The sequence below is a fragment of the Planktothrix paucivesiculata PCC 9631 genome (assembly GCF_900009265.2).
GTDB classification, from domain to species: Bacteria; Cyanobacteriota; Cyanobacteriia; order Cyanobacteriales; family Microcoleaceae; genus Planktothrix; species Planktothrix paucivesiculata.
Map to the genome: position 1 here is coordinate 1 of NZ_LR735016.1, position 52,184 is coordinate 52,184.

The 52,184-nt window shown below is 41.4% G+C and carries 52 protein-coding genes and 2 tRNA genes; 33 read left to right on the forward strand and 21 right to left on the reverse strand.

Going from position 1 to position 52,184, the window contains the following annotated elements; translation table 11 throughout:
• Positions 1-274: 274 nt before the first annotated feature.
• A complete protein-coding gene (locus tag PL9631_RS13030; protein ID WP_231516728.1) occupies positions 275-1,750 on the forward strand; it encodes a M16 family metallopeptidase in 1,476 nt (491 codons plus the stop codon).
• A 47-nt stretch (positions 1,751-1,797) separates the two neighbouring features.
• Positions 1,798-3,279, forward strand: a complete 1,482-nt coding sequence (locus PL9631_RS13035) for a M16 family metallopeptidase (protein ID WP_083620939.1) — start codon at positions 1,798-1,800, stop codon at positions 3,277-3,279.
• Between the two features lie 237 nt (positions 3,280-3,516).
• Here PL9631_RS13035 and PL9631_RS13040 read toward each other — a convergent pair whose 3' ends face one another.
• Both PL9631_RS13040 and PL9631_RS13045 read right to left on the reverse strand, forming a co-directional pair.
• On the reverse strand, positions 3,517-4,965 hold the full coding sequence (locus PL9631_RS13040) for an LCP family protein (RefSeq protein WP_231516722.1): 1,449 nt from the start codon (positions 4,963-4,965) through the stop codon (positions 3,517-3,519).
• Positions 4,966-5,048: 83 nt separating this feature from the next.
• On the reverse strand, positions 5,049-5,423 hold the full coding sequence (locus PL9631_RS13045; protein ID WP_083620941.1) for a hypothetical protein: 375 nt from the start codon (positions 5,421-5,423) through the stop codon (positions 5,049-5,051).
• A gap of 125 nt (positions 5,424-5,548) precedes the next feature.
• On the opposite strand from PL9631_RS13045, the gene rpe reads away from it, so the two are divergent.
• The 6 genes from rpe (at position 5,549) to PL9631_RS13075 (ending at position 11,572) form a co-directional block, all read left to right on the forward strand.
• Positions 5,549-6,250: a ribulose-phosphate 3-epimerase gene (rpe, locus tag PL9631_RS13050; RefSeq protein ID WP_083620943.1), complete on the forward strand. Its 702-nt coding sequence runs from the start codon at positions 5,549-5,551 to the stop codon at positions 6,248-6,250.
• 281 nt (positions 6,251-6,531) lie between these two features.
• On the forward strand, positions 6,532-7,764 hold the full coding sequence (locus PL9631_RS13055; protein WP_083620945.1) for an RNA-guided endonuclease InsQ/TnpB family protein: 1,233 nt from the start codon (positions 6,532-6,534) through the stop codon (positions 7,762-7,764).
• A 103-nt stretch (positions 7,765-7,867) separates the two neighbouring features.
• Positions 7,868-8,659, forward strand: coding sequence for a peptidoglycan-binding domain-containing protein (locus PL9631_RS13060; RefSeq protein ID WP_083621202.1), 792 nt, complete (start codon positions 7,868-7,870; stop codon positions 8,657-8,659).
• Positions 8,660-8,837: 178 nt separating this feature from the next.
• On the forward strand, positions 8,838-9,548 hold the full coding sequence (locus tag PL9631_RS13065) for a rubrerythrin family protein (RefSeq protein WP_083620947.1): 711 nt from the start codon (positions 8,838-8,840) through the stop codon (positions 9,546-9,548).
• 108 nt (positions 9,549-9,656) lie between these two features.
• Complete coding sequence (locus PL9631_RS13070; RefSeq protein ID WP_083620949.1) at positions 9,657-10,079, forward strand: QcrA and Rieske domain-containing protein; 423 nt, start codon at positions 9,657-9,659, stop codon at positions 10,077-10,079.
• 263 nt (positions 10,080-10,342) lie between these two features.
• Entirely contained in the window at positions 10,343-11,572 is a 1,230-nt protein-coding gene (locus PL9631_RS13075; RefSeq protein ID WP_083620951.1) for an adenylate/guanylate cyclase domain-containing protein, read from the forward strand.
• Positions 11,573-11,771: 199 nt separating this feature from the next.
• Here PL9631_RS13075 and PL9631_RS13080 read toward each other — a convergent pair whose 3' ends face one another.
• A complete protein-coding gene (locus PL9631_RS13080) occupies positions 11,772-13,064 on the reverse strand; it encodes a GH25 family lysozyme (RefSeq protein ID WP_083620952.1) in 1,293 nt (430 codons plus the stop codon).
• 110 nt (positions 13,065-13,174) lie between these two features.
• Between PL9631_RS13080 and PL9631_RS13085 the strand changes: the two genes are divergently transcribed.
• Complete coding sequence (locus PL9631_RS13085; protein WP_083620953.1) at positions 13,175-13,840, forward strand: leucine-rich repeat domain-containing protein; 666 nt, start codon at positions 13,175-13,177, stop codon at positions 13,838-13,840.
• 7 nt (positions 13,841-13,847) lie between these two features.
• On the opposite strand, the gene PL9631_RS13090 is transcribed toward PL9631_RS13085, so the two are convergent.
• Entirely contained in the window at positions 13,848-14,507 is a 660-nt protein-coding gene (locus tag PL9631_RS13090) for a DUF1361 domain-containing protein (RefSeq protein ID WP_083620955.1), read from the reverse strand.
• A 170-nt stretch (positions 14,508-14,677) separates the two neighbouring features.
• On the opposite strand from PL9631_RS13090, the gene PL9631_RS13095 reads away from it, so the two are divergent.
• The gene (locus PL9631_RS13095) at positions 14,678-15,529 is read left to right on the forward strand and encodes a M48 family metalloprotease (protein WP_083620957.1); all 852 of its coding nucleotides are present in this window, start codon (positions 14,678-14,680) and stop codon (positions 15,527-15,529) included.
• A gap of 27 nt (positions 15,530-15,556) precedes the next feature.
• On the opposite strand, the gene rppB is transcribed toward PL9631_RS13095, so the two are convergent.
• On the reverse strand, positions 15,557-16,942 hold the full coding sequence (rppB, locus tag PL9631_RS13100; protein WP_083620959.1) for a two-component system sensor histidine kinase RppB: 1,386 nt from the start codon (positions 16,940-16,942) through the stop codon (positions 15,557-15,559).
• Entirely contained in the window at positions 16,935-17,627 is a 693-nt protein-coding gene (gene rppA / locus PL9631_RS13105; protein WP_083620960.1) for a two-component system response regulator RppA, read from the reverse strand. Before rppA ends, rppB begins: the two co-directional genes overlap by 8 nt.
• A gap of 115 nt (positions 17,628-17,742) precedes the next feature.
• Here rppA and PL9631_RS13110 point away from each other — a divergent pair, with 115 nt between their 5' ends.
• Both PL9631_RS13110 and PL9631_RS13115 read left to right on the forward strand, forming a co-directional pair.
• Positions 17,743-18,381 (forward strand): efflux RND transporter periplasmic adaptor subunit, encoded by a 639-nt coding sequence (locus PL9631_RS13110; protein ID WP_083620962.1) that lies wholly within the window; start codon positions 17,743-17,745, stop codon positions 18,379-18,381.
• Positions 18,382-18,387: 6 nt separating this feature from the next.
• Positions 18,388-21,528 (forward strand): efflux RND transporter permease subunit, encoded by a 3,141-nt coding sequence (locus tag PL9631_RS13115; RefSeq protein ID WP_083620963.1) that lies wholly within the window; start codon positions 18,388-18,390, stop codon positions 21,526-21,528.
• Positions 21,529-21,600: 72 nt separating this feature from the next.
• Here the strand turns inward: PL9631_RS13115 and PL9631_RS13120 are convergent, their stop codons facing one another.
• Both PL9631_RS13120 and PL9631_RS27030 read right to left on the reverse strand, forming a co-directional pair.
• The gene (locus tag PL9631_RS13120; RefSeq protein WP_083620965.1) at positions 21,601-22,446 is read right to left on the reverse strand and encodes a M28 family peptidase; all 846 of its coding nucleotides are present in this window, start codon (positions 22,444-22,446) and stop codon (positions 21,601-21,603) included.
• Between the two features lie 170 nt (positions 22,447-22,616).
• Positions 22,617-22,748, reverse strand: a complete 132-nt coding sequence (locus tag PL9631_RS27030; protein WP_269321699.1) for a hypothetical protein — start codon at positions 22,746-22,748, stop codon at positions 22,617-22,619.
• Between the two features lie 412 nt (positions 22,749-23,160).
• Between PL9631_RS27030 and scpB the strand changes: the two genes are divergently transcribed.
• Positions 23,161-23,676 (forward strand): SMC-Scp complex subunit ScpB, encoded by a 516-nt coding sequence (gene scpB, locus PL9631_RS13130; RefSeq protein ID WP_083620967.1) that lies wholly within the window; start codon positions 23,161-23,163, stop codon positions 23,674-23,676.
• 43 nt (positions 23,677-23,719) lie between these two features.
• Positions 23,720-24,061 (forward strand): DUF760 domain-containing protein, encoded by a 342-nt coding sequence (locus tag PL9631_RS13135; protein WP_083620969.1) that lies wholly within the window; start codon positions 23,720-23,722, stop codon positions 24,059-24,061.
• Here the strand turns inward: PL9631_RS13135 and PL9631_RS13140 are convergent.
• A complete protein-coding gene (locus PL9631_RS13140; protein WP_083620971.1) occupies positions 24,058-25,278 on the reverse strand; it encodes an HhoA/HhoB/HtrA family serine endopeptidase in 1,221 nt (406 codons plus the stop codon). The genes PL9631_RS13135 and PL9631_RS13140 overlap by 4 nt on opposite strands.
• A 171-nt stretch (positions 25,279-25,449) precedes the next feature.
• On the opposite strand from PL9631_RS13140, the gene PL9631_RS13145 reads away from it, so the two are divergent.
• The 5 genes from PL9631_RS13145 (at position 25,450) to PL9631_RS13165 (ending at position 27,905) form a co-directional block, all read left to right on the forward strand.
• Positions 25,450-26,343, forward strand: a complete 894-nt coding sequence (locus tag PL9631_RS13145; protein WP_083620973.1) for a LysM peptidoglycan-binding domain-containing M23 family metallopeptidase — start codon at positions 25,450-25,452, stop codon at positions 26,341-26,343.
• A 107-nt stretch (positions 26,344-26,450) separates the two neighbouring features.
• On the forward strand, positions 26,451-26,687 hold the full coding sequence (locus PL9631_RS13150; protein WP_083620975.1) for a DNA-directed RNA polymerase subunit omega: 237 nt from the start codon (positions 26,451-26,453) through the stop codon (positions 26,685-26,687).
• A 104-nt stretch (positions 26,688-26,791) separates the two neighbouring features.
• Complete coding sequence (locus PL9631_RS13155; RefSeq protein ID WP_083620977.1) at positions 26,792-27,406, forward strand: hypothetical protein; 615 nt, start codon at positions 26,792-26,794, stop codon at positions 27,404-27,406.
• A 10-nt stretch (positions 27,407-27,416) separates the two neighbouring features.
• On the forward strand, positions 27,417-27,782 hold the full coding sequence (locus PL9631_RS13160; protein ID WP_083620979.1) for a DUF1818 family protein: 366 nt from the start codon (positions 27,417-27,419) through the stop codon (positions 27,780-27,782).
• A gap of 49 nt (positions 27,783-27,831) precedes the next feature.
• Positions 27,832-27,905: transfer RNA gene (locus PL9631_RS13165), tRNA-Pro, on the forward strand.
• A 147-nt stretch (positions 27,906-28,052) separates the two neighbouring features.
• Here the strand turns inward: PL9631_RS13165 and PL9631_RS13170 are convergent.
• From PL9631_RS13170 to PL9631_RS13190, 5 genes are all read right to left on the reverse strand, one after another.
• Complete coding sequence (locus PL9631_RS13170) at positions 28,053-28,769, reverse strand: retron system putative HNH endonuclease (protein ID WP_083620981.1); 717 nt, start codon at positions 28,767-28,769, stop codon at positions 28,053-28,055.
• On the reverse strand, positions 28,744-29,994 hold the full coding sequence (locus PL9631_RS13175; protein WP_083620983.1) for an AAA family ATPase: 1,251 nt from the start codon (positions 29,992-29,994) through the stop codon (positions 28,744-28,746). Before PL9631_RS13175 ends, PL9631_RS13170 begins: the two co-directional genes overlap by 26 nt.
• A gap of 2 nt (positions 29,995-29,996) precedes the next feature.
• Positions 29,997-30,902 carry a restriction endonuclease subunit S gene (locus PL9631_RS13180; RefSeq protein WP_083620985.1) on the reverse strand — a complete coding sequence of 302 codons (906 nt, stop codon included), beginning with the start codon at positions 30,900-30,902 and terminating at the stop codon, positions 29,997-29,999.
• Positions 30,899-32,941, reverse strand: coding sequence for a type I restriction-modification system subunit M (locus tag PL9631_RS13185; protein ID WP_083621204.1), 2,043 nt, complete (start codon positions 32,939-32,941; stop codon positions 30,899-30,901). The genes PL9631_RS13180 and PL9631_RS13185 overlap by 4 nt, the downstream gene beginning before the upstream one ends.
• Positions 32,942-33,071: 130 nt before the next feature.
• Positions 33,072-33,144: transfer RNA gene (locus PL9631_RS13190), tRNA-Met, on the reverse strand.
• Between the two features lie 148 nt (positions 33,145-33,292).
• Here PL9631_RS13190 and PL9631_RS13195 point away from each other — a divergent pair.
• Both PL9631_RS13195 and PL9631_RS13200 read left to right on the forward strand, forming a co-directional pair.
• On the forward strand, positions 33,293-33,991 hold the full coding sequence (locus PL9631_RS13195; RefSeq protein WP_083620987.1) for a hypothetical protein: 699 nt from the start codon (positions 33,293-33,295) through the stop codon (positions 33,989-33,991).
• A gap of 26 nt (positions 33,992-34,017) precedes the next feature.
• On the forward strand, positions 34,018-35,445 hold the full coding sequence (locus PL9631_RS13200) for a hemolysin family protein (RefSeq protein WP_083620991.1): 1,428 nt from the start codon (positions 34,018-34,020) through the stop codon (positions 35,443-35,445).
• 28 nt (positions 35,446-35,473) lie between these two features.
• Here the strand turns inward: PL9631_RS13200 and PL9631_RS13205 are convergent, their stop codons facing one another.
• Positions 35,474-37,402: a cation:proton antiporter gene (locus PL9631_RS13205; RefSeq protein WP_083620992.1), complete on the reverse strand. Its 1,929-nt coding sequence runs from the start codon at positions 37,400-37,402 to the stop codon at positions 35,474-35,476.
• A 118-nt stretch (positions 37,403-37,520) separates the two neighbouring features.
• On the opposite strand from PL9631_RS13205, the gene PL9631_RS27035 reads away from it, so the two are divergent.
• Positions 37,521-37,646, forward strand: coding sequence for a hypothetical protein (locus tag PL9631_RS27035; protein ID WP_269321700.1), 126 nt, complete (start codon positions 37,521-37,523; stop codon positions 37,644-37,646).
• Here the strand turns inward: PL9631_RS27035 and PL9631_RS13210 are convergent.
• Positions 37,636-37,932: a DUF4926 domain-containing protein gene (locus PL9631_RS13210; RefSeq protein WP_083620993.1), complete on the reverse strand. Its 297-nt coding sequence runs from the start codon at positions 37,930-37,932 to the stop codon at positions 37,636-37,638. The genes PL9631_RS27035 and PL9631_RS13210 overlap by 11 nt on opposite strands.
• Positions 37,933-38,089: 157 nt before the next feature.
• Between PL9631_RS13210 and PL9631_RS13215 the strand changes: the two genes are divergently transcribed.
• Positions 38,090-38,371, forward strand: a complete 282-nt coding sequence (locus PL9631_RS13215) for a hypothetical protein (RefSeq protein WP_083620995.1) — start codon at positions 38,090-38,092, stop codon at positions 38,369-38,371.
• Between the two features lies 1 nt (position 38,372).
• On the opposite strand, the gene PL9631_RS13220 is transcribed toward PL9631_RS13215, so the two are convergent.
• Both PL9631_RS13220 and PL9631_RS13225 read right to left on the reverse strand, forming a co-directional pair.
• Positions 38,373-38,621 carry a Txe/YoeB family addiction module toxin gene (locus PL9631_RS13220; protein ID WP_269321701.1) on the reverse strand — a complete coding sequence of 83 codons (249 nt, stop codon included), beginning with the start codon at positions 38,619-38,621 and terminating at the stop codon, positions 38,373-38,375.
• Positions 38,622-38,626: 5 nt separating this feature from the next.
• On the reverse strand, positions 38,627-38,860 hold the full coding sequence (locus PL9631_RS13225) for a hypothetical protein (protein ID WP_083620999.1): 234 nt from the start codon (positions 38,858-38,860) through the stop codon (positions 38,627-38,629).
• 416 nt (positions 38,861-39,276) lie between these two features.
• Here PL9631_RS13225 and PL9631_RS13230 point away from each other — a divergent pair, with 416 nt between their 5' ends.
• The 3 genes from PL9631_RS13230 to PL9631_RS13240 all read left to right on the forward strand — a co-directional run bounded on the left by PL9631_RS13230 (position 39,277) and on the right by PL9631_RS13240 (position 44,217).
• Entirely contained in the window at positions 39,277-42,198 is a 2,922-nt protein-coding gene (locus PL9631_RS13230) for a CHAT domain-containing protein (RefSeq protein ID WP_083621001.1), read from the forward strand.
• An 89-nt stretch (positions 42,199-42,287) separates the two neighbouring features.
• The gene (locus tag PL9631_RS13235; RefSeq protein WP_083621003.1) at positions 42,288-42,671 is read left to right on the forward strand and encodes a hypothetical protein; all 384 of its coding nucleotides are present in this window, start codon (positions 42,288-42,290) and stop codon (positions 42,669-42,671) included.
• Positions 42,655-44,217 (forward strand): hypothetical protein, encoded by a 1,563-nt coding sequence (locus PL9631_RS13240; RefSeq protein ID WP_083621005.1) that lies wholly within the window; start codon positions 42,655-42,657, stop codon positions 44,215-44,217. The genes PL9631_RS13235 and PL9631_RS13240 overlap by 17 nt, the downstream gene beginning before the upstream one ends.
• Positions 44,218-44,289: 72 nt before the next feature.
• On the opposite strand, the gene PL9631_RS13245 is transcribed toward PL9631_RS13240, so the two are convergent.
• Positions 44,290-44,739 carry a Fur family transcriptional regulator gene (locus tag PL9631_RS13245; protein WP_083621007.1) on the reverse strand — a complete coding sequence of 150 codons (450 nt, stop codon included), beginning with the start codon at positions 44,737-44,739 and terminating at the stop codon, positions 44,290-44,292.
• Between the two features lie 164 nt (positions 44,740-44,903).
• Between PL9631_RS13245 and PL9631_RS13250 the strand changes: the two genes are divergently transcribed.
• The 6 genes from PL9631_RS13250 to cysS all read left to right on the forward strand — a co-directional run bounded on the left by PL9631_RS13250 (position 44,904) and on the right by cysS (position 50,166).
• Entirely contained in the window at positions 44,904-45,386 is a 483-nt protein-coding gene (locus PL9631_RS13250; RefSeq protein WP_083621009.1) for a CRR6 family NdhI maturation factor, read from the forward strand.
• Between the two features lie 181 nt (positions 45,387-45,567).
• Complete coding sequence (gene psaD, locus PL9631_RS13255; RefSeq protein ID WP_083621010.1) at positions 45,568-45,996, forward strand: photosystem I reaction center subunit II PsaD; 429 nt, start codon at positions 45,568-45,570, stop codon at positions 45,994-45,996.
• A 99-nt stretch (positions 45,997-46,095) separates the two neighbouring features.
• Positions 46,096-47,613 (forward strand): anthranilate synthase component I, encoded by a 1,518-nt coding sequence (gene trpE, locus PL9631_RS13260; RefSeq protein WP_083621012.1) that lies wholly within the window; start codon positions 46,096-46,098, stop codon positions 47,611-47,613.
• Between the two features lie 100 nt (positions 47,614-47,713).
• Positions 47,714-48,163: a SufE family protein gene (locus PL9631_RS13265; RefSeq protein ID WP_083621014.1), complete on the forward strand. Its 450-nt coding sequence runs from the start codon at positions 47,714-47,716 to the stop codon at positions 48,161-48,163.
• 31 nt (positions 48,164-48,194) lie between these two features.
• Entirely contained in the window at positions 48,195-48,533 is a 339-nt protein-coding gene (gene hisI / locus PL9631_RS13270; RefSeq protein ID WP_083621015.1) for a phosphoribosyl-AMP cyclohydrolase, read from the forward strand.
• A gap of 190 nt (positions 48,534-48,723) precedes the next feature.
• On the forward strand, positions 48,724-50,166 hold the full coding sequence (gene cysS / locus PL9631_RS13275) for a cysteine--tRNA ligase (RefSeq protein WP_083621017.1): 1,443 nt from the start codon (positions 48,724-48,726) through the stop codon (positions 50,164-50,166).
• A 73-nt stretch (positions 50,167-50,239) separates the two neighbouring features.
• Here the strand turns inward: cysS and lepB are convergent, their stop codons facing one another.
• Both lepB and crtR read right to left on the reverse strand, forming a co-directional pair.
• Positions 50,240-50,824 carry a signal peptidase I gene (lepB, locus tag PL9631_RS13280; protein WP_083621019.1) on the reverse strand — a complete coding sequence of 195 codons (585 nt, stop codon included), beginning with the start codon at positions 50,822-50,824 and terminating at the stop codon, positions 50,240-50,242.
• Positions 50,825-50,938: 114 nt separating this feature from the next.
• Positions 50,939-51,835, reverse strand: a complete 897-nt coding sequence (gene crtR / locus PL9631_RS13285; RefSeq protein ID WP_083621020.1) for a beta-carotene hydroxylase — start codon at positions 51,833-51,835, stop codon at positions 50,939-50,941.
• A gap of 136 nt (positions 51,836-51,971) precedes the next feature.
• Here crtR and PL9631_RS26160 point away from each other — a divergent pair.
• Positions 51,972-52,184 (forward strand): hypothetical protein (locus PL9631_RS26160; protein WP_197046366.1); only part of this gene is annotated, 213 nt, incomplete at its 3' end.

Below are 52,184 nucleotides of genomic sequence, written 5' to 3' on the forward strand. Positions count from 1 at the left end.
CGAAAATACTTCGTTGTGACCCACATATTATCTAAAAAACCCGGTTTCTCGGGCGACCTGCGTAAGTCCTATCTCTTTTACGGTTAAAATTCTGATCTTGTGATATTTTAAGATAGATTAGATCTTGATTGCTTCTCGCATTTTTGTTAAGTTATACCGCTAAAAATCTATGGTTGGGAATTACTTTTTCAGAGGCAAACAAACAACAAATAAACTATCCCGGCTCGGGCAACGTTTGTCTGTTGTACTGTTAAGTCTATGTTTATTCTGGGTGATGGGATTTCAAGCAGTTTGGGCGGATGAAATTCCTCCTGCAAATTCTTCAATTCAGCCCTATTTAAAACGAGTTAAGCGGGAAATTACCGAATTTACCCTCGATAATGGCATGAGATTTATTGTCTTAGAAAGACATCGATCACCGGTAATTTCTTTTTTAATTTATGCCGATGTGGGCGGAGTGGATGAACCCGATGGACAAACTGGAGTCGCCCATTATTTAGAACATTTAGCCTTTAAAGGAACTCGGCGTATTGGCACAACCAATTATCAAGCCGAAGAAGAAATTTTAGAAAAGCAAGATCGGATTTTTGAACAAATTAAACAAGCTAAAGCTGAAGGAAATAACGAAAAAATCAAACAATTAATCACTGAGTTAGAAAAATTAAGTCTGGAAGCGGATCAATATATCCAACAAAATGAGTTTGGCAGAATTGTCGCACAAGCTGGAGGTGTAGGACTAAATGCCACGACTTCTGCTGATGCTACATCCTATTTTTATAGCCTTCCTGCTAATAAATTAGAACTGTGGATGTCCTTAGAATCTGAACGATTTTTAGAACCCGTATTTCGAGAATTTTATAAAGAGAAACAAGTGATTTTAGAAGAACGTCGTCTGCGGACAGATAATTCTCCTATTGGTCAAATGTTTGAGAAATTTTCCGCCACCGCCTTCACAGCCCATCCCTACCGTCGTCCGGTGATTGGCTATGTAGAAGACTTGGAAAATTTAACCCGGGAAAATGTGCAAAATTTCTTTGAAACCTACTATGTTCCTAATAATTTAACCGTGGCAATTGTGGGGGATGTGAACCCCATGGAAGTCAAACGTTTGGCAGAAATTTATTTTGGTCGTTATCCCGCCAAACCCCAACCCCCTAAATTAAATATTGTCGAACCGCCACAAACCGAAACCCGGGAAGTTACCTTAACCTTAAAAACTCAACCTTGGTATTTAGAAGGGTATCCCAGTCCGGCTGCCAATCATCCTGATTCTGTGATCTATGATATGATTTCCAGTCTTCTGAGTTATGGTCGAACTTCTCGCTTGTATAAATCCTTAGTTGAAGAACAACAAATTGCTTTAACTGCTCAAGGATCAAGTGGATATCCGGGGAATAAATACTCGAATTTAATGTTATTTTATGCCATGCCTGCCCCCGGTCATACTGTTGATCAAGTGGCGATCGCCCTCCGCCAAGAAATCGACCGACTGAAAACAGAATTGGTATCTGAAACCGAATTAGATCGAGTTAAAACCCAAGCTAAAGCCAATTTATTACGCTCCTTAGATTCTAATATGGGCATGGCATCGGCCTTAGTCGAATATGAAGTCAAAACCGGATCTTGGCTGAACTTATTTGAGGAATTAGACAAAATTGAAGCGATTACACCCCAAGATATTCAACGGGTGGCTCAAGAAGTATTTCTACCTCAAAAACGTACCATTGGTCGCCTATTATCCGATGAATAAACTTTAAATTTACCCCATTTTATTGCTGATTAACCTTTTGATTGACTATGTTGAATTTGAAAACCTTAAACTGGAAAAAATCCACACTTTTTTGGGTGGGATTGTTGCTGACGACCTGCTTTTTTACGGCTTTTAGCCATATTCCGGCGATCGCTTCCACCCCCAAACATTACACGGATTTAACCTTTCCTCCCCTACCCGCCATTCAACTACCTGATTATGAACGCTATCAATTAGAGAATGGCATCACGGTTTATTTAGTGGAAGATCATGAACTTCCCTTAGTCGGAGGAAGTGCGTTATTTCGCACCGGAGATCGGTTTGAATCTGGGGATCAAGTGGGTTTAGCTAGTCTTACCGGGGAAGTGATGCGGAATGGGGGAACTCGTCAACATTCCGCCGATGAATTGAATCAATTATTAGAACAAAAAGCCGCCTTCGTAGAAGCGGGAATTTATACCACTTCCGGTCGGGTGGGATTTTCAGGATTAACAGAAGATTTAGACTTAGTATTTGGATTGTTTACGGATGTTATTCGTAATCCTTTGTTTCCTCAAGATCAATTAGACTTAGCTAAAACTCAAGCTAAAGGTGGAATTGCCCGTCGGAATGATAACCCCGGGGGAATTGCTGGCCGGGAGTTTGTTAAACTGATTTATGGTGCAGATAGTCCCTATGCCCGCATCGTAGAATTTTCCACTTTGAATAATATCACCCGTGAGAATTTAGTGGATTTTCATGAAAAATATTTTCATCCTGAAACTATGATTTTGGGGATTGTGGGGGATTTTGATCGCGCCAAAATGAAGGCGTTAATTAAGGAAAAATTAGGAACTTGGAACCCGACTCAAAAAGCCGTAATTCCCCCCCTTCCTGAAGTTTCTCAAGCCAATTTGGGGGGGATTTTCTTGGTTGATCAACCTCAACTCAATCAAAGTTATGTAGAAATGGGTCATTTGGGGGGGATATTAAGTGATCCTAATTATCCCGAATTAACGGTGATGAATGGGGTATTAAATGGGTTTGGTGGACGGTTATTTAATAATTTGCGATCGCGCCAAGGATTAGCCTATTCTGTTTATGGATATTGGGGTGCAGACTATGATTTTCCTGGGGTTTTTCATGCCGGAGGACAAACTCGTTCTGAATCAACTGTTGCCTTAATTCAGGGACTAAAAAATGAAATTCAACAGCTACAAAAAGAACCGATTAAGCCGCAGGAATTAGCCTATGCTAAGGAATCCACCCTAAATTCATTTATCTTTAAGTTTGAAGATCCGGCCCAAACTTTATCCCGTTTAATGCAGTATGAATATTATGGTTATCCCCAGGATTTTATCTTTGATTATCAACGTCAAGTTCAAGCAACAACCATTGAAGATGTTCAACGAGTCGCCCAACAATATCTCAACTTTGACAAGTTAGTGATTTTAGTGGTGGGAAATAAGGAGTTGATTAAGCCGGAGTTAAGCAGTTTAGATGATCAGTCAAAAGTCACTGTCATTGATGTGACTATTCCTAATCCTTAATATCGACAGGACTTACGCACAAGACCAAAGAAACCGGGTTTCTGGCCGGTGATTCTGCGGATGAAATCAAGATTTCTCGTTTAGAAACCCGGTTTCTGGCCGGTGATTCTGCGGATGAAATCAAGATTTCTCGTTTAGAAACCTGGTTTGGTGCGTAAGTCCTAATCGATATTGAGGTGGGTTTTTCCCACCTTAATTTCGTACAAATCAAAATCTCAACTTCCTTCCCCCCAACTTTTAAAATCGTTGTTGTCTTGAATTCGGAGTTAATTCAAGGGCTGGGGACTCAGCCGGAGTCGGTTGATTGTATTTTTTTAACCAATCTTTTCCGACTTGAATAGTCAGATCCGATTCTAAAAATCCCGTACTTTCCACCACAACCTTACCAAAACCCAGGGATTTTTGCAGGGCTTCAGCGCTCTTAATATCCCCATCCTGAGCCACAATTTTAGTTTCTTCTAAGGGTTCTGTCCAAGGTTTAGAAATTTTTACATTCCAAAAACCCCCATCATTTAAAGTCCCCACTAATTTATCAATAGCATCAGAACTATCATTACTATCTTGAATCGCAATTCTGAGATCTTTGGGATCAATATTCTCAAATTTCCAAACATCCTGACCAAAATCAAAATGTTGAGCCACTACATTTTCTAAACGGGCTGCATCAGGTAGCCAATAGCTGGCTCGATATTCTTTCGGGTCACTAAATTGACCGGGAACCATGAGCATTTGCACATTTTCCCGCTTAATATTCGTGGCAAAATTAACTAAAGCAACTAATTCTTCCAAACTCAAATTTGTATCAATATGGGACTGAATAATTGATACCACCTGGGGCAGTTTAGAAAGGGTAGTCACATTTAATGACTGTTCCATGAACGCCCGAATTAGCATTTGTTGACGTTGTACCCGTCCGATATCTCCTAAAGCATCATAACGGAAGCGTAAAAACTGTAAGGATTGCGCTCCATTTAGGTGTTGTTCCCCTTGTTTCAAATTAATATAGAGATGCTGACTATCATCTTGATATTTCATATCCTTGGGAACGTAAATACTCACGCCTCCCATAGCATCAATTAATTTTTCCACCCCTTGCACATTCACCCGCACATAACGGTCTATTCCCACACCCCCTAATAATTCACTCGCCGCTTTAGCACTTAAAGCCGGGCCGCCATAATAGTTGGCATCATTAATTTTAGTCATTCCCCGACCTTCCACATACGTCCGAGTGTCCCGGGGAATCGATAATACTTTTAATTGTTTGTTAGCCGGATCAAAGCGAATTAATAGCATTGTATCCGATAACCCTTTAAAGGAATCCACTAAGGCATGGTATCCCAACTCCGGGTGAGAATCATCTTCCAAATCTGAGGTTAAAACCTTCACCCCCATCACCAGAATATTCACCGGACGGGTTAATTCTGGGAGTTTCATATTGGTGGTGGCCATTTGACCTTGGGAAAACACCGCCGCTTCTTCGGGGGTTAACTTTTGCTGTAATAGGGGTGTGGTCGATAGGGAAACCGCTAATAAAGCTCCGGCGGTGGCTGAAATCATCGCGACTCCAGCCAGACCCAAACCCAGTCCTAACCAGCGTCCGGGACTCGATTGAGCTAATTTCCTCAGATTGGGTTTTGATGGGTTGGGCAATGGTTTTTGACTCTGATATCTTGGTGCTGACACAGACTTCCTCACACACTCAATAAATAATTTTTTAGGGATAATCGACGGATGGCAAAACCAGGGATGGTTTAAGAACCAACCTATTATGGCAGATGTTTGCCTAATACTTGTTCAGAAATTCGACTAATTCCCGGAAGCCATATTGGTTGACGTTTCCAGACCTTAATCATTAACCCTAAACTGACAATAAAATAACTGCTTGTCAACAGACTACTGGTTAATAACATCGGCAGGGAGATCGATTCCGCACTATAGGCTCCAGTTTCTAACAAGATCAGTGCAGTTAACCAACTGAACGCTAACACAATTACTAATCGACTCACAGCCTGTTGTTGTTTTGTTCCTTCGTGTCGATATAGTGTCCACAAGGCCGGGAAAAAACCCAATATAGGGATTAAATAAACAAACAACTGTAACCGTTCATCTTCAGGACTTTCATAGAGGGGATTGGTTTTCATAGAACAAAAAATCAAGTAAGCAGCGAAAACAGAAAATATTGCGTGAACACCCCAAACCCGCCAACTCAATACCCCGATTCTGATACAATGGTGACAACTTCAGATGCAGGAGAACAGATTACCCCATGACCGCAACCCAGAAACCGATTGTTATTTCCCCCTCCATATTATCAGCAGATTTTAGTCGTCTTGGTGAAGAAATTCGGGCGGTGGATGAAGCTGGCGCCGATTGGATTCATGTTGATGTAATGGATGGTCGCTTCGTTCCCAATATTACCATTGGGCCATTAATTGTGGAAGCCATTCGTCCCGTGACTAAAAAACCCCTGGATGTTCACTTAATGATTGTCGAACCCGAGAAATATGTCGAAGGGTTTGCCAAAGCGGGCGCTGATATTATTTCGGTTCACGCCGAACACAATGCTTCTCCCCACTTACACCGAACCCTTGGTCAAATTCGAGAACTGGGTAAACAAGCGGGTGTGGTTCTGAATCCTTCTACTCCCTTAGAATTAATTGAATATGTCTTAGAACTTTGTGACTTGGTGTTAATCATGAGTGTTAACCCCGGTTTTGGCGGTCAGAAATTTATCCCCGGAATGGTGCCGAAAATTCGCGCCCTCCGTCAAATGTGCGACGAACGGGGTTTAAATCCCTGGATTGAAGTCGATGGCGGTCTGAAAGTCGATAATACTTGGCAAGTCTTAGAAGCGGGTGCTAACGCCATTGTTGCGGGTTCAGCAGTGTTCAATGCCCCGGATTATGCCAAAGCGATTGAAGGAATTCGCCATAGCAAACGTCCTAGCCCTGAGTTAGCAACGGTCTAATCTGAATTTGAGCGGATTTTTCTATATTATTAACCCCCTTGAGTATCAAGAGGGTTAATTTTTTGTAAAAATTTAACTATTACGCCGTAAGTCCCCCACTGAATTTGGTAATCCGAATCAGTGGTGGGATATAAGGCTGGTGATAACGATTTCTAGTATGGCTTTTTTGCTAGGCAAAAACAAATGCTGGCTGTATGAGGAATCACCAATTATTTGATTGAACTACTTCACCAGAATATCAATTGGCGTTAAAGTATTGTTATCGCTGGAGGTGATGCTGAGTGTTACACAAAGTTGTGCAAGTCCGTTTATATCCATCAAAAGAACAAGAAATACAACTAGCTCAAACATTTGGTTGCGCCCGTTGGTGGTGGAATTATGCTCTGAACAAATCTATTGAGACTTATAAAGAAACGGGTAAAGGACTTGGACGTGCAGCACTCAACGCATTTCTCCCCAGACTCAAAAAAGCCGAAGATACCCTGTGGTTAGCCGATTGTTATAGCCAAGTTTTACAAGCTACAACACTTAATCTAACTACAGCCTACAAAAACTTTTTTGAGAAACGTGCCCGATTTCCTAAGTTCAAATCTAAGCATGGTAAACAGTCTGTCCAATACCCTCAAAACGTCAAAATTGTTGATGGTAATGTCAAACTTCCCGGCAATATTGGGATAATCAAAGCCAAAATACATAGACCCATTGAAGGGAAAATCAAGACTGTAACTGTTAGTAAAACACCATCAGGCAAATATTTAGCATCTATCCTGACAGAAATTGAAGGGGAAAACCCTACTGTTTCAGAAGGTAAAATCTATGGTATTGACCTAGGAATCAAACACTTTGCAGTTGTAACTGATGGTGAAAAGGTCTCTAAATATGACAATCCTAAACACTTAGCCCAACATGAAAAAAATCTTAAACGCAAACAGAAAAAGTTAGCGCGTAAACAAAAAGGAAGTAAATCAAGACAAAAGTATAGAAAAATTGTTGCTAAGGTATACGAACGAGTGAGTAATTCCCGGCAAGGTTTTCTACATAAACTTAGTCATAAGTTGGTCAGCGATAGCCAAGCTGTTATAGTAGAGAATCTTCATGTCAAAGGCATGGTTCGTAATCATAAATTGGCAAAATCAATATCTGATTGTGGATGGGGAACTTTCACTAATTTCTTAGCTTACAAACTAGAACGAAAAGGCGCTAAGTTAGTTGAGATAGATAGATGGTTTCCTAGTTCCAAACTCTGTTCTAATTGTTTATATCAAGTGAATGAGATGCCATTAGATGTTCGTGAATGGACTTGTCCTAATTGTGGTACTGATCATGACCGAGATGGAAACGCAGCTATGAATATTAGAGCAGAGGGGATCAGAATCCTAAAGACGGATGGTTCAGCCGTCTCTGCTGTAGGAGGGGATGTCAGACCCTATCTGGGGCGAAAGTCTAAGATGGGGCATTCGCCTGTGAGTACAGAAGCCGACACTGTACTTGGTACTCCCAGTCAGTGTGGGTAGTTCACTAAATGATCCCTTTTCTAACTGGCATCCTGATGATAAAATTCAATTCAGAAACTTAAATTTAGTTAAGATCAACTTTATAAAAATAGGATTAGAAGTCATGGGTATTAAAACTGCCATTATTGCGGGCTTGTTTTCTTTGGTTCTTCCTGTGTTTGCTCCCGTTGCCTTTGCCACATCAGGTTCTAGTTTAGGGGTGACGGAATCCTGGCGCGAGGAAGGCAATTCCCGGGTAAACGCCAACCCTACAGACACAGAAACCGCCAGACGGGAACTGTTTTCTCAACCCTTCTATCAATCTGAAACTCAAGCTCCCCGGCGTCGGGAACGGGTCTTATCCCAAGGCACTCAAGGCTCCCAAGTCACCGGGTTACAACAACGGTTAAAAGCCCATGGGTTCACCCCAGGGAAAATTGATAGTGTTTTTGGCCCCCGGACGACGGCTTCGGTTCGGTCGTTTCAACAAGCTAAAGGATTAGAAGTGACCGGGGCTGTAGACCGCGACACCTGGCAAGCTCTATCGGCAGAACCTCAAGTTGCCAGTTCGGTTACAGTTAAGGAAGATAGCGTTTTATCAAGGGGTTCTCGGGGAAGCGATGTGCAACTGCTACAGGAACGTTTGACAGCAAAAGGTTATCGTCCTGGCCCGGTTGATGGGATTTTGGGCTCTCGCACCCTGACGGCATTACATGAGTTTCAAATTGCCCAAGGTTTAGAAACCAGTAATCAAGTGAATCAACAGACTTGGAAGGCTTTAAATAGTGACTCATTGCTTCCAGAAACCCCCACTCAGTTAACGGAAGAAAGTCCTAATTTGATGCAAGAAGAAACCCCAGATTTAGAGGTTAATTCCGAAGAAAAAGTATTTAATTTGGAAGGATTCACAAATTAAATACCATTCTCGTAGAGACGTGCCACGGCGCGTCTCTCTTTTTTTTGTCTCTCTTTTTTTATCTCTCTTTTTTTGTGACTCTCTTTCTTTGTCACTAGATTGTCACTTTTTGGGTTTACCTTCAAGTTAAGTAATAGAAAATTCAACTGTTCAATACTGACTAAGGAAACCCCATCTAATGAACTATTCCTTAAAATTTCGTCCCCTATTTCGTCAAACCGCTAGTCTAGTCACTGTAACTCTTTTAAGCGGGTTAAGTTTGGTCGGTTGTAATTCCACTCCACCCGCAGCTACAACTGTTCCTGCGACACCCCAAGCTGAAGCCTCCGCTACTCCTGTTGCTCATACAGAATCCGTCACCCTAAAAAACTTACAGGCCGCTTATAATGGCGAATCTAATGCCCATGCTCGTTATTTAGCTTTTGCTAAACAAGCAACGGACGAAGGATATCTACAAGCGGCTTCTTTATTTAATGCTGCGGCTGATGCAGAAGCGATTCATGCTGCTAATCATGCCACAGTCATTCGGAAATTTGGCGGTACACCCCAAGCCAAAATTGAAACTCCCACCATAAAATCCACGGCCGAAAATCTACAAGAAGCGATTAAGGGAGAATCCTATGAACGAGATACAATGTATCCTGAATTTATTAAACAAGCCCGTGCTGAAGGCAATAAAGAGGCGGTTGTCACCTTTACCTATGCGGTAGATGCCGAAAAACAACACGCTAAATTTTATACTCTAGCTCAGAATAATTTAGCCGATTGGCAAGAAGCTAAAATGACTTTTTATGTCTGTCCTGAATGCGGTTTTACAACTAATGCTTTAGATTTTACAAACTGCCCTGATTGTAATACGGCTGAAAATCTTTTCTTCAGTGTTTCTTGATGTTTTAATCTGTTTTTTATAATTCTGTCGTTTAAATTCTATTGTATAGTATAGAGGCGTTTTATAAAATGCCTCTATATATAATCCGTAAAATTTCTGAGTTGATTTATGAACCGTAGAACTTTTTTAGCCTGGGTTGGTGTTGGAAGTTTAGCCAGTTCCTTTCCCGTGGCTTTGGCTGCTTGTTCTAATCCTGAAAATACTGCTAATATTGCCACTCGTCCCGATGGTTTTACCGTCGCAGGTACAATTCAAGAACTGGATGAAAAGGGATCTATTTTTAATTCTCAACTTCCGGCTTTAATTATTCGTAATCCTAAAAATATACAAGAAGTTTTTGCTGTTAATCCTACTTGTCCCCATTTAGATTGTATTGTCAAATGGGAAGCGAGTAAAAAAGAGTTTGGCTGTCCTTGTCACGCTTCCCAATTCACCCCAGATGGTCAGGTGATTAAAGGGCCTGCTGATAGGGAATTAAAACCTTATCTTGCTAAAGTAGAAGGGAATATAATTTTGGTCAAACTGAGTTAATTGACAGAGGAATTACGACGAATGAAGTTCAGCAATTAATCACTGATATCAAGCAGCAGAATATATGTTATAATATGATTGTCTGGCTTTCTAATATAAGTATTGACGGTTCGGGGTGCTAAGGATTTAAAAAAATCTCTATTCAGAGTCTATAAAATATAAACTGTTGATCTGAATAAAGCTGACGTTGAAAAAATCAGTGTAAAGCAGTCTGTGTGAAAGAATAAATCTAAAAACTGATATTAGTATTAAACTATGAACTCATGTATACATCATCTAATTCCTTCAAACCCCTTTTAGAATCTCTATTTACAGGAAATCGTTGGAGTGCTTTTTGGGGTGAGCTTTTGAGTAACAGTGGTTATTTTTTGATCTTGAAAAGTCTCTCTACTATTATTTCTAAAAGTTGGATTGAATATTTTACTAACCCCACCGAATATTTATTAATTGTAGCCATGTTAGTCCAAGCATGGGTTCTTTCTCGTCCCAATTCTAATCGGTTTTGGGGAAATTTGGTCGGCGTTGGTTTGTACACCGCAATGGATTTACCCATTGATGGAGTCATGTTTTTTAAAGAACCTATTCATCTGGTATTCTTAATATTTTCTTTGGTTATTGCTACCCTCCAGGGATTAAGATTTCATGGGAAATTAAACGCTGATTGGTTATTTTTTCCTCTGGAAAGCATAACCAGAACTTTAATGATTATTGCTTTTTATATTGTCGTTGAAATTTCTAAAGATTCTAATCGATTATATGGTAAAACTTTTCTGCATTTTCTTCAAAGTAAAACCCACTCATTTTTAACCTTAAGTCTGATTTTAATTGGGTTACTTCTCGGTTTACAAGCGTTTCAACTCTCACAACAGCGAATTCAACTCCAACAGACGGCAAGACTATTAGGAAATATGGCAGAATGGGGGATGGGAAGTTATATGGTAGCAACGGCTTTAAATAATCCTGAAGCCTTAGCATTTCAACAATGTGATCGCACTATTTTATTTATGGATATTCGAGGTTTTACCCAATGGTGTGAACAAACAACACCCGATATAGCCGCCCAAGTTTTAAACCATTATTATCAAACAGTAGAACCGGAATCTTCACGATATCATCCCTTAAAAATTACCCTCGCTGGGGATGAAATTATGGCTATTTATTCCACCCCACAACAGGGTCTTCGAGCGGCTCAAGCGATGCAAGAGGCAGCTAAAACCCTTCTAAATCCCTATGGTTTAGGCGCGGGTTGTAGTATTCATTGTGGAGAAGTAATTGAGGGATTATTTGGAGGGAAGGACGTTAGAACCTACACAGTTATTGGAGATGTGGTTAATACGGGTAAACGTTTGGAAGGTATTACTCCGGCTGGACAAATTACCCTGTCTGATGCCATTTATCAAGCCTTAAATCATCAACTCAATGTTCAACCTTGTGATCCAATTTTTGTTAAAGGAAAAGTCGAACCTTTAATCGCTTGGCGTTTAAACAGTTAAGTAGTTGCACAAAATAAATTACCCAGTTGGGAGAGGGAACAGGGAACAGGGAACAGGGAACAGGGAACAGGGTAGAGGATTTGTAATTAATTTTGTTTAGGTACTTATTAGTAAACAGTGTAAGAGTTAATTTATTGACTAACAACTCCTAACTGACAACTCCTAACTGATAACTGATAACTGATAACTGATGACTGATTTAAGGTTTTCTCCACTGTCTGACAAATTCATCTAAGGTAGCCGCAGGAATTTGACTTTGTAACCATTCTAATGCCTTGACCTGGCCGGGTAAACCTTTATAGTATTTACAGACATCCTCTAATTTAATACTGGGTGGTGGTAAGGTTTGTTCATTCCATTTTTGAGCCAATTCACCCAAGAGAGTCGGGGAAATTTTCTCTTGTAACCACAATAAGGCTAGATCTTGATTGGGTAAACTTCGATAATATTTACACACATCAATTAACCTCACCGGAACGGTTTGCACCACGGTTTGATTGCGCCAGAGTTTAGAAAATTCTAATAGAATAGCAGGGGGAATTTGTTGACCAAACCAAGTTAAGACTTGATCCTGATTGGAAGTTCCTTTATAAACTTTACAAATATCAATCAGTGCAATACTCCGAATGGGTACGGGGGTAGGTGCAGGGGTAGGTGTAGGAGTAGGTTCGGGAGTGGGTTCGGGAGTGGGTTCAACATTGCTGACGGGTAAGACAAAAGAATCGGAAGGGCCCATCAACGCTGTCCAGGTTTTTAACCCGGCGACTCCATCCGCTTGTAACTGTTTTTTTTGTTGAAATTTAATTAAAGCGGTTTCCGTACCATTCCCAAAACTGCCATCAATAATTCCTGGGTCATGACCTTGATTTTTGAGCAGGGTTTGAATCTTTTCAACTTTGCCGCCCTTATCCCCTCTACGAATACTTTCAAATAAATTAACATCTACACCGCCACTAATTCCATCCACTTGGCCTTGATCGGTAAATTGCCAAAATACCCAGGTTTTCCAGCCACCGGGAATAATCGGTTGTTCCGCCGTGGTATAATGGGCAATCCATAGAGGATAATCGGAAAAACGAGTGGTATTGAGTTTTTGCCAAAATCCGGGATAGGTGTAGATAATGGGGCGAAAACCCGTTTCTTTCTCCATTATATCGATCCATTGTGCCGCTCGATCGCAAAGGGTTTTAGTATCTACGGTTCCCATCGTTTCAATATCCAAGACCGGAGGCAGATCTCCATCTTGAAGTTTAACCGTTTTCAGAAAATGATAGGCTTGTTTAATCGGATCACTATCGGGTCGAAAAAAATGATACGCCCCTCGAATTAAACCATTGGCTTTTGCTTGTTCCCAATATCGGGCAAAAACTTGACAAACAAAGCTTTCTCCTTCTGTTGATTTAATGATGGCAAAGGAAATACCAGAACGGGCAACGGCTTGCCAATCTACTTTAGGCTGGTAATCTGAAACGTCAATACCCCGAATACTCATTAGTTTATAAGTTTAGGAACAATGAAAACAGAACAATCGCGCCGTCAAGACTGAAATTCAAAAGTAACTTGCATTATTCTATCACAACTATTCACCCAGGATTGATTACTATGAACAAAGCCTTAGCAAAAAGGACAATTAAACAGAAAGTAGGGGGTTTTTTATTAATGTTAATAGCTCTGAGTTTACCCCAGGGTAGTTTAGCTCAATCGGAACCTAATTCCTCGACTTTTAAAAGCTTTCCAGATTGGTGTTTGAATCGTCAGCAATTGTCCCCGGAAGCCAAAAGAACCCTCGATGTTATATTACAACGAGTGGGAACTTCCAATTGCGATCGCGCTAATCAAATGTTAACTGAACTACAAGTTTTAGATTTAAGCACCTTTCTGCTTTCTGATTTAAGTCCCTTACAAGGACTAACCCATATTACAGGATTAAAACTAAGAAATAATCAGATTTCCGATCTAACTCCATTACAAAGTTTAACTAATTTAGAAGATTTGGATTTAAGTTATAACAAAATCACCGATTTAAGTCCGTTGCAATCCTTGACTAAATTAGTCCGAATTAATCTCAGCTATAATCAAATTTCTGATGTTTCCGCACTTCAGAGTTTAAAGGTTTTAAATGAAGTGAATCTCAATTATAATCAAATCGTTGATCTAACCGCATTAAAACCTTTAACCAAACTTCGTTTCCTATTTGTTCAAAGTAATCCCTTGAGATCAACAGAATGCCCCGTTAGCCCCAAATATATTTGTCGCTTTGATACTTAATCTCGATTTATCTTTGGGGAAATTCATCTGGGTCTAATTCATCTAATCCTGAATAAATTCGTCTTAACTGAAGGATTAATCCCAGGGTAACTTGCTTCATTAATGTATAGGATATTGTAATCACAACGAAAGTGATAATTACGACAATTAAAGGTTTTGTCTTGGTTAAATCATCTAAAGTCTTCAGAAAAACAACATCGGGTTGAGTGACTAAATCCCAACTATTAAATCGTCTAAATCTTCCTAAATAAACTCCAATAGCACATAAAAGATGAGTCATAATTTCCGAGGCAAAAATATATTGTTTCACTCCTTGCCTTTTCAGATAGTGACCTTGATTAATTAACGATAAAACATAGGCTTGTAAACCAGCCATAATCGCAAAAACATGGAGCGGAATAAAAACTAGAGTAATGATCCAAACTGAATAATTTGCCCGAATGATCCGAATTAAATGAATAATATCCGTGAGCAGATAGGGCGCATTCGGTAAGAAGGCAATAAAAACAATATAAATAATCCACCAACCCCAATTTCGAGACATTATTTTTCGGCGAAATAACCAAAAACTCAAAGCCCAGGGAATAAATGCCAGAAACAGATTCCAAATAATCCAACCACTGTGTCGGTCAAAGATCTCCAGTGCATCCGCTAACATTTCTCGCATAGGTTTTTAGGTTAATTGTGAAATTATTCCCGTTTAGTATAACAACTCCCCCCGGAAGAATTCCGTAACCCCTATATTTTGAGTTGTATTTTCCCTCAGATTCGCAAATTTGGGATTACAATAAAACTCAAAACCAACGGTTGTATCATTCTTAACCTATAGAAATTTCCATGAATCAATTTAAAACAGTTGCTTTACTCGGATTATTAAGTGCCCTTTTAGTGATGATTAGCTATTGGGTAATTGGGGGAACTAGCGGTCTATTGGTGGGTATTGTCCTAGCGGCGGTCACTAATTTAGGAAGCTGGTATTTTTCCGATCGCATTGCCTTAAAAGCCTATAATGCCCAACCCGTGACTCCTGAACAGGCTCCTGGTTTATATGCCATGGTACAACGATTATGCGATCGCGCTAATTTACCCGTACCCGGGGTTTATATTGTCCCGACTCAAGCGGCTAATGCTTTCGCCACGGGTCGAAATCCCAAAAACGCAGCCGTTGCTGTCACCGAAGGAATTATAAAACTCTTACCCGAAGACGAATTAGAGGCCGTAATTGCCCATGAATTAAGCCATGTTCAAAATCGAGATACCCTCACCCAAGCAGTAGCTGCAACCATCGCGGGAGCCATTTCTGGACTCGCTCAATTTGCCAGTTATTCGATGTGGTTTGGAGGTTCACGCAATCGGAATGGGGGAGGAAATCCCATCGGATTATTATTAACAATAATTCTAGCTCCCATGGCTGCCACGGTCATTCAATTAGCGATTTCTCGAACTCGGGAATTTTCCGCCGATGCGCGGGCGGCTAAATTAACTGGAAATCCGAAAGCATTAGCCAGAGCCTTACAACGGTTAGATGCTACGGCTAGACAAATTCCCATTGAAGGAAATCCCGCCTTTGAAGCCCTATTAATTATGAATAGTTTCTCAGGACAAACCATGGCTAGTTTATTTTCAACTCATCCGCCAACGGAAGCTCGAATTCAAGCCTTACTTAAGTTGGATCAACAAATGTCTTGATTCAGATTTATACAGAATACGGCCAGATTAGAGTTTGATTGATATAGAGGAACAAACTCCCATTTCTATTGTGAAAATACTACCCGATCCTAGCTGGCTCTCGACTTTGATATGGGCTTGATGGTTAAGAGAAATCGCCCGAACAATGGCTAAACCCAGCCCAGTTCCCCCGGTTTGACGAGAGCGAGCATTATCAACCCGGTAAAAACGATCAAAAATACGCAACTGCTCATCCGGTGAAATCCCAATTCCCGTATCTTTGATCATGATAATTGCGGTGCGATCGCGTTGCTCTAAACTGATACTGACCGATCCTCCAGACGATGTATAATGAATGGCATTACTAATCAAGTTAGAAACTAATCGATAGAGTTGCTGTTCATGTCCTAAAACATAAATCAGAGGAACAGGAATATGGCTAAAGAGTTGAATATTTGATGCGATTGCCAGTTCCAAAAATTCTTCTGATAAATCATTAATTAGATCATTTAGACAGCAGGGTTTAAACAGTTCTGAAACCGTATTTTGTTCAAGACTACTCAGTAATAATAAATCAGTAATTAAATGGCTCAAGCGTCGTCCTTGTCGCTCGATAGTATTCAACATTGAATCAACATTTTGCCCATCGGAGGGCGGAACTCGTAGAAGTGCTTCCACCGTTGCCAAAAGACTCGCAAGGGGCGATCGCAGTTCATGGGCAGCATTAGCCGTAAACTGTTGCTGTTGTTGATAGGACTGGTAAATCGGCTGCATCGCTAATCCAGAAAGCCACCAACCCGAAATAGCCACCGAGCCCAAAGCCAGAGGAAACCCAATGGCCAGAATCCATTGTATTCGTCTGACCTCAGAATCGAAGGATTCCAAAGTGCGCCCAATTTGCATATATCCCCAGGAGGGATGGGAGCGACTTTCATCCCCAGTATGATTAGCATTGGCGCTGTGCAGAATGGTAGTGAATTGATGATAACGAATCCCGTTAACACTTTGAAACGTTTGCCAAGGAGTCGGATTCAGGGTTGGAGGCAGGGGTAACGGTTGATTAGGAGAAAAAGCCAGGAGTTTGCCCGCGCGGTTAAATAGACGAATATAGTAAATATTGCGATCGCTAATGCCCATCGTATGTCGTTGAATCAGAGTCGGATCGGGGTGACAAAATTGTCCGACTAAACACAAGTCAGGAAAGATTTGTCGCAAAACGAAGGTCGGATCTTCCGAAGGAGGGAGCATCGGTTCCAAACTATCATGTAGGGTGCCCGCGATCGACTCAATTTCCCGTTCCAAGGATGCCCAGTTTGCCTGAACCAAAGCTCGATACATCCCCAACCCCGACAGACTTAAAATCACCCCCATCACCAGCGCATACCACAGGGCTAAACGAATACGGCTAAGACGAAACAGATGGTGACTATTCATATGAATTGAAGCGATAACCCTGACCAGGAATAGTTTCAATGGGGCAGGCACAGCCATAGCTGGCTAACTTGCGTCGTAACAGTCGCATTTGTGCCGCTACGACATTACTAATCGGTTCTTCCTGGAGATCCCAAAGTTGATGCCGAATTTTGCTTCCAGCCAGGATACGGTTAGGATTGTGCATCAGATAAGCCAGAATTTGAAATTCCTTAACGGTTAAAGGAATCATTTGACAGGGTTGCTCTAGCCCAATACGGAGTGCATTGTTGGCATAATCCAAGGTGAATAGGCCAATGGTCAGGGTTTGGGGCTGGAGTTGGGGCGATCGCCTCTGAAGTGCCCGCAACCGTGCTAATAGTTCTTCCATCACAAAGGGTTTAACCAAGTAATCATCAGCCCCCGCATCTAACCCAGCCACACGGTGTTCCGGCTGACCCAAGGCGGTAAGCATCAGCACAGGTAAAGGATTCTGGTGCAATCTGAGCCGCTGACAGAGTTCTAGTCCCGATAGTTTGGGAATCAGCCAATCAAAGATCGCCACCGTGTAGTCTGTCCACTGACTTTCCAGATAGTTCCAGGCTTGAGCTCCATCCAACACCCAATCCACCACATATTTTTCGCTAACCAGGACTTGTTTAATCGCCTGCCCCAAATCCACTTCATCTTCCACCAGCAGAATTCGCATAGCTCCACCGAAGTCAACCCCGAGCTTGATCTTACAAAAACATCTGCCATTTCACCTGAATTTCACCTACTCTTTGGCAGACTAATAGGGATTTTTGTTGTCAAACGAGTCAACCATGAGTTACCAGCATAAACCCTTACTCAAGTCCCTACTGATTACTATTCTTCTGGTGTCTATACCCAAACCTGTGTTTTCCCATGTTGGACACGGGGATGAGTTTCAGGCAGAAGGAGGAATTCAGCGCGTACAAGTCAATGCCCAAACCGACCCCATGTTAGGCATTGTGGTCACACCAATCACCTCGGCTACGGAGGGGAGTTCCGCCGTCATGATACCCGCCACCGCGTTAGTGGATGCAGACGGAAAACCGTTGGTTTTTGTACAGTACCAAAATTTTTATGAACCCGTTCCTGTAACAACAGGAGCCAGCAAGGGGGAACTGATCGAAGTAACGGAAGGATTGTCCGTGGGGGAACAGCTTGTGACCCAGGGAAGTTTGTCACTCTACGCCGAATCCCGCAAAACTCAAACGGCCGATGCCGCAGCCCCTAGTCCAGCCCCCATATCTTCTCCACCAACCGCTCCCGTCGATGTTCCAGCCAATGCCACGGGTCAGGTTATCTCACAGTCTAGCGAAACGACTCCACCATCAGAGGGATTCCCCATGGGAATGTTAGCGGCCGTTGGTGGGGTAGCAGTTCTGCTGGTGGGGGGAATGACCATTGCGGGCAAACGCAAGAAAGGGGGCCTCTAATTTAGGATGTTTAACTCAATTCTGAATCAGACTCTCAAAAACTCGATCACTCAACGGTGGTTTATTGTTATTGCTGCTATTTTAGTCACGGTGTGGGGAGTGATCAGCATTACCCAAATGCCCTTAGATGTGTTTCCTGAATTCGCACCTCCCCAAGTTGATATTCATACCGAAGCACCTGGCTTGGCTCCAGAGGCAGTAGAATCGCAAATTACCGTGCCGATTGAAAGTGCGGTGAATGGCTTACCGGGCGTGACAACGGTACGATCGTCTTCCAAGGTGGGGCTGTCGATGGTTCATGTGGTCTTTGACCAGGATGCTGACATTTACAGAGCCAGACAATCGGTCACGGAACGACTGCAACAGGTCACGAATCAGCTTCCAGAGGGCACTCATCCACCGGAAATTTCCCCTCTGGTATCTCCGTTGGGTACAATTTTGCAGTATGCTTTCACCCTCAACGGGCAGGGGCAGACCTCTCCCATGGATCTGCGCCGTTTAGTAGAAGTTACCCTCAGCAATCAGATTCTTTCAGTGCTGGGAGTTTCTCAAGTCACTATTTATGGGGGAGATGAACGGCAGGAGCAGGTGTTAGTTAATCCCGAAAAACTGCGATCGCTTAATGTTTCCCTGACAGATGTTACCGATGCAGCCCGAGGTTCCAATTCTAATGCTCCGGGTGGCTTCCTGATTGGGGGTGGTCAAGAGCTACTGGTACAAGGCATGGGACAGGTGCAATCGATTGAAGATTTGCAACAATCGGTGGTGAAGGTGCAGAATGGCACGCCAATTTTGCTCAGAGATGTAGCTGAGGTGAAAACGGGTACAGCCCTCAAGCGCGGTGATGCCAGTTTTAATGGGCAACCTGCGGTGGTGCTGATGATTAACAAACAACCCCAGATTGATACACCCACTGTTACCAAAGCAGTTGAAGCGGTCATGCAATCATTACAGCTAACTTTTCCGGCTGATGTTCAGGTAGCACAGACGTTTCGCCAATCTAACTTCATTGATTCTGCTATTGGTAATGTCAGCACTTCCCTGATTGAAGGGATCGTCATCGTTTCGGTGATTATGTTGCTGTTTCTGATGAATTGGCGCACCGCAGCCATCACCCTCAGTGCGATTCCGTTATCTTTATTGATTGGGTTGATGTTTATGAAAGCCTTTGGCTTGGGCATTAATACCATGACTCTAGGTGGGTTAGTCGTTGCTATTGGATCGGTTGTAGATGACTCGATTGTGGACATGGAAAACTGCTATCGCGGACTCCGAACCAATCAAGCCCAGGGCAATCCCAAGCCCCCTTTTCAAGTAGTATATGACACCTCTGTTGAGGTACGTTTAGCGGTGATTTTCTCTACCGTGATCATCGTGGTGGTGTTTGCCCCGATTTTTAGTTTGACGGGGGTGGAAGGACGGATTTTTGCACCGATGGGGTTTGCTTATTTGCTGTCGATCGCAGCCTCAACCCTGGTCGCCATGACCCTTTCCCCGGCTCTGTGTGCCATTCTGTTGGCAGACCAAACTTTACCCCAGGAAGGCACGTTTATTTCTCGATTTGCCGAACGGCTGTATCGTCCATTGCTGAATCTATCCCTGCGATCGCCCCAAATCATTCTGGGATTGGCATTGGCTGCCTTAGTTGCTGCTTTTGCGATCGTTCCTTCCCTGGGACGGGTGTTTCTGCCGGAATTTCAGGAAAAATCAATGGTCAATTCCATGGTGTTGTACCCGGGTGTTTCGCTGGATATGACCAATCGAGCGGGTATGGTGTTATCCAATTTACTCAAGGATAATCCCCTGTATGAATGGGTACAGGTACGAGCCGGACGTGCCCCAGGAGACGCAGATGGGGCGGGAGTTAATATGGCTCATGTCGATGTGGAACTGAGCGACCTGGCGCTCAAAGACAGGGAAACCAGTGTGAAACAACTGCGGGAGGCGTTCCTCCAGTTGCCGGGTGTGGCCCCAAATATTGGTGGATTTATTTCCCACCGGATGGATGAGGTGCTCTCTGGGGTGAGAAGTGCGATCGCTGTGAAAATCTTTGGGCCTGATTTGACCGAACTGCGAAGAATTGGCGAGCAGGTGCGGGATGTCATCAAACCCATTGCTGGGGTTGTAGACCTACAGCTTGAACCTCAACTACCGATTCGCCAGGTACAAATTCAATATAATCGGCCTGCGGCTGCGACCTATGGATTGAGGATGGAGCAGTTATCGGAGATTGTGGAAACGGCACTCAATGGTCGGGTTGTGTCCCAGGTTCCCGAAAACCAGCAACTTATTAATATTATGGTCTCACTACCAGAATCGGCTCGTAATAATTTAGATGCTATTCGGGCCATTCCCCTTTCTACCCCCACAGGTCAGATTATCCCCCTCGGTACGGTTGCCAACGTAGACTACGGTATGGGAGCCAATGTGGTCAATCGGGAGAATGTTTCCCGATTAATCGTAGTTTCAGCCAACGTTGCAGAACGGGATCTCGGTAGTGTAGTCGGGGATATTCAAGCTCAAATTCGGCAAAAAGTACAGTTACCCAAGGGCTATTTTCTCGAATATGGCGGACAGTTTGAATCGGAGCAAAATGCCACTAATAACTTACTGATTTATAGTATTTTGGCTGCGATTATCATTACCGTATTGATGTTCTTTTCTGTTAAATCCCTTCCCGCGACGATCGCCATTATGATTAATCTACCATTGGCGTTAGTGGGGGGTATTATCTCCATTGCTCTGACCGGCGGTGTGATTTCAATTGCTTCTCTTATTGGCTTTATTACTCTATTTGGTGTTGCCGTCCGTAATGGGTTGTTATTGGTGGATAACTACAATAACAAGTTCGCCCAGGGAATGCACCTGAAAGATGTGATTGTTAAGGGTTCCCTAGAACGAATTAATGCTATTTTGATGACTGCTCTCACCTCCGCATTAGGGATGTTACCTTTAGCACTCGCTGGTGGAGCCGGAAATGAAATTCTGCAACCCTTAGCAATTGTGGTGTTAGGGGGTTTATTTACCTCTACAGCGTTGACTTTGTTAGTGATTCCTGCCCTCTATGCTCAGTTTGGTAAACACTTGATGCCTCAAGAAAATGTTGCCTCCGTTGAGACAAGTTTTCTAATGAATACGGAGCCCTAACTATCGATAAGCCCCAAAAAATTAGTTTAATCACTGATTCAATGACGGCAATGCTGTGTAAATACAAGAAGACTACAACCTTCGTAAACCTGCTAATAATCCTTGACAAACTCCGGCAAGAAAATCTAAATCTAGGGTTTCTAAAGTATCTGTAGGTTGATGATAGTGAGGATTCCTTAAATTTGCCGTATCTGTCACCATAATTGCTGCATCTCCTAAATCCCAAAAGGGAACCTGATCACTACGGCGGGTATCGGGAACCATCAAGCCCCGGTTGGGAACAGGTAGCCATTGACAAGGGGTTTTTGTTTGGCGAATTGCGCGAGTGATTCTAATTAAATCAGGAATGGTTTTTAGGTTCCCAATTAAAGCGATATAATCCCCCGAATTAGGATAAAAATATTTTAATCCGGGGGGATAGCGTTGAGAATTAGGATTAGGATTACAATAGCCTAACATTTCTAGGGAGAGCATCAAACGAATAGACTGATTTTGTTTTTTCAGGATTTGAGCATAATTTTGACTCCCTAGAAAACCATATTCTTCTAAATCAAAAGCTACACATTGAACTGGATATTGAAGGGGAGATTGGGCGATCGATGTGGCTAATTGCAATAAAACCGCAATTCCTGTACCATTATCATCGGCCCCAGGACACCCTGGTACGGTATCATAATGGGCACCAATTAAAATAATAGAAGTTTTTGATTTTGATAAACCGGGTAAATTTAGGACTAAATTTTGATGTTTTTTTCCTCTTTGCTCAAACTCATCGGTGATCACAGTCCCCCATTGTTGGAGTTGCTGACGAATATATTCACGGACATAAAAATGACCCTCAGAAGCCAAATAAGGGTCACGTTCTCTAATAATTTGTTGTAAATACTCGGTTAATTCAGGTTTTAAATTTATGGTCATTGAGTGATCTTAAAAAAATTTCTTAGATTCTATTTAAACATAAGTTTTAAAAAGGTTTAAGAAATTTTGTCAAAATTTAATAATTTTAAGCAACAACAACTTTTGTTTTTATTCATGGATTTTTCTGTAATTTTATTCGTGATTGATAGTCAAGTATGTTATGGTTGTGTTCACGAAACTTTCTGCTCTGTTTCCTCGGGAATTCCATAAAATTCCGCATCTACTCGATCCAATAAGTAAATAAAGGGTAAGGTGGCTAGGGAACAGGATTTCCAATGACTTTGGACAGGAGCCTGAAACATCTGACAGATTCCCCCCCGTCTTCCTTCGGGTTTGTAGTGAAGGCAATTACGACAATTCGAGGGAACTGAATTTTCCCTGTTCATGTTGAGTCATCCCAAATAAATAACTATACAAACTCAATTATGTAGGATTAATTGTTTTGACTTTGTTATCTAACTTACAGTTCACCTGTATTTTTGTTAAGTTTAATGAAGCTAGGGACTCTAGGGAAAGTATTTCTCCAGCTAGTTGACAAAAATATTTTTGGAGGTAGAGAGAAAATCAAATAATATTTCCTGAAAAAATATACAAAAATTTTGTTAACTGTAGATTTTAACACCAATCCCCAGCTAAAAGTTGACGCTTGACGGACAAATGTGTACAGTCAACAGTTACGAACTCTAAACCGTGATCTTTCATCTGTTGTTAAAAATGAGTTTATTGGCGAAAATTGAAGCAATTTTGTATTTAAAAGGTCAACCCCTTTCCATTACCGGACTAGCAGAATTAGCCGGATGCGATCGCACAGAAGTGGAAGAAGCACTGATTCAACTGATGTCCGACTATGCCCATCGCGATGGAGCCTTAGAAGTCGTAGAAACCGATTCTGGATATAGCTTACAACTGCGAGAAGCCTATAGGTCATTAATGCAAAGCTTAGTTGCACCGGAGTTAGGGGTGGGTGCCTTGAGAACTTTAGCCGCGATCGCCCTCAAGGGTGGGATTACCCAAACCGATTTAGTAGAATTAAGAGGATCGGGAGCCTATCAACAGGTCACCGAACTTGTAGAACTAGGATTTGTTCAGAAACGCAAACAGGCCGCAGCCCGCTCCCATTGGTTACAAGTGACTAAAAAATTTCATCAATATTTCCAAGTCGATCAGCTTCCCCAACAACTCTCATTGAATTTTAGTGAGGATTTACCCCTCGACGCCCCTTTACAATAAGATAAACTATAGATAGCATAAGCATGATATAGAGACGCAGATCATGGTTTTTAACTCTGACTTCCTTAAATCTGATGTTCAAGAGACCGCCGAAAATCCCTTGTTGACCTACCTGCAAAGTCAACATCCCGATGTTTTGGCAACAGTTGCTCAGTCTGCGAGTTCGGAAATCAAAGAAATCATTAGTAGAAACGTCCAAGGATTAGTCGGGGTACTCCCCTCCGATCACTTTGATGTGCAGATTTCAACCAACCGCGAAAACTTGGCGGGTTTGTTAGCATCGGCCATGATGACCGGTTACTTTTTACGTCAAATGGAACAACGGATGCACCTAGAAGAAAACTTGTCCCGCACGGCTGGGATTGATCCCAAAACACCGGATTAATTATTGAATTCGCCTGCTAAGGCAGATTCTGGGAACACCGCAGTTTTAACCATTAGGGTTTGTCGTTGACCCTGGCGGTTAATTTCTATGGGGAGTTCCTCCCCAACAGCTTTGGTCTGAATTTGTTCTTGGACTTGGGAAGGGGTACTCACGGCTATGCCGTCAATATTTGTGAGGATATCACCTTTGAGAATTCCCGCTTGGGCCGCCGGGGAATCCTCTACCACCCGCACCACGATCACCCCGGTATCTTGGGTCAGATTAACTTCCAGTTGTTGATTGATTTCTGCTTTCACCGCCGGGCTGAGTTCCACCATCTGTACACCCATATAGGGATGATCGGCTTTCCCTTTGGCAAACAGTTGACTGGCGATGCGGATAGCCGTTTCGATGGGAATGGCAAACCCTAGCCCCTGAGCATTAGCCCGAATTGCGGTATTAATCCCAATCACATGACCTTGATCATTTAATAAAGGCCCTCCCGAGTTCCCAGGATTAATCGCCGCATCGGTTTGAATAAAGCGAACTCGTTTATCAGGAATTCCCACCTGGGTACTGGAACGATCGGTGGCGCTAATAATCCCAATAGTTACCGTATTATCTAATCCTAGGGGATTGCCAATAGCGATCGCCCACTGGCCCGGAACTAAATTATCGGAGAAACCAATCGGGGCCGTCGGTAACTCTTTTCCGTCAATTTTCACCGCCGCCACATCGGTTATCGGGTCAACTCCTTTAACTTTACCCTCAAATACCTGACCATCTTTCAGGGTGACTTGTACCGTATCCGCCCCATCCACAACATGGGCATTAGTAATTACCCGACCATCGGAATGTAGAATAAATCCCGAACCTGTTCCCCGGCGGACTCGTTCTTCAGGCGTGGGGATTTGATTACCAAAAAAGCGTTTAAATAAAGGATTTTTAAAAGCATCGGGTACATCCTGTGCGGATTTGCGAATCGCATCAATTCTAACCACAGTCGGGCCAACAATTTCGGCAGCGGCGGTAATAAAATTAGAACTACTGCGGTCAATCACCTGATCTTCTGGAACTATAGGGGGAGAAACCGCAGGCATAGGTTTGACGATGGCGACCGTTGCCGATAACTGCGCCGGGTTATTGGTTTGGACATAGCGACTTCCCAGCCATCCACCACCGCCACCTAATGAAACTAAAGCCAGGTATATCGTAAACTGTTTGAATGATAAATCCATCTTTGTTGCTGTGGTGGAAATCAATAATCAGTTATCAGTTATCAATTACCAGTTATCAGTGGAAGAAATCGAATCAAGACTTCACCCTTCAATGATAACTGCAAATTACCGATTAAGCTAACTGACAGGGGAATCCGTTTGTTTCAAATTAAATTGGATTAATTATTGATTATGCGGTTTGAACGTTTAGGAATATTATTATTGGGGTCGATGGCAAGTTTAATCGGGATATTAGCAAGTCCTAGGGTCTGGATAGATTCTGTAGAGGCTAATGAATCCTTTAACCCAGAAGCTCAAGAAGTTTGTCCAACCCCGGTATTATCCCGTTTAAAACCTCATCGGATTGCCCCTGGAGACACCCTCGAAAGTATTGCCCGCCAGTATAACCTGATTCCGGCAACCCTACTGGGGATGAATCAGATTTTACAACGGGGGCCGATTCCCATCGGACAGGAGATTTTGATCCCCCCCCATAATGGGATTCGGGTAGATATTCCCCCGGGTCGGAGTTGGCAGGAAGTGGTCAGGGCCTATAATGCCCGTCCTGACGTGGTTTTTGAAATGAATGGTTGTCAAACTCAACCAACGGCCCTATTTTTACCCGGTGTGAATTGGTCACCCAAAGGGCCCCCGACCGTGGCGGTCTTAGTGTTACCGGGTTATCCGTTAGGGCAACCCACAACCATGCAAATGGGTTATGGTTGGCAACTGCATCCGGTCTCAGGTCGGGTAATATTTCACAGTGGTTTAGACTTAACAGCGACGGTGGGCACTCCGGTTTTATCGGTTGGGGTGGGAAAAATTGCCTTCGCCGGAGAGCGGGAGGGGTACGGAAAATTAGTTGTAGTTAATCATGGGTCAGGCAAACAAACCCGTTATGCCCATTTGGACAGTATTGGGGTGAAATTGGGTCAATCGGTAAAGTTAGGGGATATATTAGGCACCGTGGGGACAACCGGACAACCGGATACGGATCAACCCCATCTTCATTTTGAAATTCGTTATAACTCTGATTTAGGATGGATTGCAGAAGATCCCAATCCTTATGTTCAAGTCAAACGATAAGGATCAGGGACTGGGAGCTTTCACCGCTGATTTAGGGGCCATTCCCTACTCCCTAGAGTTTTGATAAGATAGAGACACAACTCTAGGATTAGGAAATCATAAACTTCATGTACAAGCGTCCCTATCAACAAATAGACTCAACGGAAATTACCCGCCGGGCTGCCGATCTTGTCAGTGCTGCCTCTAATCGCTATCGGATTACAGTACAAGTCGCCAATCGAGCTAAACGGTGTCGGTATGAAGACTTTGATAATGGGGATGAAAACACGATTAAACCTGTTTTACGCGCAATTATTGAAATGTCCGATGAACTAAACCAACCGCAAATTATCGCGGATCGTTAGATCGGTGAGTTGCATTGTCGGGAGTCTTTCACACTTTCGGTGAATCGGCTATACATACAATCACCGAAGTAGTAAAGACTCCACTCCTTCCTAATTATAGGTTTATGTTTAAATCTCGAAATCCCCAAAAATCCGTTGGTTTAAGTTTTCTATTACTCGCCGTTACGATTACTCTATTTATTGTTTTAGGTGGGTTTATCGAGGGTCTGGATATTCCCGGACTCGCCCAAACTCCCACGCCCGAAATCGCATCCCCATCGGGACGAGTCAGAGTTTCGGATGTGTGGAAAAAGGTCTATGAAAAGTTACCAAATTTGCCTCGGGAAAATCAATATCTTTCCCAGGAAACCGGAAAAGTTGCCGAAGATAATACCTTGATTGGTCGGTTAATTCGTTATCATATTTATGTGAAAGCTCGACCGACTAAATATCGTTTTGATTGGAAACTTACCTTAGCCGATTATCTCGGCGTCAATGAACCGATGTTAGTGTTAGCTTATCCAGGTCAGGAAGTATTAAAAGAAAATCCGTTAGTCGGAGATCAAAAAGCTATTCAACAGTTAAACCGAGACCAACGGGATGCGTTAGTTAATACGCTGGCGGGTTTATTTAATCCTAATCCGGTTAATACTGACCCGATTCCCTCTGCACCCACCCCTAAACCCCCAACCCCCTCCGGTAATTCCCCTGAGTCGGGGGATGCCCAAGGTTTAAAATAATCTGGGGAATATGGAAAGAATTCTAAAAAGTGGAAGCGGATGGCGTTTGGGTTGGAACCCCCAAGCCCCGGAATTTCAAGGGTTAGTCGGGGGTGATACCTGGGCGGTGGAACTCACACAGGCGGAGTTTGATGATTTTTGTCGGTTGTTGGGTGAACTAGCCGATACCATGAGCCAAATGGCTGTTGAGTTGATGGATGAAGAAAAAATAGCCTGTGAAGCCGAAAGCGACCGCCTGTGGATGCAGGTAGAAGGCTATGCTAACGCTTATACGGTGCAATTGATTTTGAATACCGGACGTCGGGCCGAAGGCAGTTGGCCGGTTGAAGTGGTAGCGGAATTGGTGCAAGCAACAAAAACCTTAAAAATCTTTTGAAATAGCCTTGACAAGTTTCTGTTTCCTATGCTACCTTAGTTAATTGTGTCGGGGCGTAGCGCAGCTTGGTAGCGCACTACCTTGGGGTGGTAGGGGTCGCAGGTTCAAATCCTGTCGCTCCGATTCTAAGTTGGTAACTATATTGAATAGTCAAAAGTTCACTCATAAGAAGTTCAATCTTTCTCATGAGTGAATTTTTGTAGTAAGCCCTTTAGGGCTTTAAGCTGCTTATCACTTGCTCAAAAGCAGTTTCAATATGGCTTGCTATCATCATTTATTTTTTCCTTTTGATTGTTTTGCCTTATTTTGTTCTTTAGATTTAGCAATCGCCTCAAGCCTTGAAATATGTTTTTCTAAAGATTGAATCAAAACAAAACAAAATTCATCTAATTTGTCTCCTTGTTGATTCTTTAAATTTCTAAGCCGTCTCCGCGCATCCGTAAGCGGAAGATTATTTTCTTTCCCAAGAGTTCCTTGAATTGCTGCTTTGCGTTTATCTTCAAGCTCACTATAATCAAGACCGAGTTTTGTAATTGTCATTTCTGCTGCCCGATCTCCAGCCTGACTTTTAATTTGACCTCGTAAGTTAAAGATAAAGCGAGATTCACAGCTTGGATCTAAAGGAGAAACAAATAAATGTTGTTCATTAGGAACAGGCCAATAATCTTTTTTATGAGCACCATAAGGAAGTTTATACTTTCTGTTGGGTTCAGGATAACAAGCTACAATATTGCTATATAAAACTGTTTCACCAGCAGTACAGTGTGTTTGAGGTTTGAGATGTTCGATATGACATTTTTGTTCATCAATACTCAAACCTGTGTATGCACATAACCAGCCTTGTTCTTCTAGTAAAGAACGAGTCACTACTTCAACAACATTATGGTCTTTACGCATCAAATTGTAGCCAAAGTTAATATCATTGGAATAACGAGAACGCCATTGCTTTAACTCATTAGGCTCATTCTTCTTCTGAATCCACTTCATCTGCTAATGCCTCTAGGTTATTAATGCTGGCTTCCAAACGGAACACTTCATCGTCTCTTCCATAGATCATACGCTTTAAAGTGTCTAGTTGATTTCTTGCTAACTCAAGATCGCCTTCTTCGAGTGAATCTTCTATAGAATTGATTTGATCTTGAACTCTGAGGTTGCGGGGTTCAGTTTCCATTAAATGTTTAAGAATCCAACTCGAATCTAAACCAAAGGCTTGCAAACCTTCTTGAATAGCAACAACTTGATCGTTTTCTTTTTTAAGTAAAATTAAACCAGTGGGCTGCACTTCTCCAATAATTTGTGGTGAATGAGTGGTTGCAATAAATTGGCAGTTTGGAAAGATCTCTGTAAGCTTTTGGACAACCATACGTTGCCAGCTAGGATGCAAGTGTAAGTCTAATTCATCAATTAACACAAGAGCTTTCCCGTCCTGTAGAGGGTCTTCGAGATCAGGGTTTGCTTGTAAAAGTCGTTGTACCAAGTCAAGTATTAGGGCTAAAATACCTCGCTCACCGTCTGAAAGTTGATTGATATTTAATGTTACCCCATCTTTTTCAAGTAGTAAGGTTGTTTTTTTTGACTCTGCTGATGTATGCAAAACACGCAAATCGGTAAACCAATCAAAAAAACGTCTAACCGCATCATTTAAGGCATTAAGATGCCGTTGTGCTAAATCAGACTTTTCGTCTAAAAGTTCCTCTTGGACTAACCACCAATCAGTAAACTCCTGAAGACGTAGCATTCTAGGAATTAACGCATCAGCAAAAGCCGCAGATTGATTATCTAAACTACGATTTCGATTCAATGCTTTTTCCGTAAGGATTGAACGTCTAGTCGAAAAATAAACTACAAGGGGTTGGTTTCCAGCCTTTTTTATGGATTCTAAAATTATTGAACTATTTGGTTTAATTTTAACATCATGGCTTTTTCCTCTGCTGACGTTACATTGAAAAGGTATTCCTGAAGCCTGAAAATGCACTTCAACTGCTAATCTGTCAAATCCAATCCTAATATCATCAGCATTAAAATTAAGGTGTTTTTCCTCACAAGCAGTAAATTCAGGTAGAATTCTTGAGAATGTAATACGCAAAGCATCAAGTACAGTGGATTTACCCACACCATTGATACCGACGAGTAGATTCATTCCAGGTTCAAACTCAAATTCTGCCTGTTTAAAACCTCTAAAAGTAGTCAGTGTAAGGCGATGAATTTCCATGATTACTCCTTTATTTCAAGTTCTCCATTGAGTGCTGCTGTAATAAGTCCCGAGCGACGCTCTTTTAAAAATTTAATTGTATCTTCTGTTGCAGTTTTTAGGGCTTTAATTTGAGAGAGCTTAGTTTCAATGTAATCAACAATAGACTTTTGCTCCTTCAGGGGGGGGAGCAGCAATAGCCAATTAAGAATATGACCTTTAGAAATTTTAACCATAGATGGGATTGATCCTCTGGCATCTGCCTCAATTTGGTATCGGCTGATATCAGTTTGGAAAAAAAAACTAAGGAATTGACCATCCAGCTTTGATTGATCTAACCTCAAACGATATATTAAGTCACTAAAAATAAGTCGAGGTCTTATTTTCTGAACATAACAGGCATTTCCTACTAATTTGGGTGTATTAGCTCGTGTTATTAAAAAATCACCTGGATGAATTTCCAATGCAGTTGGAATTTTCAGAGACACAGGTATAGTCTTAGCTTTTGACTCATCAAACTCTCCCCTCTGAACAGCATTCAGTCTTAAAACAGCCCATTCTTGCTCTTCTGGTTCTTTTTCATCTGCTTTTGGACTCCAACCTTGTTGAAGAGTTAAAATGCACCATCTTAATCTTAAAAAGTCCCAATGTTTAGGAATTTTCCCTATCCACTTAGTGCCAGAATCCCGCATAGGAATATCAGGATTTAATCCACGAGTTATAGCCTGATTAATTAGGGTAAAGCGTTGTTCATCTAATAATTCTAATAATCGTTTTTTTGCTTGAATTAGTTCATCTATTTTTGCTGTTTCTTTATTGAGGTAATCAGCAATTAGTTTTTGATCAGATAGTGAACGACTAAAAACTTCTGTAGCATTACCATCAGTGCCATAGGCATTATATTTATGTTTTGCTGGTTGCCCAGTCATGCTGTCACCTCCCGCAATAACTTAATAATCTTTTCTCCTATCTGTTTAATATCTTCATTAATTTCTGCTAACTGACGATGAGGGGAGGTGAAGTTTGAAAAATAGGGATTAAAATTAATTTCATAACCCCTTCTAATATTTTTACCATTTACCCAAGCATCACCTACATAGGGTTCAACTTCTTCCAGAAAATAACGGATAACTTCATCTTGTAAATTAACATTTTCAAAATTTCGTAACTTCGAGTCTGCCTCGTACATCAATTCTATATTGTTGTCAGGAACAGGAAACCATCCCCACACACGGGAGTTAGGTTCACCTGTTACCTTACGTTCTTCCAAAATAACAGGTTTTGCCTGTGATTCTAGTTTTGTAAATACATCTCTAAATAGCTTTCGTTCAGCCTTTTTCCAGCGACTACTCCGCCGTTTTAATAAATCTTGCATTAACCGATAAAATTCATTCCAATCAGGACGAGGTTCGCGCCCTAATTCTCTATCAATGGCTTGAACATCATCTAATAAATGGGGAACTGCATCGAGAAAACGACTTTTGCGATCCAAATCCATTTGATACAATAAACGCAAAGGTCGTTCAATGGGAACACGGTTATAACCAAAATCCTCATTATCAAAAATCTTGCTGGTTTCAGTTTCGACAAACTCCCCATATTCACGCACTACAATCGCGATATCTTCTTCACCCATAAAACGGCGTTTATCTCCCAAACTCCGTCGCATCGGTTGCCAACGGTGACGAGCATCAATCAGTTGAATTTTGCCTTGACGTTGTTTCTGTTTCCGGTTAGTGACAATCCAAATATAAGTGCCAATTCCTGTGTTATAAAACATCTGTTCCGGTAGAGCAATAATCGCTTCTAACCAATCACTTTCGATAATCCATTTACGAATTTCGCTTTCCCCACTTCCCGCACCTCCAGTAAATAAAGGTGAACCATTAAATACAATAGCGAGACGAGAACCATCTTTGTTATTTTCAGGTTTATAGATCTCAAATTTATGAATCATGTGCTGTAAAAATAACAGCGAACCATTATTAACTCTTGGCAAACCTGCCCCAAAACGTCCGCTAAAACCTAGCTTTTCATTTTCTCGTTTAATCTCGTTTTGCTGTTTCTTCCAGTTCATACCAAAGGGAGGGTTAGCTAGAAAATAATCAAATTTTTCGTTAGGGAATTTATCATCGATTAGGGAATTCCCAAACTCAATAGAACTTTTTTCATTTTCCTTCATTAATAAGTCTGAAGCCGCGATCGCATAGGCACGGGGATTAAAATCTTGACCAAAAACCCAGAGTTGCGCTTCTTTATTATTTTCTCGTAAATAATTTTGCGCTTCTGCTAACATTCCACCTGTACCACAAGTGGGGTCAAGGAGTTTGCAAATAACAGATTTAGTCAGAATATGATCATCAGGATCAAACACAATATCAACCATTAGACGGATGACTTCTCGTGGCGTGAAGTGATCCCCTGCGGTTTCGTTAGCAGCTTCATTGAAACGACGAATTAAGTCTTCAAAAACTGACCCCATTGCAATGTTATCTACTTGATCGGGGTGTAAATCAACATCACAAAACTTCGAGACAACTAGATAGAGGATGTTTGCCTCATTCATCTTTTCAATTTCTGCTGCAAACTCGAAGCGTTCAAAAATATCCCGTACATTTTTTGAGAACCCATTGATATAACTAACTAAATGTTTATCAATATTATTTGGGTCGCCTTTGAGCTTTTGAAATGTCAGTTCAGAACGATTATGAAAGCGTTGTCCTGCGGCTTTATTCAGCATGGAGTCGAGAGCATCATCTTTGAATCGCTCTTGATATTGCTTATATTTAGCTAAAACTTCCTCTTTACTGGGTGCAAGTACACAGTCAAAGCGACGCAACACTGTCATTGGCAGCATGACCCGCTCGTATTGCGGAGGCCGATAGGGGCCACGCAACAGATCGGCAATTTGCCAGATAAAATTAGAAAGTTGGTGATGATCTACTGTTGATTTTTTATCTTGTATCATCACTCTAACCTCGCTGATCATTTTAAATATCCTACATTTGTTGACTCCTGATATGGCTCAATCGAAACATATCTATAAACGATAAGAATCTGTTTGGGATGACCAATAATCCGTTAATTTTCAGAAGAAGTGCGCCCTACTGGAATCGAACCAGTCTGAAGGCGAATTATGAGTTCGCTGCCTCCCCAATCGGCCAAGGGCGCTTCCAATAGTACAATACCATATTCACCGACAAAATTGTTAATAGCGATCGCTAATCCCAGATAAATTCCGAGTAAGCTCTATAGGTGATACCATATCAGTCGGTATTAGCCGTTAAAATGGCGAGTTAAATCATATCTAAATCTTGAGATGGGACTAAATTCAACTGTTGTTCTGACTGTCGTTTTACTAACCATGATGTTTGGTGCGGGCTTTACAAGTTCCGTTTGGGGCTATGCTCTGGGTCGCTCGGCGCTCAAAGAAATTACCCAACCGGATGTGCGTCCAAACAACTTAGCCAATAAAAATAAAAATGGAAACCGCCATGACGGGGTACTGTTGCTCAAAGAAAAAGATATCCTAGCAACGGTTAAGAAGCGCATGGAAGGGGATGTCACCACAAATGCCAGTGCTTCGGCTAAAACACCCAATAAGGCTGCCTCGGCCCAAACCCAGAAACCGAAAACCGAAACCGCCGCCACCCCAGCAGCCAATAATAAATCAGTGTTTCCCATTGTTAGCAAAGATGGGGGGGTGAGCTTAGAAGTTGTAGAAGCAACTCGTCAAGGGAATTCTTTGGTTTTAAACGTCAACCTGAAAAATGAAGGCCAAGAATCTGTTCGGTTTCTCTATAGTTTTTTAAATGTTACCGATGATAAGGGTCGTGCTTTAAGCGCCAGTGTGGAAGAATTACCCGGTCAATTGCCTCCTAGTGGCAAAATATATCAGGGAACGGTTACAATTCCGACGGCATTAGTCGAAAATTCCAAGGAATTAACCATGAGTTTAACTGATTATCCTGACCAAAAAATGCAATTGCAGATGTCAGGAATTCCTGTGGCGCAATAGACATCTGGATTTGTGCAAAGGTAATCATGACACTCACGACTCAAGATGTGCTGTGGCGATTGTTCTCAGTGCTATTTTTAATTACGATTAATGCCTTTTTTGTGACGGCCGAATTCTCTATGGTTTCGGTACGGCGATCGCGGATTAATCAATTAGTGGATGAAGGAGATACTGCCGCGCAGAGCGTTCAACAACTGCAACGACGAATTGATTTATTTCTGTCTACAACTCAGTTAGGAATTACCCTTTCTAGTCTAGCATTGGGTTGGATTGGAGAAGCAACCGTAGCGATGACTTTAAAGGAAATTCTCACTCCTTTACCCCTACCTGTTTCTTTCCAGAATGCGATTTCTCATTCCTTAGTAGTTCCAATTTTTGCATTTTTCCTAATTGCTTATTTGCAAATTGTCCTAGGAGAATTATATCCTAAATCCCTAGCATTAGTCTATCCCGAACAATTATCTCGGTTTTTAGCTCCTCCTAGTTTAGCGATCGCCCGTTTTTTTAAACCCTTTGTTTGGAGTTTAAATGAATCGACCCGTTGGTTATTGCAATTATGTGGAATTCAGTTTACGGGTCATCCCTATACCCGAGTCACCTCGGAAGAATTGCAATTAATGATTACTACCTCCAGTGAATCCATCGGTTTAGAAGCGGAAGAACGAGAATTACTCAATAATGTGTTTGAATTTGGGGATGTGATCGCGGAAGAAATCATGGTTCCCCGTACCAGTATTGTCGCTATTCCTAATAACGCTACCTTCCAAATATTGTTGGATGAAATGACAAATTCCGAACACTCTCGTTATCCGATTATGGGAGAATCCTTAGATGATATTTTAGGAACAATTGACTTTAGAGATTTAGCTAAACCCCTAGCAGATCGGTTACTCTCTCAGAGTAGTTTAATTAAACCTTGGGTACGTCCAGCGCGATTTATTTCTGCACAAATGCCCTTAAATGAGGTATTATCTTTAATGCAGCGATCGCAATTACAATTAGTGATTGTGGTTGATGAATTTGGAGGAACAGCCGGATTAGTTACCATGCAAGATGTGATTGCTGAAATTATTGGGGATCATTTTAATTCGACAGAATCCGAAGATGATACCATTCAATTTGTTGACGATCACACTTTTTTAGTTCAAGCTCAATTAGACTTAGAAGAACTGAATGAACGTTTAGATTTAAACCTACCTTTAACCGAAGAATATCAAACCCTAGGAGGTTTTTTAATCTATCAATTCCAAAAAATTCCTGTGGTGGGAGAAACCTTAAATTATCAAACTTTTAATTTCACCGTTTTATCAACAGATGGCCCTCGTTTAGATCAAATTGAAATTAGGACAATTGAACCCGAAACCCTAGAAAATCTCCCAGAAACCATCAATTCCATAGAAATTGAGGATGAGGAATCCCAGGATGTTCCTGAAGTTTCTGAAAGTTCCGAATAATTAGTTATCAGTTACCAGTTATCAGTGGTTAGACGTGGGATGGCGCATCTGTATCAGTTATCTGATAACTGAGCACTGATAGAGGAACTTCTTCAACGGCGGGATGTTTTTCTAGGGTTAAATTTGATTTTTGAGAACCGGATAAAAGCTTGAGTAAAGTTGGTTTAGGATCATGAAGCAGATAAATAATCTGATCTCCGACTTGCCAAGATTCTGAAGCGGCTAAAACTTGGAAATTGCCATCCCTTTCTATTAACAAAGGAATTAATTCCCCAGAGCGAATTAACGCCTGTAGATGGGCTATTTGAAATTCTAACCCGGGTTGACGTAATACTGTTTCACCTAATTTTACTTCCTTGTCTTCCAGGTAGGTATTCCACTCTTTTAAAGAAACATCTGGAATAAAAGCCTGTTGAACTTTCTCCCGATTAACAGTTATTGTAGTTTGAGGTTCCCGAGGAAACAAAGCTAATACCCGGGGCGGTTTAAATTCGGCATCTGCACGTTCAGCTAGTACCAGATTAACTTCCCCATTAGTAGTCATCGCTAGGAATGTTCCCATTAATTCTAATCCCGCTTCCTCCAAAACATTATGATCTAAAGCACTACTTTGATAAACCCGTAACCCTTGCTCTCTCGCTGTTTCGCAGGCTTCAGAATCAGTATCAATCATCACCACTAACTCATCCCGTTCTTGGAACAATCTACCAATTAATCGACTCAAAGGATTTGAACCCACAATCACCGCCCCGGTTACGGATTGGGAAGTGACTCCTAATTTTTCCGCCATCCATCGGGCAGTTAATCCTTGAATTACCACCGTCATAATAATAGTTAAGAAGACTAAAGCCTTAATTGAGTCTCCCCCGTTAATTCCCCGTTGGGTGAGTAAAATCGCAAATAAAGAAGCAACCGAAGCCGAAACAATTCCCCTCGGTGAAATCCAAGAAGCAAATAATTTTTGTCGCCAATTTAGGTTACTATTTAAAGTACAAAGCCAAATATTAATCGGACGCACAACCCACATTAAAGCTAAAACCGTTAATACACTTCCCCACCCCAAAGCTACAATACTATCTAATGATAAATCCGCCGCTAATAAAATAAATAAAACCGACACCGCCAACATAGTTAACTGACCTTTAAATCGGAGTAACTGACGCATATCAGGAACACCGACATAACGCACTATCATTCCCGTAACTACCGTTGTCATTAACCCCGATTCACTCATTAGCAATTCAGCCGTATCAAATAATCCCCACAAAGCCGCTAATACAACTAAATTCTTTAATTCTTCCGACATAAATTGGGCAGTTTTTAATAACCATCCCAAAATTCCACCCCCAATTAAGCCAATTCCTGCGCCAATACTTAAACGCAATAGCAATTGTCCCATAATTTCTAGGGGGCCAGTATTGCCATTCAGGACAACGTTGAGGACTAAAACCGCTAAAATTGCTCCTACGGGGTCAATTAAAACCCCTTCACCTTCTAATAGGGCGGAAACTTGACGGTCTACGGAAACCTGTTTCAGCAATGGGCCGATCACCGTTGGGCCTGTAACCACCACCAAAGCCGCGTAGAGAAAGGCGATGGGCCAAGGAAATTCCCCCAACCAATGGGCGGCTATTCCGGCCCCCATCAGGGTGATTAAAGTGCCAAAGGTGACTAAATTGCGAACACTCCCAGAGACTTGACCCAGCGCCCGCAGGTCTAAACTTAATCCCCCCTCAAACAGAATTAAGGCTACCGACAGGGAGACAATGACTTCTAAACCACTTCCTAAAAGATTGGGCTGTACCAAACTCAAGCCATCATTCCCCGCCAGAATTCCGAATAATAGCAGAAACACGATGGCAGGAACTTTCAGGTAGTCTGCCAAGACTTGGGCCGAAATCCCTGCCATGACGGTAATGACAATTAACAGGGTGATCTGAAAAGATGATGTTTCCATAGGCGCTATTGTTGCAGACTACCCACTGAATTGAAAAGAGTTGTATTCTGTTCCACTATACCCTCTGTCCCAGTAGGGTGCGTAATCGAAGCGCACGCACCATCCCCAACCCAATTAAATGATCAAACCATCATCAAAGCGATCGCTTCCCCAACCCCAAAAAACCGGGTTTATGATTAATCAAATTTTTAATATAAATTGCTCAAAAGATGGTGCGATCGCCAATAATAAATTCAGAGAATAATATCTCTGTGATTGTGTTCTAATATTGGTGCGGGCGCTGTGATGGAACACCCTACCAATTCAGGTTCATTAATAAGGCGTAAAAGTTTAACGGTTTCGATAGTTTCCATTGCAAAAGTATTGCCTTCTTGATCTGTAAAGTCAATTAAAAATGCTTTTTGATCAAAAGACATCAAAACTGTTCCCATTTGCCCTCGACGGAGTAGAATTTGCTGATGGGTGACTTTGTGGGTAGCGATCGCATCTTCGGTTAGAGCAACCAAATCGTATTCTTGAATTTCGTTCATAATCAGTTATTTATTCAATAGAATTTAGTGGAATTTATAGGCTACATTAACATTTGTAGCATACTTGATCAGTTGTGAGAGAGAAACCCAGAAACCCGGTTTGCTGAGTTCTATGATTTCAGTTAAAATGTAAATGTGTTGATACAAGGTTCAGGATATGAACGCAATCAAAGAGCTTATTTTAGACAAATTAGAGCATTTAGAAACTTTATCTGAACCTGTTTTGCAAGAGGTTTTAGATTTTGTTAGCTTTTTAGAATGGCGACTCAATACAAATCAGCGACCACTTTCCAGTTCCAATTTAACAGAAGACCCTTTAGATTCGGCAGAAGATACGGGTGCGTTTTTGTTAGAAATTGCTAGTTCTTTTGTTAGTAATTTATCGGATGAAGATTTGGATGTTGTGCCAAGGGATGGTGCACTACTAACTTTAAAATAGCTTAGTAGTGAAATTTACAGGAAACAATCACAATTTCTTCATCAGTAACGTTATAAACTAAGCGATGTTCTTGGGTAATTCGTCGTGACCATAGCCCGGATAGATCGTGTTTCAATGCTTCTGGCTTCCCTAAACCAGAAAAAGGATCACGTTGAATATCTTTAATCAGCGTGACAATTTTGGTATAAATTTTTTTGTCTTCCATCGCCCATTGGTTAAACTCATCAAAACTTCGAGGTATAAATGCCACTTTTCTCATAATTTTGCGGGATCGACATAAATATAGTTCTCAGGATATTTAAGTGATTCTACAGCTTCTTTTAGATGGTGGCGATTAGCTTCTGTAGATAGTAGATAATCTGTTTCATCCGTTTCGGTTGATTTCCCAATTAATAAAATTGCCTCAACAACAGTTCCTTCTGGCAAATCCAGGGAGGGTAAATCGAGTTTACCGTTTTTAATAGTTGTCTTGTATTTAAGGGTATTCATAACATCTGATGTTTGAGAGATTTTTTAATTATACTCAATTCAACTGAGGTTGGGGTGAGAGATAGAGAAACCGGGTTTCTATTGGAAATTATTTACTAAAAACCAAAGTTTATGCAGAAACCCGGTTTCTGGGTTGGGGTGGGAGATAGAGAAACCGGGTTTCTATTGGAAATTATTTACTAAAAACAAAGTTTATGCAGAAACCCGGTTTCTGGGTTGGGGTGGGAAATAGAGAAACCGGGTTTCTATGGGAAATTATTTACTAAAAACAAAGTTTATGCAGAAACCCGGTTTCTGGGTTGGTTAATCATCCTTCTCCCTTCCTTTGTGTCTTCGTGTCTTTGTGGTTCCTTTCCAAACTTAAATCTATTATAATCTTCAATAACAGCCAGACCCAACCCCAACCCTCCCTCACCATGAACGACGCCTACTTACAACTATTACTCGAAATACTAAAAGCAATTGCCAAAAATAAAAAAAATCCTAAAGCTGTCTATCCCTTACTCGAAGAAAATAGCGATCAATTAGATCAAACATTTATTCTCACCTTGCAACAATGGGCAACAGAACAACTGCAAGATGCCGACCCCGACCAATCCAATAAAATTGCATTAAATTTATATTCATTCAATTATATAATTTCCGGGTTTCCTCTGGGCAACCGCGCCCTGAATATAGAAATTGCGATTACTTGTTTAAAATTAGCCTTAACGGTTTGGACAAGGGAAAGTGACGCCGAAAACTGGGCAATGATTCAAAATAGTTTAGGAATTAACTACTGGGATCGCATCCAAGGGGAAACATCCCAGAATCTTGAAAATGCGATCGATTGTTTCAACCAGGCATCGTCTGTTTATACCCGCAAGGATTTTCCCCAACAATGGGCGATGACACAAATGAATCTCGGTACTGCCTACGTTCGTCGCATCCAAGGGGAAACAGCCCGGAATCTTGAAAATGCGATCGATTGTTACAAGGAGGCATTGTCTGTTTATACCCGCAAGGATTTTCCCCAACAATGGGCGATGACACAAATGAATCTCGGTACTGCCTACTGGAGTCGCATCCAAGGGGAAACAGCCGAGAATATTGAAAAAGCGATCGCTTGTTGCACCGAGGCATTGTCTGTTTTAACCCGCAAGGCTTTTCCCCAAGAATGGGCGATGACACAAATGGGTCTCGGTAATGCCTACAGCACTCGCATCCAAGGGGAAAAAGCCGAGAATATTGAAAATGCGATCGCTTGTTACACCGAGGCATTGTCTGTTTATACCCGCAAGGCTTTTCCCCAACAATGGGCGATGACACAAATGAATCTCGGTGGTGCCTACGGTCGTCGCATCCAAGGGGAAAAAGCCGAGAATCTTGAAAATGCGATCGCTTGTTATCACAATGCTTTAGAAGTTTTTCAACCCCAGGCGTTTCCGTTAGATTGTTTGATGACTGGACGCATTTTAGGCTATTTAGGATATAACACCGAACAATGGGAAACTGCGATTCAGGGCTATGGTGCGGCCATTGAAGCGGTTGAACAACTGTGTGAGTGGGTGAGTTCTCCCCGTCGTCGTCAGCAGGTGTTGGTGGATGCCTTGGATGTTTATGAAAGCATGGTGCAAGCTTGTCTGAAGGCCGGACGGGAGGACTTAGCCCTGACCACCATCGAACGCAGTAAGTCCCGCTCTCTGGTACAGATGATCACCGATATTACCCTCGAACCCAAAACCGCCACCGATGAACAACTCCAGCGCTTTCGAGGTTTGCGGCGTCAACTGTTGGTGTTATCGCAATTGTGGGAAGGAGAAATTATTGATCGTAGCAGTGGAGATGACCTAACCCCCCAACCCCCTTCCCTGCGAGGGAATGGGGAGCAAGAGGTTTCTGGATCTAATCCACTCCCCTCTCCTCGTAGGAGAGGGGCCGGGGGAGAGGTCACACAGGTTTCCACCGACAATAAAACAGCCCTGGGGGATTTAGGCAGTAATCTCAACACCCAACGCCAAAACCTGCAACAACAACTTAACGAACTCCTAACAGAAATTGACGAACCAGAATTCCTGCTCACCCAAAAAGTACAACCGATCACAGTAGCGGAAATTCAAACCCTTCTTGATCAACAAACCGTTATTTTAGAATGGCATATTGGGACTCAGGAAACGTCGGGTTTTCAAACCTTTATTATTAGTCACAATAGCTTGCAAGTTGAGGAATTTACCCCCACCGAATGGCAAACCCTCGACGCCTGGAAACAAGAATATTTACAGGACTATCGCCAACCCAGTTGGACAGAAAATCTCGCCGGACGTCTGCAAAAGTTAGGGGAGATATTACGCCTTGATGATATTCTCGATAAAATTCCGCCCCAATGCCAAACCCTAATTTTAATTCCCCATCGTTTCCTGCATCTATTCCCCTTACACGCTTTAGAAGCAAAGCGAAATAATGACAACTCCAAACAATATTTGCTCGACCTTTTTCCTGAAGGGGTGAGTTATGTTCCCAGTTGTCTACTATTGCGACAATTAAAACAGCGCCAACGTCCGGCGGCGTCGGAAACTTCCCCTTGGTTTGGTATCCAAAACCCCACCCAAGATTTACGTTATACCCAAGTCGAAGTTGAACAAATCAAACAACCCTTTGATCCTAATACCTTAATTCTGGAAGGTCAGCAAGCCACCAAAGCCAAGTTATTCCATCCCGAAACCCTAGCAAAACTCGCCCAGAGCGAATATTTGCACTTTTCCTGTCACGGTAGTTTTAATGCTAAAAATCCCCTGTATTCGGCATTAATTTTAGCGCCGGAAATAGCAGGAGAAACAAGATTAAACCCGGAAACAAACAATAAAAATCGGTTTGTGATGTTGCGAGATGGCAGAAGGTTTGATACCGTTACCCAAGGACTGACATTAGGAGAAATTTTTGCTAAATTAGAATTACCTTTCTGTCGATTAGTGGGATTATCTGCTTGTGAAACCAGTTTAATTGATGCGAGTCAGATGTTAGATGAATATATTGGTTTACCAATGGCATTTTTATATGCGGGAAGTCTGAGTGTGATTAGTAGTTTGTGGTGTGTCGATGATTTTGCTACGGCGTTTTTAATGATTCGGTTTTATCAGAATTTACCGAAAGAAAATAATTCTAATGTCCTAGCGTTACAGGCGGCGCAAGATTGGTTTAGAAAGGTTTCCCGTGATGACTTTTTAACTTGGTTACGCAACGATCTAAAATTAGATGAAGATTTCGTGGATAATTGCGAAGTCCGTCTACGTCGAAGTTATCCTAAACATCCCTTTAATCAGCCCCTCCATTGGGCACCTTTCGCTATTATTGGTTTATAATATCTCTATGATTGTGATATAATGTTGGGGATTGTGCTTTGATAGCCACACCCTGGGATTAAGGTTAGTCAAAAAAAACGGAGGATATTATGAATGAATCTGATCAAACTGTTTACGATTTTTTAACCTTCTTAGATAATCTTAATTCTCAGCTATTATCCGATGAAGTTAAAACCGGATTAAAACAACTCCAAAACGAACTCAAAACCCTTCCCCAAGAATCGAATAAAATCGCTTTAGCAATTCTGAAATGGTGTGAAAAATATCCAGAAATTGATCAATTTTTCAAAAATACCGATTGGCAAAAAGTCCGACGTGATACGATTGAAGAAGGAGAAGTTCCCCGACCTGATCCTACCTTAGAAGTCGAGATTGTGACCAATAGAATTATAACTGCGATTGATAAAAATAGTCGAGAAAATGAGTCTAGCGATCGCCCCAACCCCAACGAAGATAATGGCCCCCAAAATTGATTATATTTACGCTTTAAATCTCTATTTATTTGCTTTTAAACTCAAATCTGGTTTAACAGCAGATTTACAACCTGTTGAAAATCCAGTTACGGTTGTTAAAGAGCAGTATCAACCCATATTAGACCAGTTTAAACCCCAATTTCAAGACGGAGATCTTAATCCTCAATTACGGTCTGAAGATGCTTTGAAATCAACTCCAGCAGAAACCCTAGATTTATTAGAAACGCAACGCCCGGATCGGAATTTTTACTTTAAATCAGGTTTAGAAAAAAACTCCAATCCCCAGAAACCCAAATCGTTATATAGTCTGCTATTATATCCCCAAAAAATATCCGATACCTATTCTTTATTATTGCATATTTTTCGATCTCAAGATTCGGGATATGATCAAGTTAAGTTAGCTGAAATTGAACAGTTTCACCCCAAAAGTTTAATCTTAAAAGATCCCGAAAGGGATTTTTTAGGACAAACCTTATTAGTAACGGCGTTTTTACCCGAAAATACCCCAAGGGATGATCAAAATTTAAGAGCGATCGCCGAGCAATTACGGTATAATTTATTTGGGGATTATTGTGATACTTTTTATCAAGAGGGAAAACTGTTAGGGAGTTATATTGTTGAATATGGAAACCCTAAAACAAATCTGAATCGAATTTTAATTGTATTTTATCTAACCGAAGCTACCCCAGAAAAAATTAAGTCAATTTACTGGAATTTACCCGAATTATTTCTCTATTATCATAAAATAGCCTATACGTTTCAATTTAGTCGTCAAGCTTATCAAGAAGCTGATGAGCTAACTCGCAACATTATTGAAGCAGAATTAAGAAAAATAATCACACTTGACACACAAGCAGAAACGTCTGAATTAGATTTAGAAGGTTTGAAAAAACAACTGATCACCCTAATTAAAATCGCGCCTAAATATACCTTAAAATTAAGAAACCTAGAATATGCTCTGAATACAGTTAATATTAATGTCGGAAATTATCAGCGCATTTTGAAGCGTCTCCAACAAGAAACCGAAGATGATTTAGAATTTTTTGTCCGCTTTTTAAATCGAGAATGTCAGACTTTACCTACCCAAATTCAAGCGGATTTAAACTATTTAAAACCCGCCTCAAATTTATTAGATCAGGCGATATCTAGTATTAGAGGATTAGTTGAAATTGAACAAGCTAAAATTGATCAAGAAAAAGCAGACATACTCCGTCAGAGTGAAGAAGGCGAAAAAGACCGCGATAAATCTTTAGAGCGTACTATTTCAACGTTAGGCGTTGGTTTAGCCGCCGGAGGTATTGCTTCATCGATTACCTCAGCATACATTGAAAAACCCCTACCCCTACCCTATCTGGAAAAATCTCTATCCGTTCCTCCTTTTATTCTAGCATTTTTATTAAGTGTTGGAATAGCTTTTATCGCGGGTTTTATTACTTGGGGTTTTATTACTTGGCAAATTACAAAAAAAACGGAAACAATCTCATTACAAGAACCACCACCAACAGCAGAGTGCATAAGCGAAGCGAACGCACCCCACGAAGAATAAAAAACCCAACCCCAAGAAACCCGGTTTCTGAATTCTGATCAAGTTTTGGTGCGTGAGCGTTGCTTACACACCCTACAGGTGGGAGATGGGTTTGTTAATATTAATAGGATTAACAGAATAACCGTAAAAATTAATTTGATAATCTGTAATTTTAACGCCCGTTTGTTGTTCAACTTGGGCTAATAATTCTGGAGGTAATTCGATATGAATATCTAAAATTTTATCGGTATCTAAACAATTAACATGGGAATGGGAATCACTAATATGTCCATATAAACGGCCGTCGGAACGTTCCACACACTCAATCACATTTTCCCGGGATAGGGCTTCTAAATTTTGATAAACCGATGTATGACCAATAGCTTTACCCTGTTGATTTAATCGATCATAAATGTCCCGGGCTGATAAATGTTCTTGAACTTGCCAAAGCAATTCCAAAACTAAACGGCGCTGACGACTCAGCCGCATTCCTCGAACTTGACAATAATTGATTGCATCTTCTAAAGAACGAATTTGTTTCACTATTCTCGCCTCAGTTTATTGATCAAATTTCAAGGGTTTTCGGATAACCGATCCCCTCCTCACCCTATACTTTCTATTGTATCTTAGGAATTTTAACGAAATTAGGTTAACCCTACCAAATCTCAAATTAATCTAAAATCTACTTCAACAAAGGTTGACATTGAATGGCAATTATAATCAAGCTGAATTCTGAGCAAGTAAATCGTTTAGATCTGTCTCCTGTGCAAACGGTGATCGATTCCCTATCTAAAAATAACGATATTACAGCTTATGAACAGCAGATTTGCTTCGAGATCGACTATTCCCGTGACCCAGAAGACCCCAGAGAAATTTCAGAAGTTCCTGAAATTCGCCTATGGTTTATTCGCCTAGATGTCCAATATCCTTGGCTACCTTTTTTTCTGGACTGGAAATCTGGGGAATTAGCCCGTTATGTGGCGATGCTCGTCCCCCATCAATTCCATCGTACCGATGGCATTCAATATAACCCAGAAGCCCTAGAAATCTTTTTAATGCAAAAGATCTTTATCCTCGACCACTGGCTAACCCAAAACAACCTTCCCAGCAAATCCCGGCTTATGGCCCTAGCCCAAATGCTAGGCTATGACCTTGAGGATACCTTCTTTGAAACCTATACCCAAAAGTGATAGTCGGGAGAAACCGGGTTTCTGAAGTTTATTTATGGGATCAAGCCCAGATTTTCGGTTCAGAAACCCGGTTTCTTGAATTAGCGATCGCTAATTTCTGTAACGGTTCTTTACGACTGCTATAGACAAGGGCAACATCAGTGTTAGGATGCCCTAAAAACATAATTTGAGTGATATTCCTATGGCAGAAGCACTGACTGGAACACCACCAAAGTTTGGTGGCAGCACTGGTGGCTTATTAACAAAAGCGCTAGTTGAAGAAAAATATGCAATCACCTGGACTAGCAGCAAAGAACAGGTGTTTGAAATGCCCACGGGTGGCGCAGCTATTATGAACCAAGGGGACAACCTTTTGTATTTAGCCCGCAAAGAACAGTGTCTCGCTTTAGGGGCGCAACTGCGGTCTAAATTCAAACCCAAAATGGACAACTATAAAATCTATCGGGTTTTCCCCAACGGCGAAACCGAATACCTGCATCCCAAAGATGGCGTTTTCCCTGAAAAAGTCAACGAAGGACGTCAAGCGTTGAATACCGTTGCTCACAATATTGGTAGCAATGTTGACCCGGTTAAAGTCAAATTTACCGCAAAAACCACCTCTGACGTTTAGACCGATCAGGTGCAATTAACTAGGGCAATGCCCTAAACATATTAGGATGGAGGATAGTTTATTCTGACCTTCATCCTTTGTTTTTTACTGTTCGCCGCTATGATTTTTCCAGATTTCTCCCAATTTGCTCAACTGGCTTCCACAGGAAATTTTATTCCGGTCTATCAAGAATGGGTGGCTGATTTAGATACTCCGGTTTCGGCTTGGTATCGGGTTTGTGCCAATCAACCCTATAATTTTCTCTTGGAATCGGTCGAAGGCGGAGAAACCATCGGGCGTTATAGTTTTTTGGGGTGTGATCCGGTTTGGATTTTAGAAGCTCATGGCGAGCACACGGTACAAAAATGGCGAGATGGAACAATTCAAGAATTTACGGGCGATCCCTTCCAAGCCCTACAAGACTGTTTACAACCCTATCATCCGGTAAAATTGCCCCAGTTACCCGCCGGAATTGGGGGACTATTTGGGTTTTGGGGTTATGAATTAATTCAGTGGATCGAGTCCCGTGTCCCTGTACATTCCCCAAGTTCGGATGATTTACCCGATGGGTTATGGATGCAGGTTGATAATTTATTAATCTTTGATCAGGTTAAACGTAAAATTTGGGCGATCGCCTATGCCGATACTCGCCATACCGATTTAGAAACAGCCTATCAACAAGCTTGTGATCGGGTTAAACAATTAGTTGCTAAATTACAATCCCCATTATCCCCAGAAAATACCCTTTTAGAATGGACTCCCCCCGATCAACAACCTCCATTAACCTATATTAGTAACGTTTCCCAGGAGCAATTTTGCACCAATGTAGAAAAAGGCAAACAATATATTAAAGCCGGGGATATCTTTCAAGTAGTTTTATCCCAAAGATTAACGGCCGAATATTCCGGCGATCCCTTTTCCCTTTATCGTTCTTTAAGGTTAATTAATCCATCTCCTTATATGGCTTATTTTAACTTTGGAAACTGGCAATTAATCGGATCTAGTCCAGAAGTTATGGTGAAAGCGGACAAAAACCCCGAAGGAAAATTGATCACCACCGTCCGTCCCATTGCGGGTACTCGTCGCCGAGGTCAAACTCCCCAAGAAGATCAAGCGTTAGGGGAAGATTTATTAAAAGACCCAAAAGAAGTAGCGGAACATATTATGTTAGTGGATTTGGGGCGCAATGATTTAGGCCGAGTTTGTCGGATGGGAACAGTTAAAGTTGATGAATTAATGGTAATTGAACGCTATTCCCATGTGATGCACATTGTTAGTAATGTGATTGGAGAATTAGCAGAAAATAAAACCGCCTGGGATCTTTTAAAAGCTTGTTTTCCCGCCGGGACTGTGAGCGGCGCGCCAAAAATTCGGGCGATGGAAATTATCCATGAATTAGAAGGTTGTCGTCGTGGCCCCTATTCCGGGGTTTATGGTTACTATGATTTTGAAGGACAACTCAATACTGCTATTACTATCCGCACCATGATTGTTCAAAACCAGGGTCAAGACCAACATCAAGTTAGTGTGCAAGCGGGTGCGGGGGTAGTTGCTGACTCCCAACCTCAAAAAGAATATGAGGAAACCCTAAATAAAGCCAGGGGGTTATTAGAAGCCATTCGGTGTTTAAAACCTTAAATCCTAGGGTGCGTGCGCTACGATGGCCGCACCGAAAGTCAGTCACCAACCACTAACCAACACCTGCTAAACTTAGGTAGAAATTTTATGGTTTTGGATTATGTCTTCCACCACAACTCCCTTACCCCCAACTTTAGAACGGATTGTACAGCGCTTTAAACGTGCTTCTTCTAATAAATTGCGTTATGAACAATTAATTACTATCGCCCAAAAACTTCCGACCTTTCCAGAAGATCAGAAAATTCCTGATAATAAAGTTCCCGGTTGTGTGTCACAGGTTTATGTGATTGCCAACTTAGATGAACAGGGAAAAGTTCAGTTTCAGGGAGAATCTGATTCTCAATTAACTAAGGGATTAGTTGCTTTTTTAATTATGGGAATGAATGGAATGACTCCGACAGAAGTTATTGGACTTAACCCCGATTTTATTCAAGAAACTGGGTTACAAGCGAGTTTAACCCCGTCTCGCGCTAACGGTTTTTATAATATTTTTCAAACCTTCAAGAAAAAGGCTCAAAACTGTGACCCTAATCTTGATCTTGAAGTTTAAGGGATTAATTAACTTAAAATATTAACTGACTATGAATCAAGATTATTTGTGGATAGAAGCATTAAAATTTAATGACCAAGGGTTAATTCCCGCGATCGCTCAAGATGCAAAAGATGGTACAATTTTAATGATGGCTTGGATGAATAAAGAATCTATTCAAAAAACCTTAGAAACTAAAGAAGTTCATTATTGGAGTCGTTCTCGTTCTGAATTATGGCACAAAGGAGCCACATCAGGACATATTCAAAAACTTAAATCATTATATTATGATTGTGATGCTGATACTCTATTATTAAAAATAGAACAAATTGGCGATATCGCTTGTCATACCGGGGCGAGAAGTTGTTTTTTTCAGGAAGTTAAATGTTGATTGTTAACTATTAACTATTAACTATTATCAGTTATCAGTTTAGAGATAAACTCATAACTTTTAGACCGAGATAAGCACGTTTGTAGGAGTTAATATAGCTCCAATTTTCTTTCTATTCCCCATTCGTAATTCGTAATTCGTAATTCGTAATTCGTAATTCGTAATTCCCTATTCCCTATTATAAAAAAACATGGTTATCAAAATCTATCATACTCAAACTCGCCAAAAAGAAGATTTTCAACCCTTAGAAGCAGGGAAGGTAAAAATGTATTGCTGCGGGGTGACGGTTTATGATTATTGCCATTTAGGTCATGCGAGATCCTATATTGCTTGGGATATAGTTAGACGCTATTTAGAATATAGTGGCTATACCGTTAATTATATTCAGAATTTTACCGATATTGATGATAAGATTCTCAACCGTGCTAAATTGGAAGGCACAACCATGGATGAGGTTTCTAATAAATATATTCAAGCGTATTTTGAAGATATCCGACGCTTGAATATTAGGGATGCAAATGCCTATCCCCGGGTGACGGAACATCTTCCCCAAATTATTGAATTAATCCAAGAATTAGTAGATCAAGGAATTGCTTATGCCGTGGATGGAGATGTTTATTATAGTGTAAAAGATTTTGCCGATTATGGCAAATTATCCGGCCGTCAACAGGAACAATTACAAGCGGGTGCGAGTGGTCGAATTTCTGCATCTGATCCCGATCTAATTAAGAAGAAAGATCCCTCGGATTTTGCCCTCTGGAAAGCCGCAAAACTAGGGGAACCTGCCTGGGATTCACCTTGGGGAAAAGGTCGCCCTGGATGGCATATTGAGTGTTCTGCTATGGTGCAATCGCTATTAGGAAATACCATTGATATTCACGGCGGCGGCGGGGATTTGGTTTTCCCCCACCATGAAAATGAAATTGCTCAATCTGAAGGCGCGACTCATCAACCTTTAGCCAATTATTGGATGCACAATGGTATGGTCAGAGTTAGTGGTGAAAAGATGTCTAAATCTTTAGGGAATTTTACCACAATTCGCGGTTTATTAGATAGTCCTTTGGATGCGATGGTGATTCGTTTATTCATTTTACAAGCCCATTATCGCAAACCTTTAGATTTTACGGATGAGGCGATCGCTTCGGCTGAAAATGGATGGAATACGTTAAAAGAGGGTTTATTATTTGGCGGTGAATACGGCGCTCAATTAGGCTTTAAACCAGAGGAAAAAGCCTTAACCGATATGGATGCTATTGCTCGGTTTAAAGAGGCGATGGATGATGATTTTAATACCCCGGAAGGCTTAGTAATTTTGTTTGAATTAGCTAAGGAATTAAGACGCGATCGCAATATATTAATTCATGGTGGTGATATTAATACCCCGACCGAACACCTACAGAAAACTTGGCAAACCCTAATAGAATTAGCCACGGTTTTCGGGTTAGAAGCACAACCAGAGGAAAGTCAGGAGTTAGGGTTAAGTGATAGTGAAATTGAAATATTAGTGCAGCAACGGTCAGAGGCGAAAAAAGCGAAAAATTTTGCTGAGGGCGATCGCATTCGAGATCAATTGAAAGAGTTAGGAATTACCTTAATTGATCAACCTGGAAATCAAACCATTTGGCATCGTTAGCTAACTTGATGCTCCCACACTCCCCAAATATTTACCCATGCGCCCACGGGTAAATATTTACCCTAATCCTAGTCTAAACCCCGCCAAATCGTTCAATCGGCCAAAAACGAAAAACAGCGCGACCAATAATATTTTCTTGAGGAAGAAAACCCCAAACGTGGGAATCATTACTATCATTGCGATTATCTCCCATAACAAAATAGGAATTTTCGGGGACTTTTACCGGAGGTAATTGATAATGGGGTTCTTCAGCAATATACCGTTCAAATTGGGGTTCATTGTCAATATAAACCCGACCGTTTTTAACTTCAATTGTTTGCCCAGGTTTACCAATAATTCGCTTAATAAAGGCTTGATCTGCTCCATAGCCAATCTCTTGTAATTGGGAGGGAGGAGTAAAAACAATAATATCACCGGATTGGGGAGAATCTAAATAATAGGATACCTTTTCTATGACTAAGCGATCGCCAATTTCTAAAGTCGGGAACATCGAATCTGAAGGAATAAACCGAGGTTCAGCCACAAAAGTTCTAATTAATAATGATAACCCCAGCGCGATCGCTAAAATTACAATATTCTCTCGGATTTGATTCCAGAGACTTTTCTCAGGAATTGCAGGTTGGGGCTTTTGAATTGCTTGTTTTTCTTCGGATTTCATTGTTTTTTTCCCTAATATTATTATCTATAAAAATAAATTGAGAATTAAGAATCGCAATTAAGCTATGATTCTTAATTCTCAATCATTAACCCTGGGAATTTAAGGGATAAATTGTTAATTCTCATGGGAGGATTTACGATGATGCAAACGAATTCCCAAAAAGACATCATAGAGAAAACCCCAAAAGTCTTTTTTTCCCTCCAATATTCCCAAGGTTTGGGGGGAACCTTTCTCATCTAACAAGGGCTTCATAAATTCATAGGTGGGCTTGTAATAATACCAAGGAATAGACGGCCACAAATGATGAATTAGATGGTAATTTTGCCCCAAAATTAACAGGTTTAAAACCGAACCCGGATACACCCTAGCATTTTTCCAGCGACCGCGTTCTTGAAACGGACGATGGGGTAAATAATCGAAGAATAAACCCAAGGCTATTCCCACCACTAACGCCGGACAAAACCAGAAGTTTAGAATATAGCCAAGGAAGTCATAATGAATAGAGATAGCAACAATAGTTACCACAAACAAACGGCTTAAAAACCATTCCAAAAGCTCATATTTTTTCCAGAGTCGGCGCTTGAAAAAAAACACTTCGTGGTAGAAAAAACGCGCCGCAATCAACCACAAGGGGCCACCTGTGGAAACAAAATGATCGGGATCGTTGTCTGGATCATTAACGTGGCAATGATGTTGGATATGCACCCGCGTAAATACCGGAAAAGCAAACCCCAGCATTAAAGCACTACCATGTCCTAATACCGAATTCAGAATGCGGTTTTTGTGGGCAGAATTATGGGATGCGTCATGAATCACTGTCCCTGAAAGGTGCAGCGCCAAAACATTAATTAAAAAACAACACCAGTCTGGCCAACCCCAAAGCCAGTATCCCAACGTGGAACAGATCACCATTACTACCGCACCGAAAAACATCAGTAGTGTGGTGTTAAAACCACCTTCTGCGGTGAGGTATTCCTTGGGGACTGTCAGTGGCTTACTTGCCTCCGACATTACAGTTTGCACTCCTTGAAGTTTCACACCTGAGTATTTTATGAGAAAAGTAACAAATTGTAAAGATTTATAAAATCACTAAACCCGAACGTAATTGCCTAAAATACCACAATTTTATCCCCAGGAGAAAATATTTATGTCTAGCTTACTACTGCGTACATCCTTAATTGGGCTTGTGGGTTTATCCATGACCCTATCAATTCTGGGTTCGGCGACCCGGGCTAATGCTCAATCTCGGTGGCCGTCTTTACCCAGTTTGACCGACCTGCTGCAACTCCCGCGCAACACAACCCAACCCCAACCGCCCCAACCGATTCCGGTTCCCCCTACCAATACCACCCAACCCCCA

Coding starts and splice junctions, on each gene's coding strand:
- crtR (WP_083621020.1), bottom strand. CDS start 51,835: ATGTCGGAGGCAAGTAAGCCACTGACAGTCCCCAAGGAATACCTCACC.
- rpe (WP_083620943.1), top strand. CDS start 5,549: ATGACCGCAACCCAGAAACCGATTGTTATTTCCCCCTCCATATTATCA.
- PL9631_RS13235 (WP_083621003.1), top strand. CDS start 42,288: ATGAATGAATCTGATCAAACTGTTTACGATTTTTTAACCTTCTTAGAT.
- rppA (WP_083620960.1), bottom strand. CDS start 17,627: ATGCGAATTCTGCTGGTGGAAGATGAAGTGGATTTGGGGCAGGCGATT.
- PL9631_RS13035 (WP_083620939.1), top strand. CDS start 1,798: ATGTTGAATTTGAAAACCTTAAACTGGAAAAAATCCACACTTTTTTGG.
- psaD (WP_083621010.1), top strand. CDS start 45,568: ATGGCAGAAGCACTGACTGGAACACCACCAAAGTTTGGTGGCAGCACT.
- hisI (WP_083621015.1), top strand. CDS start 48,195: ATGAATCAAGATTATTTGTGGATAGAAGCATTAAAATTTAATGACCAA.
- PL9631_RS13155 (WP_083620977.1), top strand. CDS start 26,792: ATGTTTAAATCTCGAAATCCCCAAAAATCCGTTGGTTTAAGTTTTCTA.
- PL9631_RS13135 (WP_083620969.1), top strand. CDS start 23,720: ATGGTTTTTAACTCTGACTTCCTTAAATCTGATGTTCAAGAGACCGCC.
- PL9631_RS13265 (WP_083621014.1), top strand. CDS start 47,714: ATGTCTTCCACCACAACTCCCTTACCCCCAACTTTAGAACGGATTGTA.
- scpB (WP_083620967.1), top strand. CDS start 23,161: ATGAGTTTATTGGCGAAAATTGAAGCAATTTTGTATTTAAAAGGTCAA.
- PL9631_RS13185 (WP_083621204.1), bottom strand. CDS start 32,941: ATGATACAAGATAAAAAATCAACAGTAGATCATCACCAACTTTCTAAT.
- PL9631_RS13070 (WP_083620949.1), top strand. CDS start 9,657: ATGAACCGTAGAACTTTTTTAGCCTGGGTTGGTGTTGGAAGTTTAGCC.
- PL9631_RS13225 (WP_083620999.1), bottom strand. CDS start 38,860: ATGAATACCCTTAAATACAAGACAACTATTAAAAACGGTAAACTCGAT.
- PL9631_RS13095 (WP_083620957.1), top strand. CDS start 14,678: ATGAATCAATTTAAAACAGTTGCTTTACTCGGATTATTAAGTGCCCTT.
- PL9631_RS13210 (WP_083620993.1), bottom strand. CDS start 37,932: ATGAACGAAATTCAAGAATACGATTTGGTTGCTCTAACCGAAGATGCG.
- PL9631_RS13205 (WP_083620992.1), bottom strand. CDS start 37,402: ATGGAAACATCATCTTTTCAGATCACCCTGTTAATTGTCATTACCGTC.
- PL9631_RS13115 (WP_083620963.1), top strand. CDS start 18,388: ATGTTTAACTCAATTCTGAATCAGACTCTCAAAAACTCGATCACTCAA.
- PL9631_RS13175 (WP_083620983.1), bottom strand. CDS start 29,994: ATGGAAATTCATCGCCTTACACTGACTACTTTTAGAGGTTTTAAACAG.
- PL9631_RS13250 (WP_083621009.1), top strand. CDS start 44,904: ATGGCAATTATAATCAAGCTGAATTCTGAGCAAGTAAATCGTTTAGAT.
- trpE (WP_083621012.1), top strand. CDS start 46,096: ATGATTTTTCCAGATTTCTCCCAATTTGCTCAACTGGCTTCCACAGGA.
- PL9631_RS13090 (WP_083620955.1), bottom strand. CDS start 14,507: ATGCGAGAAATGTTAGCGGATGCACTGGAGATCTTTGACCGACACAGT.
- PL9631_RS27030 (WP_269321699.1), bottom strand. CDS start 22,748: ATGTTTCAGGCTCCTGTCCAAAGTCATTGGAAATCCTGTTCCCTAGCC.
- PL9631_RS13045 (WP_083620941.1), bottom strand. CDS start 5,423: ATGAAAACCAATCCCCTCTATGAAAGTCCTGAAGATGAACGGTTACAG.
- PL9631_RS13145 (WP_083620973.1), top strand. CDS start 25,450: ATGCGGTTTGAACGTTTAGGAATATTATTATTGGGGTCGATGGCAAGT.
- PL9631_RS13160 (WP_083620979.1), top strand. CDS start 27,417: ATGGAAAGAATTCTAAAAAGTGGAAGCGGATGGCGTTTGGGTTGGAAC.
- PL9631_RS13060 (WP_083621202.1), top strand. CDS start 7,868: ATGGGTATTAAAACTGCCATTATTGCGGGCTTGTTTTCTTTGGTTCTT.
- PL9631_RS13120 (WP_083620965.1), bottom strand. CDS start 22,446: ATGACCATAAATTTAAAACCTGAATTAACCGAGTATTTACAACAAATT.
- PL9631_RS13170 (WP_083620981.1), bottom strand. CDS start 28,769: ATGAAGTGGATTCAGAAGAAGAATGAGCCTAATGAGTTAAAGCAATGG.
- PL9631_RS13240 (WP_083621005.1), top strand. CDS start 42,655: ATGGCCCCCAAAATTGATTATATTTACGCTTTAAATCTCTATTTATTT.
- PL9631_RS13180 (WP_083620985.1), bottom strand. CDS start 30,902: ATGACTGGGCAACCAGCAAAACATAAATATAATGCCTATGGCACTGAT.
- PL9631_RS13065 (WP_083620947.1), top strand. CDS start 8,838: ATGAACTATTCCTTAAAATTTCGTCCCCTATTTCGTCAAACCGCTAGT.
- PL9631_RS27035 (WP_269321700.1), top strand. CDS start 37,521: ATGATCAAACCATCATCAAAGCGATCGCTTCCCCAACCCCAAAAAACC.
- PL9631_RS13195 (WP_083620987.1), top strand. CDS start 33,293: ATGGGACTAAATTCAACTGTTGTTCTGACTGTCGTTTTACTAACCATG.
- cysS (WP_083621017.1), top strand. CDS start 48,724: ATGGTTATCAAAATCTATCATACTCAAACTCGCCAAAAAGAAGATTTT.
- PL9631_RS13030 (WP_231516728.1), top strand. CDS start 275: ATGGGATTTCAAGCAGTTTGGGCGGATGAAATTCCTCCTGCAAATTCT.
- PL9631_RS13080 (WP_083620952.1), bottom strand. CDS start 13,064: ATGAGTATTCGGGGTATTGACGTTTCAGATTACCAGCCTAAAGTAGAT.
- PL9631_RS13140 (WP_083620971.1), bottom strand. CDS start 25,278: ATGGATTTATCATTCAAACAGTTTACGATATACCTGGCTTTAGTTTCA.
- lepB (WP_083621019.1), bottom strand. CDS start 50,824: ATGAAATCCGAAGAAAAACAAGCAATTCAAAAGCCCCAACCTGCAATT.
- PL9631_RS13230 (WP_083621001.1), top strand. CDS start 39,277: ATGAACGACGCCTACTTACAACTATTACTCGAAATACTAAAAGCAATT.
- PL9631_RS13075 (WP_083620951.1), top strand. CDS start 10,343: ATGTATACATCATCTAATTCCTTCAAACCCCTTTTAGAATCTCTATTT.
- rppB (WP_083620959.1), bottom strand. CDS start 16,942: ATGAATAGTCACCATCTGTTTCGTCTTAGCCGTATTCGTTTAGCCCTG.
- PL9631_RS13110 (WP_083620962.1), top strand. CDS start 17,743: ATGAGTTACCAGCATAAACCCTTACTCAAGTCCCTACTGATTACTATT.
- PL9631_RS13085 (WP_083620953.1), top strand. CDS start 13,175: ATGAACAAAGCCTTAGCAAAAAGGACAATTAAACAGAAAGTAGGGGGT.
- PL9631_RS13150 (WP_083620975.1), top strand. CDS start 26,451: ATGTACAAGCGTCCCTATCAACAAATAGACTCAACGGAAATTACCCGC.
- PL9631_RS13215 (WP_083620995.1), top strand. CDS start 38,090: ATGAACGCAATCAAAGAGCTTATTTTAGACAAATTAGAGCATTTAGAA.
- PL9631_RS13200 (WP_083620991.1), top strand. CDS start 34,018: ATGACACTCACGACTCAAGATGTGCTGTGGCGATTGTTCTCAGTGCTA.